Here is a 57671-nt window from a genome sequence, read left to right as displayed (position 1 = left end):
GATTTGGACGATGCGGACCGCAACTGGAGGAGCATCTTTTCGCAGGTGGCGATCGGAGGTGAGGGCACACCCTATCTAGCCAATGGCGAGGGCGTGTATGGCCTGCGCAACGGCCGATGGGAACGCATTGCTCCTCTTGACAACCAGGTTTATGGACGTTTGACCGTGTCGGATGACGAAGGGGGGACGATCTGGAGCCTCTATCCGGATGGCTTGACCGCATGGCGGGACGGACAGGTGCGGCGGCTACCGCTACCGGAGGCGCCCATCGACCTCGTCAAAGACCGCATCATGCTCTACAACGTCCAGGATCATCTGTTTTTGATCCTCCGGAAAGACTACGCGTCACAGTTGTACGCGTACGATGCGCATGAACACTGGGTCCCCATCGGGCTCGATCGCTATCTCGTGAAGGTGGTGAATCACGTGGCGATGGATCGGGCCGGCGTGCTGTGGATGGCGACAGATCAAGGGCTTCTGCAAGTCGTGCCCCGGAGGGTGGAGGCGATCACACCCGATGAAGGTTTGCTCGATCCGCAGGTTTATGCCCTGGCGCCGGACGGGGAAGGGGGGGTATGGATCAGCGTGTGGACCAAAGGCGTGCAGCGCTTCCACGAGGGGCAGTTTACCGCGCTGGACCGCACCAATGGGCTTCAGGACAATCACGTGAAGTCGTTTCACCTCGCGCCCGACGGATCGTTCTGGATCGGTGCGCAGGGCGCCGTGCTGCGGGTCGCCGGCGGTCGGATCGTGGAGCACCTCGTCATCGATCAGCCGGCGACTCCAGTGCCGACCAATGTCGTGCATGTCGAAAAAACCGGACAGATGTGGGTGGCCACGGCCGGAGGCCTGTACAGGCGAAGCGGAGACCGGCTGGTGGAAGCGGAATGGGCCGGCATGCCTCTGCCCGCCAGAAGGTCGATCCGGGGCATGCTTTCGTCCGGCGCGGATAGCCTCTACCTGGCCACGGATCTGGGGCTTTATCTTACCCTCGACCGGCGGAAGGCCGAGCGCATCCCGTTGATCGACAGCAGCCTGCGGCTTACTTCGATCATGGAAGACGCCGCCGGCGACCGATGGATCACGACCGACGGCGCCGGATTGCTCCGGCTGCACGGCCACCGCATCGTCCGGTATACCGCCGAGATGGGGCTCCGTCGCAATACATTGCAGTTTGTTCTGGAGGATCGCCACGGCGACATCTGGGTCGGGCTGGAGGCCGAAGTCATGCGCCTGAGCAGAGCCAGCCTGGATGCGGTCATGCTGGGGAGGCAGGGGCGTCTCGATGTCCTCTCGCTCGACGTCGAAGATGGTATCCCGGGCGGCGAGATCATGCGGACCCGCAATGCGGCCTTCGTCGCACAGGACGGCAGGCTGTGGGTGGGCACGGGGCGCGGCGTGGCGATCATCAATCCCGACTCCATCGCAACGCACCCGCCGGATGTTGCGCTCAAGGATGTGGCCATCAACGGCGTTTCCGTGCCCTGGGAGCATGAAAGTCGCTTCCTGCCCGGTGCACGGAATAGCATTCATTTCACCCTGTCGACGCGTAGCGCGGCGAAAAAACGTCGCACGGAATTTCGATTCCGATTGATGGGGCGGGATGAGGGGTGGACCGGGACCGATCGTCAGGATGTGCTGTATCAGCGCCTCGATCCGGGCGCCTATATGTTTGAGGCCTTTGCGGTGGACAAGGACGGCCGGCGTAGCGAGCACACGGTTCGTTATCCGTTCGTGATCGAAGCGGAGTTTTATCGGACGGCCTGGTTTCGTGCCGTCGCGGCACTTCTACTCGTTGGCGCGATCGCCGCGGCAGGCTACCGACGCGAACGCCGGCGAAGGATGGCCTTCGCACAGGCGCAGCGCGAGCACCGCTACGAGGAACGCGAACGCCTATCGCGCGACCTGCACGACGACCTGCTCAACAACATCAACATCCATAAAAAAGGGCTTGAGCTGCTCCAGCAGGGTGAGACGCTGTCGGATACGGGCCGGACCCTGCTGGATGTCGAGATCCACACGATGGATGAGCTGATGGGGTCGTTGCAGGACACGGTGTGGTACTCCGATCCCAAAAACGACCGCCTCGATGCCCTGGCGAGCCGCATGGAGCGCTGGCTGCGCCGGCTACCCACTCCGCCCAGGGTATCGCTGGACGTGCGCCCGGAAGAAGGTGTCCCGGGTATTCCGCTTGAAGAGGAACGCCGGCGGCATGTCTTCATGCTGTTCAAGGAAGCCGTCGGGAATGCCGTAAAGCACGCGGCGTGCACGCAGATCGCCGTCTCGATCGCCTATGAAAATGAACGTTTCCGGTTTGCCGTGGGCGACAATGGGGTAGGATTTGATCGCGATGGAATTACACACGGCAATGGTCTGGCAAACATGGAGCATCGTGCCCGGAAAGCCGGCGGTTTGCTGTCGATCAACAGCGTGAAGGGCGTCGGAACGCGGGTGGAATTTGAGCTGGAACTCGAAACGCCGGCCTAGTCAAGGAATCGAGCGCGCAAAAAAGGAGGGTCCGAGCCGTGCGGGCGCTTGATGACGCTAGGGGATTTTCCCCATGCCGTATGTTGAGGAATACACGTCATGCGACCGGATGTGGATGGTCGTACCATAATACCCGGAAAATGAACGATCAACATCTGGATACATCGATGCCTGTCGCAACTCCCATTCGAGTCTGGATGATCGAAGACGATGCGATGTATGCGCAGCTGTTTAGCAACGTGATCAGCCAGTTCGCGGGGATCGAGTGCCGGCGGGTGTTCGAAACGGCCGAAATCGCTTTTAAGGCATTCGATGTGCTCGATGAGCGACCTGATGTCGTGATTCTCGATATCGAAATTCGTGATGGAATGAACGGAATCGACAGTATCAGGCCACTCAAGGAGAGAATCCCGACGACGCCGATCGTCATGCATACCGTCAATGACACAGCGGAATACATTTACGATGCGTTACGTCTTGGCGCTTCCGGGTTTATCAGCAAGCATCTGCGGTTCGAGGATATAGCGGACGGGATCCGGCGCGCTGTCGACGGGGCGCTGTTCATGGAGCCGGAAATCGCGAGGAAGGTACTCGGTTTTTTTAAGAGGCGACAGCAGCGTTCGCCGGAAGACTATGAGCTGACGGACCGGCAATTCGAGGTGCTGAAGCACCTTTGCGATGGAAAGAGCCAGAAGGAAATAGCTAATCTGCTATGCATATCGTCCCGTACAGTCGACAATCATATCCGCACAATCTATCAGAAATTGCATGTCCACTCCGGCATAGAGGCCGTTGCAAAGGCATTTCGAGAGGGACTCATCGATCCACTGGATTGATGGAATGACTCGTTGGCGGTTCGAAACACGCTCCCCATTTGAGGAGGATGCGTCATGACGAGCGCCACAAAATAGAGTAGGATAGTGCATGAACCCTTTTGCCCAGCAGGTTCGGACGAATTGTGGTGTACGCTGCGAGTCGCCGGCCTGATGGGTTCGGAAGGACCGTAGTCGTATTCGTTTCTCAGCACTATGCCTGTTATGAAAATCATTTATCGTTCCCTGTCCCCCCTCATTCTCTTGCTCTTGCTCATCAATGGGGATTCCAATGCACAACAGTTTGGAGGTATTATCGAAAGCGGATTTGGTGTACAAACCGGTTTCCGAAAACTCACTGGAGATGCTTCTATTGTCCGCTATCAAGTTGCTATGGGTCTCGTCTATCGACCGTGGGTAGAGTTTGGTCTATCAACGTTCGTTTCTCCAAATGATTTTGGATCAGAGATCGTTGGATTCGGCCCTAATGTTACGTTCTACCCGTTGCGCGAATCATCGGGCAGTCCGCTAACACTCGGAATAGGTGCATCCTACGACCATGTTCTCCGCCCGGCAGCTGTGAATGGCGCAGAGCTCCAGAGAAACCATGTGATGCTCAATGGTATCGCGATTCGCACGTTCGATGCTACCGATTGGCTGAGCCTGGTGCCGCAAGCGGAACTCCTCTTTCTGCGCGCCCACGCCGAACTGGATGGTCCGACTGGATCGATCGAGACGTCAGAATCCGAGATAGGCGCGTCCGTAGGGTTTAACCTCGTTGCACGTCCTGCAAAGAACGTCTCGATCCTGTTAGGCTGGAAATATTACCTGGGCAAGGAGCTATTCTCCGATACCGTTGAATTCCCTGTATCCATTTTGATCAGTTATTGAACTGAGTGTCGCGCGTCGACTCGTTCAGCTCGTCAGTGCCACCAAGTTACAGACGTGTCCACAAGGATTGAGGGTACATCCCAATGCAAGCAAAGAGTCAATCTTACTTCCTCGCAATGCTGGCTACCTTTCTGCTCTCTACATGTCTTCCAGCTAAGAGCGATGCCCAGGTACGCAACCGGATGGAGAATTGGTACACAAACTGGGGAATTGGCTACCCGTTCATCGAGTACCCTTCACCGATAACCGGTACAGCACAGCTCGACAACGCATCCATAATGCTCGATCTTCTCGGTTTCTACTGGCCCTTGGATGAGCAAATGATATTGGGGGGGACGATCAACGGCTGGGGTGACCGATATGCGGCTGGAGGTGAGCATGTTCAGATAAATGCCTACACGTTTGGCTTCAGTATCATGCGATTTCTTCAAGCCCGGGTAGGGGATGGCTTCTTTCTCAGGAGTGATATCGGTCCATCGCGCATTGTAGTGGACAGCTCAGTTTTGACATCAAACCTGGAGTCGGATTGGGGGCTTGGCATCCTTGTCGGTGGTGGCTATGGCTTTCCGGTTTCGCCAGAGACGCGTGTGCTCCTACACCTTAATTATTCTGTCCGTCGAATCGAGGGTGAGCAGTTTACGAATTTCGGTATTGGTGTGAGCGGTTTGTTCTGATTTTATTCGAATCCTTAGGTATTTCCCAGGAGGTAATAGCATGTCTGTAGGCACACGATGGAGTACAAATACCCCTTTTAGCCTGTCACTATATCTACTCATTAGTGTAATCATTCAAGGTTGTGCGGCGACATTGGTTCAGACGGTAGATACACAGTATGTCGATCGTAGCTTCGACGCTAATATACTTGCGGAATCTGGAATCGCATTGCTGCCCGTGTCGGGTGCTGAACGGGTCAGCCGTGCCGTAATCGCCGCCGCCGGCGACAGCATGCTCTATTTCGTGTTGCCTGAAATAGATTTTATGGATAGTAAACGCGTTGGCCGTGTGATTGCGGACAATGGCATTGCAGATGCGTACCTCAGTTTCAGTCGAAATCTAGACGATGCCGGTTTACTTGACTCGCGTTTTCTGGACGAGTTGTTCGAAGCGACCGGTAAACGATACTTTGTGCGATTGACAACGGATAGGTTAGTCGAAGGGAAAAATTATGCCATCGAAAAAAATGCCTGGACGGGTAAGAATCAGCTAAATAGTTATGGTAAGAAGAGTATTCGGGTGTTTGGCCAGATCATAGATGCTGAAATGGGTGAAGTTGTGTGGGAAGGAGCCGGCAGTGCCAATGCGGCCGAAAGCAAGTATTTTTATATCGCGCAGGATGAGGCGGAGTTTTATGCGTCTGCAACCCGAACTTTGATCGGGGGAATGTTTGGTGTGAATGCCTCAGGAGCACGGCGTTTCGATGCGGATGAATCCTGGGCAATCAAAAAGGATGAAGCGTTGCCTGAACTGGACCAGGAGCATCGTGGACTCGCGTATTCGGTCACAAAGTGCGAGAATACGCCGCGATGCTTTTATGCGGATGTGTTCGAACCGCGTCCGCTGTCACCGGATGCACCGTATCGAGGTATTCTCTATCGAAAGGAATACAAAACACTCGATCCAAACATGGCGCTCAAGTACTTGATCCGGGACATTGACGATTACCTGGGACGGCCTCCAGCAGCCCAGGACGAAATGGAATCGGAATGGAAGAATGATGTTGCCACTATGGAACGCGAGCAAGAAGCCGAGGAACTGGAATCGTGCTCCGAGACGGATAGCAGAAGCACTGAGGGCATGGTGGTAATTCATCCTTCGACTGGCGTATATGCTTCACCACGCAAGGACATGCCAGCACGTCTTACGCTTGAACCAGGTGCGCAGGTCGTTCTCCTGAAAACCAAGTCCCGTTACTCACAAGTATGTTTTGAGGGACAAAAAGGGTGGGTTGAAAAAGATCGGCTTGGCAGGCGTTCGTCGAAATAGAGGGCTTCGGTATTATCAGCCTGAGTATAGATGATTTGTCAGGGTCTGGGTTGACGCAATACGTCAGAAAAAAACATCAACCCCAGATCTTCCGTCGCCTTCCGGTCGTGACCTACACCTTCTACGAGCACGAAACGCACATCTGCGCCGGCCTGGTGATACAGCACCTCGCTGTGCGGCCAGCGGGATAGCGGGGTGTTGCCGAAAAGGCGATCCAGCTGCATGGCGGCGTCTTCATCCCAGCCGTCCCGGAAATCGACGGAATCGTTGTCATCCTCGCCTCCCATGTACAGCAACTGGGGTACGGCGGCGAAGCCTGTGGAATCGAACGGCGCGCCGACAAGTTTCCCGATGTCGGCCACGCCGGCGGGGTAGTTCAGCGGTTCTCCTTGCCACGTTGCTACCGGCGCGAGAGGCCAGCCGCCGGGTGATCCGGCGGCGGCCGCCATCACCCGATCGGGGTGCAGGGCCGTGAACCGGTTCGCGAACATCCCGCTCGCCGAGAACCCCTGGATCAGGACACGCTCGGCGCTGTCGTATCCGGCGTCCTTCAGGTACGCACGCGCCCGATCGATCATGGCGATAAGCTGGAGATCGAGGCGTTTCAGGTCTTCGCGATCAGTGGTGAGCGCGTCTCGATCGATCGCGTGCGTGTAGATCTGCCAGTCGGTGGCGGGGCGGATGAACGCCGGCACCAGCAGCGCGACGCCGAGTTCATCGGCGATCCGTTTGCGCTCCAGCCCCATCCACCAGGCGTCCCTGCGGTGGACGGCCGGGTCGTCCGACGTAATACCGGAATTGTTGGGTTGTACAAGCAGGACGAGAGGCTCACCGTGGTCTGCCTTGCTCCGGGCTTCTGGCGAAACGTACAGGAAAAATGCGGCGTGGTAGCCCGCGGAAGGGTCCGGCTCGAAAAGTTCGGTGCGCAGCGCGTAGGGAGCGAGCAAGCCGATGGCCGCTGTGGCAAGCAGTACGAGCAGGCCGGCAAGAATCAAAAGCGTACGACGGAGCATCGTGGCGCGTGCGGGAAGGTGGCAAATTCGAGGCGCGTATCTGTACGCGGGCAGCCGGCGCGCGTGTTGCGGACGGGCAATAAAAAACCCGACGGTCCACAAGGACCGTCGGGTTATGCAGATAGAAGCGCGGGCGACTTATTTCTTGTCGTCCTCTTCGTCGACCACTTCGTAGTCGACATCCTTCACCTCTTCGCCGGGTTCGCCGGCATCGCTGGCCGGCGCGCCCTCCGCCGAGGCGGCTTCCTGGCTCGCCTTGTGCAAGTCTTCGCCGGCGGCGGCCCAGGCGTCGTTCAACTGCGCGAGGGCGGAGTCGATTTCGGCCACGTCCGTGCCGTTGGCGGTTGCCTGTTTCAGGCGCTCGAGCGCGGCGTCGATCTTGGCCCGCTTGTCGGACGAGATCTTGTCGCCGTAGTCCTTGAGGTTCTTTTCGGTCGTGTAGACCAGCGCGTTGGCCGAGTTGGTCTTTTCGACGTTCTCGCGGCGCTTCTTGTCCTCGTTGGCGTGCGAGCGGGCGTCCGTGCGCATCTTCTCGATTTCATCCTTCGAGAGGCCGCTCGAGGCTTCGATGCGGATGGTCTGCTCCTTGCCGGTCGACTGGTCCTTGGCGGACACGCTCAGGATGCCGTCGGCGTCGATGTCGAAGCTGACCTGAATCTGCGGGATGCCGCGCGGCGCCGGCGGGATGCCGTCGAGGTGGAAGCGGCCGATAGTCCGGTTGCCTTCCGCCATCTCGCGGTCGCCCTGGAGCACGTGGATTTCCACGCTCGGCTGGCTGTCCGACGCCGTCGAGAACACTTCGCTCTTGCGGGTCGGGATCGTCGTGTTGGCCGGGATGAGCACCGTCATCACGCCGCCGAGGGTTTCGATGCCCAGGTTCAGCGGGGTGACGTCGAGCAGGAGCACATCGCTCACGTCGCCGGAGAGCACGCCGCCCTGGACGGCCGCGCCGAGGGCCACGACTTCGTCCGGGTTCACCGACCGGTTCGGCTTCTTGCCGAAGAACTTCTCGACCGTCTGCTGCACGAGCGGAATACGCGTCGAGCCGCCGACGAGGATGACTTCGTCGATTTCGCTCTTCGAGAGGCCGGCGTCCTTGAGCGCCTTTTCCATCGGCGGGATCGTCCGGTCGACCAGGTCGTCCACCAGCTGCTCGAACTTGGCGCGCGAGAGCTCCATGTTCAGGTGCTTCGGACCGTCCTGCGTGGCGGTGATAAACGGCAGGTTGATCGCCGTCTGTGCGCCGCTCGAGAGTTCGATCTTGGCCTTTTCAGCCGCCTCCTTGAGGCGCTGCAGCGCCATGGGGTCCTTCCGGAGGTCGATGCCTTCGCTCTTCTTGAACTCGTCGGCGATATAGTCGATCAGGCGCTGGTCGAAGTCGTCGCCGCCGAGGTGCGTGTCGCCGTTGGTCGACTTCACTTCGAAGACGCCGTCGCCCAGTTCGAGGATCGAGATGTCGTACGTGCCGCCGCCGAGGTCGTACACGGCGATGATGCGGTCGGTATCCTTCTTGTCGAGCCCGTACGCCAGTGCGGCGGCCGTCGGCTCGTTGATGATACGGCGGACGTTCAGGCCGGCGATTTCGCCGGCTTCCTTCGTGGCCTTGCGCTGCGCGTCGTTGAAGTAGGCCGGCACCGTGATGACGGCTTCCGTGACGCTCTCGCCGAGGTAGTCTTCGGCGGTCTGCTTCAGCTTCTGCAGGACCATCGCCGAGATCTCCTGCGGCGTATAAACGCGCTCGTTCACGTCGACACGTGCCGTGCCGCCGTCGCCCTTGACGACCTGGTACGGGACGGTCTTCATTTCCTCGCTCACTTCATCGAACTGGCGGCCCATGAAGCGCTTGATGGAGAAGAGGGTATTCTTGGGATTGGTGATGGCCTGCCGCTTGGCCGGCGCGCCCACGAGCCGCTCTCCGTCTGTCTTGAACGCTACGACGGAAGGCGTCGTGCGCGCACCCTCGGCATTGGTGATGACGACCGGTTCACCCCCTTCCATGACGGCAACCACCGAGTTCGTCGTGCCGAGATCGATTCCAATTGTCTTACCCATTGTATCCGTTTCTTTTCTATCGATGAACGATACGTCTGACGGGTACTGCGCGTGGCTTCGCGCCGGCCCTCAGCGTCAACATTTCATGCAACCTGTCTTCGGAGTTGCTGTACGCAGCGGCATTCCTCAAGAAAGATGCCATTGTAAAAAGTGCGCCACTCTGTCAGGACCCACCCGAAAACGCCGGAAAAATAGGGCTTACTGCGACGCTCTGGCGGACGCCGGCTGACAGGCGCGCGGCCCGCATCCGGCTCGGCCGACAGGTCCCGAGCCGTTGCGGGGCCGGCCGGCCGGGGCTCGTTTTACCGGGACCGATGGATTTTAAACGAAGCGCGTGGCGGCAACCCTGGCGTGGGTATCTTATATTCTCGCTATGAGCAGTAGTCCGGTGTACATGAAGAACGTTCCCAACGCCATAACGATCGCCCGGATCGTCCTCACGCCCGTGGTGCTCGTCTTACTTTTTTCCGAGTCTTTCGCCGGCCGGTTGGGGGCGCTCCTCGTCTTCGTCATCGCGGCGATCTCGGATTACTACGATGGGAAGCTCGCCCGGTCCTACGCGGTGCGCTCCCGGCTGGGGCAGTTTCTCGACCCCTTCGCGGACAAGGTGCTGGTGCTCGGGACTTTCGCCGCGCTGGCCCTGCTGATCCCCCATATCGTCCCCTGGTGGGCGGTGGCGCTCATTGCGGCGCGCGATGCCATGGTCACCGGGCTGCGGGCATGGCATGAATCCCGAGGCCGCAGCCTCCGGACGCTGCCGATGGCCAAGGCGAAAACGACGGTCCAGCTCACCTTCCTGATCGCCACCCTGCTGCTCATGACGATGACCAAGGTGAAAGGGGCCGTGGGCGAGTTTGCGGACTGGCTGCTGGGCAGCTGGATACCGTACGCCTGTCTGCTGTTCACCGTGGCCTTTACGGTGTGGACCGGAATCGTGTACGCCATGAACCGAGAAGTAGGCACGACGTGATGTCCGATCAATCGTTGCGCGAGCGAAAAATCGCCGGCGCGCTCCTCTCCATCGGCGCCGTTGCGCTCTCGCCCGATGCGCCGTTCACCTGGGCCTCGGGTCTTCGGTCGCCGATCTATTGCGACAACCGCCTCACGATGGCCTATCCCGCGATCCGCCGGCAGATCGCCGAAGGATTCCGCGATCTCATCGCCGAACACGGTCTGGCCCCCGAGGTGATCGCCGGCACCGCCACGGCCGGCATCCCGCATGCCGCCTGGCTGGCCGATACACTCGGTGTGCCGATGGTGTACGTCCGGTCGAAGCCCAAGGAGCATGGCCGGCAGAACCAGATCGAGGGCCTGCTCGAGCCCGGACGGGCCGTGGTCGTCATCGAGGACCTGATCTCCACCGGGGGCTCGTCGATGGCTGCCGTACAGGCGCTCCGCGAGGCCGGCGCCCGGGTGCTGGCGGTGCTGGGCATCTTCTCCTATGGATTTCCCGAGGCGAAAACGCTGTTTGCCGAGGCCGGCATCCCGGCCCACACCCTGACGACGTTCGCGGCGCTCATGGATGTAGCCGCCGAGGAAGGGCGCATTCCCGCCGCCTCCAAGTCGGTGCTGGATACCTGGCGACGCGACCCCAAGGCGTGGAGCGCCGCGCATTGAGGCCGAACCGCGGCTGAATGTTTGGATCTGGACGTTTTTTCTTCCCCTTATGCACGCACACATCATCACGGTCGGCGACGAGCTCCTGATCGGTCAGGTCGTTAATACCAATGTATCCTGGCTTGGCGAACAGCTCACCCTCTACGGCGTGACGGTTGCCCAGACCATCACGGTGCCGGACGAGCAGCCGGCCATCGAGGCGGCCATCGCGCGGGCCTGGGCGGAGGCGGACGTGGTCGTCATCACGGGCGGACTCGGGCCCACCCACGACGACGTGACCCGTGAGGCGATCGCGGCTTTTCTGGGCGGCGATCTCGTCTTTCATCCAGAAATCCTCGAACACATCCAGGGCATTTTCGATCGGTTCAAGCGCACCATGCCGGAAAGCAACCGCGCGCAGGCGCTGGTGCCGGCAGGATGCGAAGTGCTCCACAATCCGGTGGGGACGGCGCCCGGACTGTGGTACGACGGCGTCGCGCGCGGCAAGGAGGGCCTGCTGTTCGTGTGCCCGGGCGTCCCCCGGGAGATGAAACGGCTCACCGCGGATCACCTGCTGCCCCGGCTGACCCGGACCGGCCGGCTCCGGAATTTCAAACATCTCACGATCCACACCGTGGGGATCGGGGAGTCGCATCTGGCGGAACGACTGGGCGAGATCGTGACGGGCCTCGGCCCGCGCCAGCGTCTTGCGTTTCTGCCCGACCTCGGGAGTGTGCGGCTGCGCATCACGGCGTTCGCGGACGAGGCGGCGGAGGCGCTGCGCCAGGTAGAAGAGTTTGCGGTGCGCGTCCGCGAGCGGCTGGGGCACCATGTGGTGGGGGTGGACGAAGAGGTGCTGGAGCAGGCGATCGGCCGGCTGCTGCGCGAAAAGGGCCTCACCGTGGCAACCGCGGAGAGCTGCACCGGCGGGCTCATCGGCGACCGGATCACCAACGTGAGCGGGGCCTCCGATTATTTTCGCGGGGGGGTCGTCGCGTACTGCAACAGCGTAAAGAGCACGGTGCTGGGGGTGTCCGACGAGGTACTGCGCGCCGAGGGAGCCGTGAGCGAGCAGGTGGCGATCCAGATGGCGCAGGGCGTGCGAAGCCTCCTGGGCGCCGACATCGGCCTGTCGTCCACCGGTATCATGGGCCCCGGCGGCGGCACGCCCGAGAAGCCGGTCGGGACCATCTGGGTCGGCTACGCGGACGCCCTCAGCGCGGAAGCGCGGCTCATCGAATCCCACCGCGACCGCCTCTCGAACAAGCAATACGCCAGCACGACCGTGCTGGACATGCTGAGGAAAAAGCTGCTGTAAGGGTGGGGGATGGGGGAGGCGGGAATTTGGATGCGGGAATTCGGATGGAGGATGTTGGATGCAGGATGTTGGATGGGGGATGTTGGATGGGGGATGTTGGATGCAGGATGCAGGATGGGGGATGCGGGATGCGGGAATTTGGATGGAGGATGTTGGATGCCGGATTTTCGGAAAACCGGGTCGTTGATCCTGCATCCTGCATCCCGCATCTTGCATCCCGCATCTTGCATCCCGCATCCCTCGCAAAAAAGTTCGCGCGGGAAGGTATGCCGGGGGGCGGGGCGGTGTCTATATGAAAAAACACCACCCGCTTGTAAATATGTGCGATTTATGTTAGTATGCCCCCCGCAATGCCGCAGGCCGGCGACGGCAGGCGCCCGGTTGCCGGGCGAAGGCGGCGCGAAGGGTCACGCGATGGGACCATTCGAAAAAAGGTCTGACGCGGGCTTCAGGGCTATGACACACAGATGACACTCGCGCGGTGTATCCTGGGTATCGACAACCTGAACACAGCCCATTTACCCCAAAACACACATACTCATGGCAGCAACCGAATCACCGAAGCAGAAAGCGCTGGACCTGGCCGTCAAGCAGATCGAGAAACAGTTCGGCAAGGGGGCGATCATGCGCCTGGGCGATGCGCCGATCGTGGCCGTGGAGTCGATTTCGACGGGCTCGCTCGCGCTGGATGCCGCCCTGGGCGTTTGGGGCGTGCCTCGCGGGCGCATCATCGAAATCTACGGCCCGGAATCGTCGGGTAAAACGACGCTTGCGACGCACATCCTGGCCGAAGCGCAGAAGGCCGGCGGGGCCTGCGCCTTCATCGACGCCGAGCATGCGTTCGACGCCACCTACGCGAAGAAGCTGGGGGTGGACGTTGATAACCTGCTGGTTTCGCAACCCGATGCCGGCGAGCAGGCGCTCAACATCTGCGACATGCTCGTGCGCAGCGGCGCGCTTGACGTGGTGGTGATCGACTCGGTCGCGGCGCTCGTCCCGCAGTCTGAACTCGAAGGCGACATGGGCGACAGCAGCATGGGCCTCCAGGCCCGGCTCATGAGCCAGGCCATGCGTAAACTCACCGGCACCATCAACCGCACGAAGACGGTGCTGATCTTCATCAACCAGATCCGTGAGAAGATCGGGGTGATGTTCGGCAATCCGGAAACGACGACCGGTGGCCGGGCGCTGAAGTTTTACGCCTCCGTCCGGATGGACATCCGCCGCATCGGCGCCATCAAGGAGGGGACGGAAGTGGTCGGCAACCGAACCCGCGTCAAGGTGGTGAAGAACAAGGTGGCGCCGCCGTTCCGTGAGGCGGAATTCGATATCATCTACGGCGAAGGCATCTCGGCCATCGGCGAACTGATCGACCTCGCGGTCAGCTTCGAGATCATCCAGAAAAGTGGCGCCTGGTATGCCTACGGCGATCAGAAGATCGGCCAGGGGCGCGAGGCCACGAAAAACTGGCTGCGCGAATCCGCCGCCGTGCAGGAAGAAATCAAGAAACGCGTCAAGGATGCGATGGGGGTGGATGCGGAAGGCAACAAGCCCAAAGGCGGTGCATCCTCGAATGGAGAGGACGATTCCTACGACGATTAATTCTGGGCTCAACGCCTGGCTCCGTGAGCATCAGGCCCTCTTCCGCGTTGCGGGGGAGGGCTTTCTTTTTTTAGGATCGATCGGGAATGACGTGTCGCAGGCACGCCTCTTTTGCGCTTGCGGCCGGCGCAACAGTATTATGGGTTCCTTTCGAACCCACACCTGAATCCCCACGATGCCGCGAAAGGTCGTACTCGTCGATGGATGCCGAACGCCGTTCCTGCGCGCCGGCACGGCCTACCTGGATGTAATGTCCTACCGGCTGGGACAGTTCGCCATCAAAGGGCTGCTGGATCGGACCGGGCTCGCGGCCGAGCGCATAGAGCAGGTCGTCTTCGGCAACGTCATCTCGAACATCCAGACACCCAACGTGGCGCGCGAGGCCTCGATTGCCGCCGGCGTGCCGGCACGCACGCCGTGTCACACGGTGACGCAAGCCTGCATATCCGCCAATCGCGCCATCGCCGACGCCTGTCTGGAAATCGCGACCGGCCGCTCGGACGTCGTCATCGCCGGCGGCGTCGACAACGCATCCGACACGCCGATCTCGTTTCGCAAGGCGATGCGCAACAAGCTCTTTCGCGCCCAGAAGCTGAACGGGATCGTAGACTACGCCCGGTTTCTGTTTTCCCTCAGGCCGGCCGACTTCATGCCGGAACGGCCCAGGGTGGCGGAGTATAGTACGGGGCGCGTCATGGGGGAGGACTGTGACATCATGGCCGCCCGTTTCGGCATCACGCGCGAGGCGCAGGATGCATACGCCGTCCGCTCGCACCACCTGGCGGCGGGCGCCCGGGAGGCCGGCCACCTCGCCCACGAGATCGTGCCCGTCGCCCTGCCGCCGGCCTTCGCATCGATCGACAGCGACAACGGCATCCGCGCGGACACGAGCATCGAACAGGTGGCGCGCCTGAAACCCGTGTTCGACCGGCGTTACGGTACCCTGACGGCGGCCAATTCCTCATTCCTGACGGATGGCGCCGCCGCCGTGTTGCTCATGAGCGAAGACGCGGCGCGCGAACTCGGTTTCGAGCCGCTCGCCGAGGTGATCGATTTTACGTTTACCGGTCAGGATCTGACCGACGCCTTGCTGCTTGGGCCGACGTACGCCGTCTCCCGGTTGCTGGACCGCGTGGGCATGACGCTGTCGGACTTCAACGTCATCGAGTTTCATGAAGCGTTTGCCGGCCAGATCCTGGCGAACCTCGAAGCCCTCGCGTCGGATGACTTTGCGCGCCGCCATCTCGGTCGAGATCGGGCGGTCGGCCGGATCGATATGGATCGGTTCAACCAGTGGGGGGGCTCGTTATCCATCGGCCATCCGTTCGGGGCCACGGGGGCACGGCTCATGACCACGACGGCGAATCGACTGCGCCATGAGGGCGGCACCGTCGGCCTGCTCGCCGCCTGCGCCGCCGGCGCGCAGGGCCATGCCATGGTGATTAAACGCTACGGGGCCTGACGCCATGCACATCGAAGACGTACTCACCATCGAACAGGCCGACGGCGTCGCCACCCTCTGGATCGACCACCGTCTGGAGCCGCAGAACATCATTTCGCCGGCGGTGATCGAGGTGCTGGCGACTGTATTCGACCGCATCGAGGCGGACGACGCCGTGAAGGCCATCGTACTGATCAGTCGCAAGGACAACTTCATCGCAGGGGCGGACATCAAGGCGTTCGCCATCGAGCAACCCGGGGCGTTTCGGCCGATACAGGCGCTGGGACACCGCGCGCTGCTTCGCCTGGAGCGCAGCGCGAAGCCCTGTGTCGCGGCGATTCACGGCGCGTGCATGGGCCTGGGCACCGAACTGGCGCTGGCCTGCCGGGGCCGCATCGCCTCGAACCATCCAACCACCCGCCTGGCGCTGCCGGAAGTCAGGCTCGGTCTTTTCCCGGGCGGCGGCGGCACGCAGCGGCTGCCGCGGCAGGTCGGGATACAGCGCGCGCTCGACATGATGCTGACGGGGCGGAATGTCTACGCCCATCAGGCCAGAAAAATGGGGCTGGTGGACGATCTGGTGGATCGGCACAAACTGCACCATGCCGCCACCGTGTATGCGACCCGGCTGGCCGCCGGCGATGCGCCCCGTTCGCCGCGGCGTTCGCTCATGGATCGGCTCCTGGAAGACAATCCGCTCGGCCGGTCCATCCTTTTCAGTCAGGCCCGCAAGCGCGCCCTGCGCGAATCACGCGGCAACTATCCCGCCGTGCCGGCGATCCTCGACTGTGTCGAAACCGGGTACAAAAGGGGCGTGGATGCGGGCTACGAACGCGAGCTGGAGCTATTCGAGCCGCTGTTGCTATCACCCGAGAGCCGCGCGATGCGCGGGTTGTTCTTCGCGGTGACCGAAAACAAAAAAACGCCCCATCCGGATCTAGTGCGCCCCGTTCAGACGCTGGCGGTGGTCGGCGCCGGCTTCATGGGAGCGGGCATTGCCGAAGTGAGTCTGATGCAGGATATGGAGGTGGTGCTGAAGGACATCCGTGAGGATGTGCTCGCGAACGCCCGGAGCGCCATGTGGCGGGAACTGGAGAAGAAGGTGCGCTACCATGCCCTGACGCCGATCGAGGCGGAGGAGACCCTGGGCCGGCTGCGTGGCCAGTTGTCCTACGAAGGGTTCGATCAGGTTGACCTCGCCATCGAGGCGGTGGTCGAGCGCATGGACGTGAAGCAAATCGTGATCGCCGACATCCTGGCGAAAGCGCGCAACGACATGATCCTGGCGTCCAACACGTCGTCGCTCTCCATCACCGAGATGGCCGAGGCCACCGACCGGCCCGAATGCGTGATCGGGATGCATTATTTTTCGCCTGTGACGCGGATGCCGCTGCTGGAGATCGTCCGCACCGCGTATACGGCGGACTGGGTCCTGGCTACCGGGTATGCGGTTGGCATCCGGCAGGGGAAGACGTGTATCGTGGTGAAGGATAGCCCGGGGTTTTACGTCAACCGGATCCTCGCGCCGTACATGAACGAGGCGCTGCTGCTTCTGGATGAGGGCGCCGGCATCGATGCGATCGATCGGGCGTTGCAGCAAAAAGGGTTTCCGGTGGGGCCGTTACGGCTCTTTGACGAAGTCGGGCTCGACATCGCGTCCCATGTTGTCCAGAGCAGCGAAACACTGTTCGCCCACCGTCCGGGGTTCGTCGTCAGCCGCGCGGTCGTCGCGATGCATGAGGCGGGGCGTCTGGGCAAGAAGAACGGAAGCGGCTTCTATCGCTACGACAAGCGAAAGAGCAGGCGACGCGGCGTCGACCCGACGGCGTACACATTTTTCAAGGGGAAGGGCGATGCGACGTGGGCAGTCGATGTGCTGCAGGATCGGCCGCTGATGCTCATGCTGAACGAAGCGGTGCGCTGTCTGGCGGAGGGCGTCATCGAGAAAGCCGTCGACGGCGATCTGGGCGCCGTGATGGGGATCGGTTTTCCGCCGTTCACCGGCGGACCCTTCCGCTACATCGATGCGGCCGGCGCGGCCGCCGTCGTCAGCCGCATGGAGGAGTTGCAGCAAACGTATGGCCGGCGATTCGAGCCGGTCCCTCGCCTGCGCGACATGGCAGCGCAGGGCGCTCGGTTTTATCCGACGTAGGCCGGCGTCACACTTCCAGCAGCACTTTCAATACGCCGCTGCGCTTGAGCGCCGTATCGAAGGCCAGATCGACCTGCGCCAGCGGGAATCGATGCGTCACCAGGCGCTCGATGACGAAGCGGCCGTTTTCGAGCAGACGAATCGCTTCGCGAAAATCGTCTCCCGTGTACATCAACGACCCCTTGACGTCCAACTCCCAATCCTGGACAAACCCGAACGGCACGGACGCTTCGGCCCCGAATACCCCCAGCACCACGAGTCGCGCCCCTTTTCGGCAGGCGAGGAGCGAGGCGCGGAGCGCTGCTTCGAGTCCGACGCATTCGAACACGACATCGAACGCATGCATCTCGGCGGCTTCGATGGCGCTCAACCCCATGGAAGCCGCCAGGGTGCGCCGCTCCGCGTCGGGTTCGATCAGGCGAACGCTGCCGGCGCCGTACGCCGTGGCCACCATCGCGGTCAGCATGCCGATCGTGCCGCCGCCCACGACGCCGATGTCCAGGCCGGCCACGTTCCCCGCGCGCCGTACGCCGTGGACCGCCACCGAGGCGGGTTCGACACAGGCGGCCATGGCATCGGAAAAGGTGTCGGGAACGGGATGGAGGCGATCGACCGGCAAGGTGAAGTACTCCGCCATGGCGCCGGGCGCCTGAAAGCCCATGACCTTGAGGTCGGACGCGATGTTGTAGCGACCCGGCTCGAACCGAGGCATCCTGCCTGCCGGCAGGGAAGGCTCGATGACGACTTTTCGACCCAATAACGTGCCCGGGGTGTGCCGGCCGACATCGACGACTTCGCCGCAGACTTCGTGGCCGGGCCACACCGGGTAGGTTACGTACGGATGTTTTCCTTCGAACGTGTGGAGGTCGGAACCGCAGATGCCCACCGCGCGGATGCGAAGCAGGGCTTCGCCGGCTGCCGGCCTGGGGATGTCTTGCTTGACCAGCTGGATGCGATGCGGTTCGGGGATGAGGGCGCGGATCATGATGGGAGTCGGTTGTCGTTCGAGCACGCTACGTCAGGCATTGGGGAGGAGATGCACCTTCATCGTTTCTCCTCGGCTGAACGCGTCGAATAGCGAAGGGAAGTCGCGCAGCGGGGCGGTATGGCTCACGAGCGGCTCGACATCGATGACGCCGGTCTCCAGCCAGGCGATGGCCTGCTGGAACGTGTAGCAGAGGGCGAAACTGCCGATGATCTGCCAGTCGTTCTTGAAGATGTCGAAGGGCGTCACCCGGATCGAGGCGTCCTTCGGGGCCACGCCGAACATGAGGTACCGTCCCCGGGGGCGCAGGTAGGCGAAGCCGCGCTCGATGACGGCCGGCACGCCGGTCGCATCCACCACGATATCGAATCCGCCGGGCGCGAGTTGCCGCAGTGCCGTATCCAACCCGCTGCCGGCGGGGCGGACCGAGGTGGCACCCAGCTGCTCCGCCAGCCTGAGGCGGTCAGGCTGCTTATCCACGACCGTGATCTGGCTTGCGCCGGCGTGGCGCAGGGCCTGTACGAGCAGCAGGCCGATCGGCCCACCGCCGAAGAGCAGGATGCGGTCGGCGGGGCGTACCGGCAGGCGCGACATCCCGTAGCAGACGCACGCGAGCGGTTCGATAAAAGCGAGTTGTCGGGCGGTGAACGACGAGGGGACGGCGTAACACGCACGTGCCGGCACGGCCGCGCGCTGCGCGAAACCGCCGGCGCGCGTGATGCCGATGCCCTGCCAGTTGGCGCAATGATTCGACTGCTCTTTCCGGCAAAAATCGCAGTATCCGCAGTACAGGTTCGGGTCGACGGCCACGCGGTCCCCGGCACGGATACCGGTCTGTACCGCAGACCCCACCGCCTCGACGATGCCCCCGAATTCATGTCCAGGAATCAAGGGGAATCCGGACAGATACTCGTTACGGTAAATGTGCAGGTCGGTGCCGCAGATGCCCGACGCCTCGATGGAGATCATGACTTCGTCGGGACCGCAGACGGGGTCATCCACATGCGAGAACCTGCTTTCGAAGGCGGCGGGAAAAACGATGGCTTCCAAGGCGAATGCGGGGATGCGTTGATGCTGCCGGGCAGCGTGCTGACGGGGGATAGGGAGGTTCTACTTCACGGCGCCGAAGGTGAGCCCGCGCACGAGGTGTTTCTGGCTGAGCCAGCCGAGGAGCAGGATCGGCGCGATGGCCATCGTGGAGGCGGCGGACAGCTTGGCCCAGAAGAGACCTTCCGGCGCCGAGAACGACGCAATGAACACCGTGAGCGGCGCCGCGCGGGTGGTCGTCAGGTTGAGGCTCCAGAAGGCTTCGTTCCAGCAGAGGATGACGGAGAGCAGCGCCGCTGAGACGATCCCGGGCAGGGTGAGCGGCATCAGGATATGCCGCAATTCATCGAAGGCCGAAGCGCCGTCGATGCGGCTCGCATCCAATATCTCGCCCGGGATTTCCCGGAAAAAGCTGTAGAGCAGCCAGATCAACACCGGCGCATTCAGGAGCGCATAGAGGACGATCATCCCGAGGTGGGTGTCGAGCAGCCGGGCGCGCGTGAAGATCAGGTACATCGGCACCAGCACGCCGGCGGACGGCAACATTTTGGTGGATAACATCCAGACGAGTATGGACTGCGCCCGCTTGGTGCGCAGAAACGCCAGGCTGTACGCGGCCGGCACCGCCAGAACCAGGCCAAGGAGCGTCCCTCCCAGCGAGAGCGACAGGCTGTTCGTGGCCGAAAGCAGGTAGTTGGCGCGCTGATGGACGGCCGCATAGTTCTCCAGCGTGGGCGCAAACAGGAGGGTCGGCGCGCCGATGGCATCGACCTCCGTCTTGAAACTCGCGATCATCATCCAACCTATGGGCAGGAAGAACAGGCCGGCCAGCGTCCAGCCCAGGACCGCCAGGAGGGTTCGGGTGCGGGGAGTGGATTGCATCGTCAGGCTGCCAGGGATCGGGAAACGGTGCGCATGAAAAAGACCGCGACGGCGTTGGCCAGGAGGATCGCGATGACGCCGCCGGCGGAGGCGTAGCCAACGTCGTACTGCAGCAGCGCCTTGAGGTAGATGAGGTAGGCCAGATTGGTGGTCGCCAGCCCGGGCCCGCCGCTGGTGGTGACGAGGATCTCCGCGAACGTGGACAGGAGAAAAATGGACTCGATCATAACCACGACGCCGATCGCGCGCCCCAGATGCGGCAGCACGAGATGGAAGAACCGGGTATGCCAGCCGGCCCCGTCGAGGGCGGCCGCTTCGCCGATCGAGGGATCGATCGACTGCATGGAGGTCATGAAGATCAGCGCCGCGAACGGGGTCCATTGCCAGGCCACGATGAGCACGATGGAGCTCATGGGCCAGTCCGTAAACGCATCGATTGCCGGCAGCCCGAAGCCATGCAATGCGGCGGCGAGAAGTCCGTTGACCGGGTGCAGCAGCAGATTCTTCCAGACGAGCGCGCTCACCGTGGGCATAACGAAAAACGGCGCGATGACCAGGAGCCGGGCCGCGCGCCGGCCTGGAAAAGGCTCGTCGAAAATCGCGGCAACCACGAGCCCCCCGATCACCGAAAGCACCAGGACGCCGCCCACAAGGGCGATCGTATTGAGGAGGGCGGTCCACAGCGTCGCTTCGCCGAGGAGGGCGGCGTAGTTGGACCAGCCGGCGGGGCCGCGGGATTGCGGGTTCAGGAGGTTGTAGCGCTGGAACGAGAACCAGAGCGTCATCGCGAGCGGGACCAGCATCCACACGGCGAGCGCCCCGGTAGCCGGCGCAAGCAGGAGTCGACCGATACGGCGTGTCGACCGTGCATCGTCCGTTCCGTCCCGTTGAGCGCGTGCATCCATCGTCGGCTCGTTTCCGCTAGCGCAGGTAGCCGGCGTCCTGCATGGTGCGGACGGCGACGGCCTGCGCGCGCTCCAGCGCCTCGTCGACGCTCTGGCGTCCTGCCAGGGCGCCGGCGACGATCTGGCCGATCTCCGTGCCCAGCCCCTGGAACTCGGGGATGGCGACATATTGAATGCCGGTATACGGCACCGGGTCGCGTGTGGGGTGGGCAGGATCCACCGACAGGATGGCCGCTTCCGTGAACGATGCAAAGGGAGCGGCCGCCCGGTAGTCCGGATTGGCGTAGGTCGAACGGCGTGTACCCGGGGGAGCCACCGTCCACCCCTCTTTTTCGCCGACCATGCGGATGTACGCGGCCGACGTCGCCCAGGCGACGAATTGCCGGGCGGCGTCCGCATGCCGGCTCGTGGCGGGAATGGCGAGCGCCCAGACCCACACCCAGCTCGAACCGTTTTCCGTTACCGCAACGGGCGCACGGGTGAAGCCGATCTTGTCGTACACCTTGCTGTCGCTCGGGTTGTACAGGTGGCCGGCGGCGGCCGTCGCGTCGATCCACATCGCGCAGTTGCCGGAGGCGAAGAGCGCCCTGTTTTCGTTGTGGCCATTCGATGCAGCGCCGGGAGGGCCGTATCGGGTCAACAGGTCGACGTAGAACTGCAGAGCCGTATGCCATTCGGGGGACGTCAGTTGCGGCATCCAGTTCATGTCGAACCAGCGGCCGCCAAACGTATTCAGCACGGTGTTGAAGTACGCCATGTTTTCGCCCCAGCCCGGTTTCCCGCGAAGGCAAATCCCGTACTGGCTGTTCGCCGGGTCATGAAGCCGTTGTGCGTAGGATGCGATCTGCTCGTAGGTCGGCGCGTCGGGCATCGCGATGCCGGCCTGCGCGAACAGGTCCGTGCGGTAGTAGGTGAACGAGCTTTCGGCGTAAAAGGGGACGGCAAAGAGGGAGTCGCCGAGGGACAGGCTTTGCCGTACGGAAGGCAGGAGATCCTCGTACGCGTAGGATTCGCCGAGATCGTTGAGCGGCGTCAGCCAGCCCTGTCGCGCCCAGAGGGGTGTCTCGTAGGATCCGATGGTGACGATGTCGAACTGCCCGCCTCCCGTGGCGATGTCCGTGGTCACGCGCTGGCGGAGTATGTTTTCTTCGAGCACGACCCAGTTGATGCGTATGCCGGTCGCCTCCTCGAACGCCGGCGACAGGCGCTGCATGATGATCATGTCGGCGTTATTGACCGTCGCAATCGTCAGCGAGGGGGTGTCGGCGCAGCCGGCGAGGGTGAGGAGCGCGAGGAGGACCAGGCCGGCGAGGCCGAAGGAACGTGACGCTGGCATAGGGATGCAGGGAAGCGGAGACGGATGGGGTGAGTATAGCGCGCCCCATGGGTCAAGTCAATTTGCCGCGCCGTCCGGCGACGCCACCCGCGGCGCCCTCACGAAACAAAAGCGCTTTTCCTGATCTTCACGCGTTCGATAATGGTCATACAGGCTTTTCGATTGTATACTAGGTTAACACTGTTAATCGTTTGGCAAGACGGCCGGAGGCAGTTTGTATGTTCGACTTCATCACCGAGGATCATCGGCTCATCCAGCAAACCGCGCGTGAGTTTGCCGAGCAAGCCATCGCTCCGATCGCGGCCCATCATGACGAGACGGCCACGTTTCCCATGGAGACGATCAAGGAACTGGGGCGGTATGGATTCATGGGGATCGAAATCCCGGAAGCCTATGGCGGCGCCGGCATGGATACGCTGGCCTATGTGCTCGCGCTGACCGAAATCAGCAAGGCCGACGCCAGCCACGGCACCATCATGTCGGTCAACAACTCCCTGTTTGGCCACACCCTGCTGCAGGCCGGCACGGAGGAGCAGAAGCAGAAATACCTGAAACCGGTCGCTAGCGGTGAACGCATCGGCGCCTACAGCCTCACCGAGCCGTCCAGCGGCAGCGATGCCAGCCAGATGCGGAGCCGGGCGGTCCTGAATGCCGCGGGCACCCACTACGTAATCAACGGAAACAAGTCGTGGGTCAGCTCGGGACCCGTGGCGGATACGATTCTGTTGTTTACGATGACGGACCCCGACAAGGGGTACAAGGGCATTACGGCGTTCATCATCGACACCGACCGGGCGGGTTTTCATCGGGGCAAGCCGGAACACAAAATGGGCATTCGCGCCAGTGTGACGAGCGAAATTCACTTCGATAACTACGAATGCCCCGTCGAAAACCGGATCGGTCAGGAAGGCGAAGGCTTCAAGATCGCGATGCAGGTTCTGGACACCGGTCGTATCGGCATCGCGGCCCAGGCGCTGGGCATCGCCGAGGCGGCGTTCGAGGCGGCCGTCGCGTACGCCGGCGAGCGGGAGGCCTTTGGCCAGAAGATCGGCCAGTTCGAGATGATCCAGCAGAAGATGGCGGACATGAAGGTCCGCATCGAGGCGAGCCGGCTGCTGATCTATCAGGCCGCGCTCGCGAAGATGCACGCGCTCCGCCACGGCGGTCGGTACACCCTCGAAGCCAGCATGGCGAAGCTATACGCGAGCGAAACGGCGATGTGGGTGACGACCCAGGCCATCCAGATTCACGGCGGCATCGGATACAGCAAGGAACTGCCGCTCGAACGGTATTTCCGGGACGCCAAGATCACGGAGATCTATGAAGGCACGAGCGAGATCCAGCGGCTGGTCATCGCGCGGCATGTCAGCGGCCTGCGCTGAGCGGTTCAGTGGCCGGCGGCAATGCGTTTGAGAAGATAGACGACATCGCCGGCATCCACGCGGCCGTCTCCCGTCGCATCGTACGCGCCCGGGCCCGTGGCGATGCCCCGCAGACTCCGAAGGATGAGCGAGGCGTCGTACGCGGTGAGCCGGCCATCGGCCGAGGCGTCGCCCGGGGCGATCAAGCGGGGGCCCGGGCCTCCGTACTGGTCGGCGCCCGGGTCGGCCCCGTCCGCCGGCCGCGCCTCGCCGTCGATGTCGGTCTCCACCCGGGCGAGGGGGTGTGCTGTGCCACGGAGGATCGAGGCCTCGCGCATCCGCCAGCCCGCCAGCGTATCGGTCGTGTCCAGTCCGTGTGCGGCGTCGGGCGACAACGACCAGGAGTGGAGGTCGGTTTGAAGACGCAGCTGCCAGGCGGCGAGATCGGAGGTGCTCAGGATGTCGCTTCCCGAGGCGTTGAGCAGGCGCAGGTAGAAGGTCTGGTACGAACTCGTGGCGTACCGCCGGCGCCAGAACACATTGCCGTCGCCCTGATTGGATCGGGCGGCTTCGAGCGTCCGGTGGTTTTCGAAAGCGAGATCGCGCCCCGTCAGCCCCTGGAACCTGAGGTTGGCGATGAAGAGGTTGTTGTCGTATCGATTCTCGACCGCCGCGCCGCGGCTGTCTGCGCGAATGCGCATGCCGCCCCCTTCGTTCGCCATCATCGTGTTGTGCAGCACCAGGTTGCGGTCGCTCGCATGAATGAGGAGTCCGTACCCGAAGAAGGAAGGCCGCGCATAGCGCGCCCCGGTCATCACGTTGTTGCGCACCACGTTGTCGTTGCTCTGGAGTTCGATAAAGAGGTTGACGCCGTAGTTGCCGTGGAATCGACTGGATTCCACCGTGTTGCCGGTGTTGTAGGCATCGAGCCAGAGACCGGGCCCCTCGTTCTCCGAGAACTCGAGGTATCTAAATACCGAGCGCGTCGTGTAGAGCCATTTTCCGCCACCGGACTCCCAGAACGGGGCATACCCTTTCCAGTTGTTGCGCCGGGACAGGCTGTGCTCCAGCAGACACCGGTCGCACCGTTCCCCCCGGATGCCGGTCATCCCGTTATACCAGGCCGCCGCGCCGCGCACGGTCTGGCCGGCTCCGGATATCAGGAAGCCGGCGCCATTGGTCCAGCGCACCGTCACGTCCTCCAGCAGCGAGCCCTCGCCGCCAATGCAAACCGCTCCCTGCTGGCCTTCGTTGGCCACGTGCTCGAAGGTGAGTCCGATCAGGTGGAAGTAGCTTCGCTGCGTGCCGCTCAGGCAGCTCGTTTCGTTGTCGGACGTCCGGAAGAGGTGGGGGAGCCGGCTCGTTTCCCAGCGTTGCCGGTTCGCGTCGATGCTGGCGGGCAGACGCACGAAGAGTCGCGACGGCGCGTCGGGCGAGCCCTCGAGGTAGAAGGCGGATTCGTAGAGGTCTTCGCGGCGGTAGACCGGTTTGAGCATCTGGCCGTTGAGGATGATGACATCGCGCCGGCGCGCGTCGTCGTCCTGCGGCACGCCGTCGTGGACCCGGCGGGTCCATAGCGGAGGAAACGGCCAGGGCAGGACCCAGTCGCCGCCCTCGCGCAGCCAGGACCCGTTCAGCGGCATCGCGCCCGAAACGATGACGCTGTCGCCGGGGAAGGCGAGGAGGCGGATGGGGCGGCCCGGGAGCCCTCCAGCCGGCGGAACGATGGCCTCGTGGTAGCGGCCTTCGCGGACGATCACGGCGTCGCCCGGCCGGAGGACGCCCGGCTGCATGCTGCGGCCGATCGTGGCCCAGGGGGCCGCCTCGGTGCCGGCGGATCGGTCGTCGCCGGCCGCGCCATCCACCCAGAACAGGCGGTCTCCATCCTGGCCGAGGGCTTCCCGCACAGGCCGGCATACGCCGCCGGCCACGCACACGGCGCCCGCTCCGCAGTTGCGCGGCAGCACGCAGGATTGGGCGTCGACGTCGGCCGTGTTGACGAGCAGGATCGACGTCACGAGGAGCCAGAAGGGTAGTCTCATAAGCTGTTATTGCAAGGAGGGGGTCAGAGGAAGGCGAGTTTGCGGGAGGATCGTCCTCGAGGGGTTTTCAGCACCAGGAAATACACGCCGGCCGGGAGGCCGCGGCGTCCGACGGTCACCGCGTGCTCGCCGGCGGGCAGCGGGTTGTCGACGAGCCGGACGCGTTCGCGGCCGATCGCATCGTACAGGACGAGGACGGCCGGGCCTTCCTGCTCGGTTGAGAAGCGCACCGTCGTCGGCCCGGCGGCCGGGTTGGGGTAGGCGATGAGGTCCGGTGCGCCGGGCACGCCTCGTGCCGGCCAGTCGAGGGTGAACACGCGGTCGTCGACCACGAGGGTCGCCGGCGCGGTCGGCGTCGCGGGCGGACGCAGCAGCGCGATGTGGCCGGTGGGCAGCGCCGTCGGGCCGGCCATCACGGTCGTCCGATACGCGCCCTCACTGAACGTGCGCATCTGCCAGTCGTCCGGCAACCGTGTTGATTCGAGGCCGGCGTCGATCGGCAGGCGCACGGTCAGGCCGTGCGTCGCGTTATCGCCGGCGGTGAAGCCGACCGCCAGTGCTCCGCCTGGGGGGGCATCCCAGTAGACGAAACCGGCATCGTCTGGCCGGCGTTTGCCCGCCGCGCAGGCTGCCTCGACCGGAAAACAGGGGAGCGTGCCGGCGGCGCGTTGCAGGATCAGCGCGGCGTCGTAGGAGGTGATACTGCCGTTTCCCGATACCTCCGCCGCGCGGGTTTGCCGGTCGTCGAACGCCGTCAGGCTCGCCAGGAAGTCGAGCACCCGCCAGGCGTCGTCGGGGGAGATCGTGCGATCGCCATCGACATCGCCCGGGATAACGGGCGGGCGGAGCCGAATGTGGCCGCCCGACAGGGCGGTGGATGCCGGCGTTTCGTTCAGGCGCGCCGACGCCAGCGTGAGGCGCGTGTCCTTCGCTTCCGCTACCGGGTCGAAGGTCATGGCGAACAGGTCGGCTTCCGGTGGCCAGGGCGTGGCCGAGGCGATGTAGACGCTCAGCCGCCCCGGCTCGCGGGGATCCACGCGATACAGGGCGCTGGTCAGGGCGGGATCGACGGCAACGAGGGCCAGCGCCCCGGCGTCGTACCGCAGATCGAGTTCGAGGCTGTAGACGGGCACGGCGCTTCCAAAAAGCCGCAGCGGGAGACGGATCGGCCGGCCGGCTTCGGCCAGGGTATCCGGTACGGCGAAACGCGCCGGCAGCGGCGGGGCCTCGCTGAGGGTCACGCGTCCCGGTCCGGCGGGGCGACCGGGCGGGGTTTCGTTGAGGAGCACCGCTTCCAGGGTCAGTGCGCTTGCGCCGGCCTGATCGCCTGCCCGGATGAGGAGGTGGCACAGCGCGCCCTCCGACGCGAGCGGCGAGTCGGTCGCAAAGGCGATCCGGACGCGTCCCGGCGCAGGGGATGCCGAGTAAAGCAGACCCCCTTCCGAAAGGGTGCCCCGGGTAGAGATGTCTTCAATCGCCAGCACCGAGGGGTCGAAAATGACGTCGAGCTGGAAGCTGTATACCTCGCCGGCGGGCAGGGCCGTTGCAAAAAGAGGCGCCACGCCGGCCGCGCCGGCTTGCAGGTCCAGGGTGTCCGCCCAGATCCAGGCGTTGTCCTGAGCTCCCGAAGGGCAGGTGTGCGTCGCCAGTGCGGCGAGGAAAAGCAGGGTGCGGCCGATGGGCATGGCGTGTCTGTCGAAAGGGGAAACCAGGGCGCGGTGGACGCCTGTTTCTTTCAATAGACACGGGGAAGCGGGCCGGCATACCGTCGAACGGACGGGAAAAAGATGAAATGTGGGCGATCCAGGCTGTGACTGAAAATTCGTTCGGGTCGTACCGGAGCACCCAAATACCTCCAAAACAGCGTTGGATCCTGAATCACATTCAGGATACGCTTCTGTCTGAAATATTTTTCAGACAGAAGCTATTCAGCGGGCGGGTAGAATCCGGGTTTGGACTTCCCCGAACCCGACCGTGATGACGCCTTTTCGGGCCTGTCCGCGCAGGGTGACCGTGTCGCCGTCTTCGATGAAGGCGCGTGAGGCTCCGCCGGCGAGCGATAGCGGCTTGCTGCCGCCCCAGGCCAGTTCGAGCATGGAGCCGTAGGCGCCGGCGTCCGGACCGCTGATGGTGCCCGAGGCCAGGACGTCGCCCACGCGTACGTTGCACCCGTTCACGGTGTGATGCGCGAGTTGCTGGGCCATGCTCCAGTAAAGGTGCCGGAAATTCGAACGGCTCACCACGGTCTCCGGTCCGTCCTCCGGGGTGAGGCTCACCTCGAGCGGGATGTCGAAATGCCCCGGATGTTCGCTGCGCAGGTAGGGCAGGACGGCCGGCTCCTGGATCGGGCCGGCGATCCGGAAGGCTTCGAGCGCTTCGAGGGGAACGACCCAGGGCGACATCGAGGAGCCGAAATTTTTGGCGAGGAACGGGCCGAGCGGCACATATTCCCATTTCTGGATGTCGCGGGCCGACCAGTCGTTGAACAGGACGAGGCCGAAGATGTACGCCTCGGCATCGTGGAGCGGTACGGGATCGCCGAGGTCGCTGTCTTTTCCGATCACGAAGGCGACCTCGAGTTCGAAGTCGAGCCGGCCGGTGGGTTTGAAGATGGGCGACTCGGCGGCTGGGGGAAGCACCTGTCCCCACGGCCGGCGTATCGGTGTCCCGCTCACGACGATCGAAGAGGCGCGGCCGTGGTACCCGACCGGGATATGCCGCCAGTTGGGCAGCAACGCATGATCGGGGTCCCGAAACATCTTGCCGACGTTGGTCGCGTGGTCGATGCTCGAATAAAAGTCGGTATAGTCCCCGATCTCCACCGGCAGATGCATCGTGGCGTCCGATTGGGCCACCAGCGCCCTGGAGCCGCGCAGCGGGGAATCCGGGTCCACCAGGGTCGCCGCGATGCGGTCTCGAACGGCGTTCGTCATCCCCTTGCCGAGCCAGATGAAGGCGTTGAGCGAGGGCTGGCGGAATACGGACGCGTCGAGTGTCAGCCCCTCGAAGAGGCCGGCCGACGCCGCGGCGGCCAGGTCCAGGATCTGGTCGCCAATGGCCACGCCGGCCCCGGGGAGCCGGCCGGGTGCGGAAAAAATCCCGAACGGGAGGTTGTGAAGCGAGAAATCAGAATCGGCGGGAATGGGAATCCACGATGCGGGCATGGGCCGGTCAGGTGATGATGTTGAGCGGCTGGTCAAGCCAGGATTGGAAATAGGCGCCGTCGTCCAGCGCCAGGGCGTTTTCGGTGACCATGAGCGGCTTGAACGTGTCGATCATGACGGCCAGCTCCTGGGTTTCCTTCTTGCCGATGCTCCGCTCATACGCCCCCGGGTGCGGCCCATGCGGGATGCCGCCCGGATGCAGGGTGATGTGGCCCCGATCGATGTTGTTGCGGCTCATGAAGTCGCCGTCGACGTAATAGAGCACCTCGTCGGAGTCGATGTTCGAATGGTTGTACGGGGCGGGGATGGCGTCGGGATGGTAGTCGTACATCCGGGGGCAGAAGGAGCAGACGACGAACGCGGTGGTCTCGAACGTCTGGTGCACGGGCGGCGGCTGGTGGATGCGCCCCGTGATGGGTTCGAAGTTATGGATGGAGAAGCCGTACGCGAAATTGTAGCCGTCCCAGCCCACGAGGTCGAACGGGTGCGCCGCGTAGACGACCTCGTGCAGCATGCCCTGTTTCTTGATCTTGATGACGAAGTCGCCCAGTTCGTCGTGCGTCTCCAGGTCGCGCGGGAGGATGTAGTCCCGCTCGCAAAACGGCGCGTGCTCCTGCAACTGGCCGTACCAGTTGCGGTACCGCTTCGGCGTATAGATCGGGTGGAAGGATTCGGCGAACAGCAGGCGGTTGCTCGTGGTCTCAAAATCGATCTGATAGATCGTGCCGCGCGGGATCACTACGTAGTCGCCCGGTTCGAACGGGATGCGTCCGAGCATGGTGCGGAGCGTGCCCCGGCCCTCGTGGATGAAGAGCAACTCGTCGGCGTCGGCGTTTTTGTAGAAGTAGTCCGTCATCGAGGTCCGGGGCGCGGCCAGACCGATGTGGATGTCGCTGTTGACGAGCAGCGTCTCGCGGCTCTGGAGGAAGTCGTCCCGGCGCGAGATCTGGAATCCCTTGAAGAGCCGGGCCTTGAGGTTGCGGTCGACCGCGATCTTGGGGGCGGCATCCGCCGCGCCGGCGATCTCCTTCACCATCGTCGGGCGGTGGATGTGATACATCAGCGACGACATCCCGTCGAAGCCGATCGTCCCGAAGAGTTCTTCATGATAGAGCCCGCCTCCGGTTTTTTGAAACACGGTGTGGCGTTTGGCGGGCATGGCGCCAAGGCGATGGTAGATGGGCATGTCGGGGTCCTCGCGGTTCAGGGTTGAACGTCTTTTGCTTTCACAATTCGGGCCGGCGGGGGTTTCATTCAGAAAAAGTGCTATAAAAGTAGCATATTCTATTGACGCCGCTGCATCTTCTCCGTATGTTGCCCGTAGGGTGCTAGTATTCTAGCATAGACGAATCGCCCGAAGCCCTGTCGGCAGGGGGCGATCCACGCGACAAAACCGCTATGAAACGAAAAAAATCGCCGATGGACCTTGGCGCCCGCGAACGTCAGATCATGACGTTCATCTACAAGCGGGGCGAGGCGACGGCCGCCGAAGTGATGGAAGGGATCGTCGATCCGCCCACGTACTCCGGGGTGCGCGCGATGCTGCGTATCCTGGAAGAGAAGGGGCACCTCAAGCACCGCCGCGACGGGGCGCGCTACATCTTTTCACCGACGATTTCGCCGGACGAAGCCGGCCGCTCCGCCATGAGCTACATGGTGCAGGCTTTCTTTAACGGATCCGCCGACCGCGTCGTATCGGCGCTGCTGGATCTGAAAGGAGATGAACTGAGCGATTCCGACCTCGACCGGCTGTCCGCGCTGATCGAACAGGCCAAACAACAGGAGGAAAACTAGCATGCTATTCCTTATCGACATTCCGACTCTGGCCTCCGATCTGCGCCCCTGGGCCTCGGACATGGCCATTATCCTCGCGAAGGGGACGCTTCTTCTGTCGGCCGCCGGCCTGCTGACCTATGCCTTGCGGCACAGCGCGGCGGCGACCCGTTATATGATCTGGTGTTCGGCCCTGCTCGGCGTCTTCCTGCTGCCGTTTATCGGGCAGGTCGTGCCGGCCTGGCAGGTGGCGTTTTTGCCGCAGGTCACGCCCGCGCCCCAGCAGGCCGATGCGCCGGCTCCGGCGTCCCCGGCGAACGAGCCCGATTGGAAGCCTGCCGCGGCGCCTGCCGTCACGCCCGCGCCGGCCGCGAAACCGGCGCCCGCGGCGCCGTCGCGAGCTGTCGCGCCGGCGGCTGCTGCAGCGCCCGTCTATCAGGACGCTGTTACGCCGTCGTTTTCCTGGATGCCTGCTTCGGTGCGGGAGGCGGTCGGCCGGATGCACTGGACGCAGTGGGCCTTTCTGATCTGGGCGCTCGGGGCGCTGGCGGTCATCGTTCGCCTCGTGCTCGCCCACGCCGGCGCCCGCCTGCTCGTCAACCGCGCGTCGTTCGTGGACGACGAGAACTGGCACCTGATGGCCGAAGCGGCCGCACGCCGGATGGGGATCCGGCGGGTGGTGCGGCTCCGGATGAGCTCGTGGACCTCGGTGCCGATGGCGATCGGTGTCTGGCGCCCGGTGGTCGTGCTGCCGGAAGATGCGGATGCGTGGGACGAGGCGCGCAAGGAATCCGTGCTCCTGCACGAACTCGCGCACATCAAACGGTACGATTGCCTCTTCCAGCTGCTGACGAACATCGTGTGCGCGGTGTACTGGTTCAATCCGCTTGTATGGATGGCCGCCTGGCAGATGCGTATCGAGCGGGAACGGTCGTGCGACGATCTCGTGCTCGTCTCGGGCGCGGACCCCTCGCGGTACGCTGAAACGCTGCTGGAAACGGCGCGCATGCTCAAGAAAGCGGAGTGGTCCACCGTCGCGGCCGTCTCGATGGCGCGCGGCTCGCAGCTGGAAGGCCGGCTGCTCTCGATCCTCGACCCGTTCCGCCGGCGCAGCCAGAACCGGCTGGGCACGATGCTGACCCTCTCGCTCGTCGCCAGCCTCGTGCTGCCCCTCGCCGCGCTGCAGCCGGCACAGGCCCAGCAGGCGCGGCCGACACCGCCTCGGCCGCCGGCGCCGCGCATGGTGCACGAACCGATCGACGTGGACGTCGATGTGCCCGATATCGACATCGACATCCCGGATTTCGACATCGACGTGCCCGAGATGGATATCGACGTGCCCGATATCGACATCGACATCCCGCCGATCGATATCGACATTCCCGAAATGCATATCGATATCCCCGGATTCGACTTCAATTTCCCGGCATTGCACATCGACATCCCGGACATCGACATCGATATCCCCGCGATCGATTGGCAGGGCGGTGAGGAATCCCACGACCACACCCCGGTCGACTCGCTCTCGATCGACCAGATCATCAAGCTGCGTCAGTACGGGGTGGATGCGGAGTTCATCAAGTCGCTGCGGGCCATGGGCTTCAACGACCTCACGTATGCCGATCTGATTATGCTCGGCCGCTACGGAGCCGATGCCGAGTATATCGCCCGGATGCGGGATATCGGATTCGACGACCTGACGCTCGAAGACTACGCGGCGATGAGCAAGTACGGGGTGGACCTGGACTTTGTCCGCGCCATGCGCGACGCCGGCTATACCGACCTCTCCCGGGAGGATCTGGTGGCCATGAGCAAATACGGCGTCGATATCGAGCTGATCGACATGCTCAGCCGGCACGGCTACGATCGCGTCCCGGTAGACGAACTGATCAAGGCGAGCAAATACGGGGTAGACCAGGATCTGGTCGCGACCCTGGATAAAGCCGGCTACACCGACCTCACCCTCGATGACCTGGTCGCCATGAGCAAGTACGGCGTCGATGCCGACCTGATAGAAACGCTGAACCGCTACGGGTACGACCGGGTGTCGCCCGAGGAGCTGATCATGGCCAGCAAATACGGGGTCGACGAGGAGCTGGTCGCGACCCTCAACGAAGCAGGGTACAAAAACCTGAAGCTCGATGACCTGGTCGGGATGAGCAAATACGGCGTCGACCAGGAGCTCGTCGAAGCCCTGGCGCGTGCCGGCTACAGCGAGGTGTCGCCGGACGAACTCATCGCCGCCAGCAAATACGGGGTCGATTCGGATCTCGTGGATGGCCTCCGCGAGCAGGGGATCGCGAACCTGTCGATCGAAGAACTCATCCAGATGAGCAAATACGGGCTCGACGCCGAATACATCGGCGAGATGAAGGCCCTCGGCATCGACGCGACGACGGAGCAGCTGCTCAAACTCCGGCGTCAGGGGGTGGATGCGGAGTACGTCCGCGACATCCGCGACGCCGGCCTCCGCGACGTCACGATCGAGCAGCTCATCGACATGCGCCGGCACGGCGTGGACGCGGAGTACGTCAAATCACTCCGGGGCAACCGGTAGGATCACATCGGACAACAAGCATCGGACCTTGAGGGCGCTGTTTTGGGGCGCCCCGGGCGAGGTGCGTCCTTCCCGCATCCCAAAACCCGAATCCAGAAACCCATGACACGACTAGCCCTTTTATTCACCGTCCTGCTCACGATGGGCGCCGCGCCGGCGGACCGCATGGAAGGGACGTGGATCGGCGAATTCCAGCACAACCGGTGGCACCAGGTCACGGAATCGCTCTGGGTGACGATCCGGGCCTCGGCCGACGGCGAGCGCCACGGCTTCAGCACCCAGCTGCCGCTCAAGGACCTGGACGGCATGGCGATCGCGCCCGGAAACAGCGGGAAGGCCGACGTCACCTTCACGATGCGGCGCGAAGCCGGCGAGTTCGTCTTCACGGGGCAGTTCGTCGACGAGACCGGTTCAGGGTCCTTCACCTTCACCACGGACGACGCCTACGTCCGCTCCATGGGGCGGCTGGGGTATGCGAATCTCACGCTGAGCCAGGTGTTCACGCTTGCGATCCACGACGTGACCATCCCGTTCGTGGAGGAACTGGGGAAACTGGGTTACGCCGGCCTCCCGTACGACGACCTCGTCGCGATGCGGATTCACGACGTCTCGCCCGCATTTATCCGATCCCTGCAAGCCGCCGGGTACCGCGACATCCCGAAGGACGACCTGATGGCGATGCGCATCCACGGGGTGACGCCCGAGTTCATCGCGGAGATGGCGAAGGCCGGCTTTTCCGACCTCTCGATCGATCAGCTGACGGCGATGCGTATCCACGGGGTGACGCCGGAGTTCGTCGCGGAGATGGCGAAGGCGGGCTTTCCGAAGCTCACGGTGGATAACCTGGTGTCGGCACGCATCCACGGGGTTACCGTGGCGTACATCGACGAGTTTTCCCGCGCGGGGTATCGCTCCCTGACGATGGATCAGCTCCAGGCGATGCGCATCCATGGCGTTTCGCCGGCGTTCGTGCGCGACCTGGAGGCTCTCGGCTACAAAAGGCCCGATGTCGATCGCCTGGTCGCTTTGCGGATCCACGGCGTATCGACGGAATTCATCGGTGGGCTGGCGGATTTAGGCTATCGCGACGTGTCGCTGGACCGGCTCGTCGAGCTGCGCATCCACGGCGTCAGCGAGCGCTTCATCCGGGAAGTGAAAGAGGCCGGCTATACCCCGACCCTCCAGCAACTCATCGACATGCGCATCCACGGGGTAGACGGGGTGCTCTTGAAGACGGTGCGGAATTGAAGAGTTCGAGGTTTGAGGTTCAAGGTTTAAGGCGGCTTACCTTAAACCTTGAACCTCAAACCTCGAACCCTTCAATTATAAACCATCTCCGTATTGGCGAGCGATTTGCCGGCGCGGGCGGGGATCTCGACCGTGAAGGTGCTGCCGACTCCTTTTTCGGATTCAATGCGGATCTGTCCGCCCATCTTGTCGATGAGGCGATGCGCGATCGTCAGGCCGATGCCGCATCCTTCGTAGTCGCGCGTCATCCCGTTGCTTTCCTGGACGAACGCCTCGAAGACGTGCTGCATGAACTCGGCATCCATCCCGACGCCGGTGTCCTGAACGCGGATCTGTACCACGTCGCTGTCGCTCTCGACGTGCACGTTGATCGATCCCTCGGTCGTAAACTTGATCGCGTTGTCGATGATCAGTTCGAACACCCTGCGGAGGGCCATGGGATCGATCACGGCCGGCAGGCTTTCGTCGTTGACCTGGTACTGCAGGTCGAGATCTTTTGAGCGGGCGCGCACGAACTGCTGTTCGAGGACCTCTTCCAGCACGTCGAGCACATCCGTTTGATACGGATGCAGCACGTAGCTCTCGCTCTCCAGGGCCCCGAGTTCGACCACCGCGTTGAGGGTGCGCATCAGCCGGTCGGCGCTGATCTTGATGATGTCGACCAGTTCGCGGAGGTCTTCGGGCACTTCCATCGCCAGCAGGTCGCTGCTGCCGACGATGCCGGCGATCGGCGTCCGGAACTCGTGATTGACGTTGTCGAGGATGCTCGACTTGAGCCGGGAGGAGCGCTCGGCTTCCTCCTTCGCCACCAGCAGCTCCGCCTCGTATTTGAGCCGTTCGGAGAGAATCAATTCGAGCTGGTTGGCGACTTCCACTTCGAGGTGCTCGTTCAGGCGCTTGAGCTCCTTTTCCTGCTCGCGCAGGATGAGCAGGTTGGCCACGCGGGTCATCAACTCGCGCGCATTAAACGGCTTGGCGAGGAAGTCGTCGGCGCGGGCTTCGAGGCCCTCGATCCGGAGGTCGTTCGTGGCGCGCGCCGTGAGGAGCATGATGGGGATGTGATTGAAGCGCGGATCTTCCTTGAGCCGCCGGCACATCTCGTTGCCGTCCATCCGCGGCATCATCACGTCGCTCACGATCAGGTCGGGCATCTGCGTCCGCGCCTTGTCGAGCCCGTCGACCCCGTCGACGGCGGTGATCACCCGGTACGTCGCCTCCAGAATGCCGGCAACGTATTCGCGGACGTCGGGGTTGTCTTCCACGACCAGGACCAGCTTGTCGGACTTGGCTACCGGAGCGGGCGTATCGCCGGCTTCGGCGGGCGGCTCATGATCCAGGTCGGCGCCCTCGATGGCCAGTTCGGTCAGCGCGCCGCGCGCCAGCATGGCCTCGGGGATGTCGCTGTCGACCGCGATCTCTTCCGGCTTGAGGTGCGCCTTGCCTTTCGGGAAGCGCACCGTGAACGTCGTCCCGACCCCGAGCGTGCTTTCCACCTCGATCTCCCCCTTGTGGAGGAGCACCAGTTCTTGGACGAGGGCCAGTCCGATGCCGGTGCCCTCATGCTCGCGCGTGTTGGATCCGTCCACCTGATGGAAGCGATCGAACACGTGCGGCAGGTCACCCTCGGGGATGCCCTTGCCAGTATCGCGCACAGCGATCTGGATTGCCCCTTCCCGCATCGCGGCGGTCGGTGTCGGCAGATCGGTGACGGTCACGTCGATCGTTCCTTCCGCCGGCGTGAACTTGAGTGCGTTCGAGAGCAGGTTGAAGAATACCTTTTCCAGCTTGTCCGGCTCGAAATGCAGGGGCGCCTGTTCGATGTCGCTGGTAAAGTTGAGCGCGATCTTTTTGGTTTCGGCGAGGGGGAGGCACGAGTAGACGATGCCCTCGACGAAAGGCACGATGTTGCGCTCGCGGGATCGCAGCTCCATCTTGCCGGCTTCGAGTTTCGACAGATCGAGCAGCTGGTTGATCAGGCGAAGGAGCCGCTGCGCGTTGCGGAGCATGATATGCCCCTGGCGGACGGCCGCCTCGCTGACCGAACCGTACGCCCCGGAAATGAGGTTTTCCAGCGGCCCGATGATCATCGTCAGCGGGGTTCGGAATTCGTGCGAGAGGTTGGCGAAGAAGCGGGTCTTGAAACGGTCCAGCTCGCGGAGTTTATCAGCCTGCGCCTCAATGACTTCCTTGGCTTTTTCGGTGCGTTCTTTTTCGATACGCAGATCGTGGGTGCGCTCTTCCACGGTGCGCTCCAGTTCCTCCTGGCGCGCCTTCATCTGGAGCATGCGCACGCGATAGGCGAGGAAGACGCCGCCGATCAGTCCGGCGAGACACAGCAGCCTGAACCAGAGGGTCTGATAAAAGTACGGCTCCAGATACAGGCTCAATTTTGCGGCGCGATGGTTCCATACGCCGTCGTCGTTTCGCGCGCGGACATGGAAGGCGTAGTCGCCGGGGGCCAGGTTGGTGTAAAACGATTCCCGCCGCGTCGTCGGCTCGGCCCAGGTAACGTCGGCGCCCGACAGCATGGTTTGAAACGCGACGCGGTGCGGATTGATGAGGCTCGTTGCGGTATAGGCGAATCGCAGTTTGTGCGAGCCCGGGGGGATCGTGATGGTGGAATCGATGGCGACGGCCCGGTCGTCGATGAACAGCCCGGTGATCGCGATGGGCGGGGGCAGGGTGTTCGAGGGGATCGCGGCCGGGTCGATCACGGCGGCGCCGGCGATGGTGGTGAACCAGAGCCGACCGTCGCGCGAGCGCCAGCCGGCGGGCTGCTGCCCGCCGAGGCCTTCCGCATTGCGCAGGCCGTCGGAGCGGTCGAACGCGACGCCGGCGATAGCCGTCGTGTCGCCGGCGGCCAGCCGCTCGAAATCGGCCTTGTCGATCCGGAATACGCCCTTGTTGCAGGTCATCCAGAGCCGTGCTTCGGCGTCTTCCAGGATGACGTATACGTTGTCGTTGTACAGCCCCTGCCGTTGGGTGACGGCCACGATGTCATTGCCGCGCAAGCGGTTGAGGCCCCCACCGTACGTGCCGATCCAGAGGTCGCCCCCCGCGTCGCCGTGGAGGGCGAGCACGGCGTCGCTGCTCAGCCCGCTTTCCATGTTCACGGCGGTGATCGCGCCGTCGAGGTACCGGTTGATGCCGGAGTCGTACGTGCCGATCCATACGCTGCCGTCGGCGCCGGCGGCGAAGGCGGTGATAAAGTCGCTCGAGAGCCCGTCGGCGCTGGTGATGGATGTGAGGGCGCCGCGTTCCAGGCGTCCCACGCCGGCGTCGGTGCCGATCCAGAGGGCATCGTCCGGCGCGACGAAGAGGGCGAAGATGTTGTCGCTGACCAACCCCTGCTCGGTCGTATACCGCGTAATGCGGCCGTTATCCCATTGCGCCAGACCGCCGCCGTAGGTGCCGATCCAGACCCTGCCGGCCCGATCGCCGATGATGGCCAGCACCTCGTCGCTCCCGAGGCCCTCGGCGGTGGAGATCCGCTCGATCGTCCCGTCGGGCCGCATCCGGGCCGCTCCTTCGGCCGTCCCGAACCACATCGAGCCGTCCGGGGCCTCGTAGACCGAGGCGACGTGGTCGTTCGGCAGCCCTTCCGGCATGCCCAGCGGCGTGAACTTGCCGCTGCGAAGCCGGTGGAGCCCCCCGAAGCGGGAGCCCACCCAGAGACTGCCCTCCCGATCCTGAAACAGCGACGTCAGGTCGTTGGTGGCGAATTCCTTTTCGGAGGTGAACGGCTCGAAGCCGTTGCCGGCGAGGCGGTAAAGCCGGCCACCGGTGGCGGCGAACCACGTGCTGCCGGCGTTGTCCGACAGCATATCCGTCACATACCCTTCGCCGAGTTGCAGACGATCGGTCCAGTCGGTCCAGGCGCCGTTTTCGAGAAGGTACAGGCCGGCCTCGCCGGTGGAGGCCCAGAGGCGTCCTCCGGGGTTGGCGTAGAGGGTGCTGATGAGGCCGGCGGGCGCGCCCGGGCGGTCGTCGCGAACGAACCGTTCGCCATCCCAGCGCACGATCCCGTCCTCGGTGCCGACGAGGAGCTGACCGGATGGATCCTCGGCTACTACGCTGATAAAGTCGCCCGGCAGGCCGGCGTCCGCGCCGTAGGCCTCGAAGCCATCGGGGCCGCGGTAGGCGAGCAGACCGCCTCCGTACGTGCCGGCCCAGATGGTGCCGGCGGCGTCTTCGTACAGGGTGGTGATAAAATGGCTGGTAAGCCCGCTGGCTTCGTCGAACCGTGAAAACGCCCCGTCGTACCGAAGCAGGCCGCCGCCACGGGTGCCGATCCACAACACGCTGTCGCGACCCGCCAGGATGGTGACGATGTCGTTGATCGCGAAGGCGTCGTCGGTCCGCTTGTCGAAGGTATCGAATGCGACGCCGTCGAAGCGAACCAGTCCTTCATCCGTGGCGAGCCAGAGAAAACCGTCGGGTGTCTGCGCGATGCCCATGACGGAACTCTGGGGCAGGCCATCGTCCTCGTGCCAGGATTCGAAGACATACTGGCTGATCGCTTTTTCCGGCGAAAGACGCAGGGCTTCCTGGCCGTAAACCGGCGCAGCCTGGGGCTGCAACAGGCAGCAGACCAGGCCGGCATAAAGCAAATAGCGGTGTATGGACCGGGGGAGTGGCACGTAGGGTATTGGGCTGCGAATCCATGGATATGAGGAAAGGATCGGCCGCCAGGCGGCATTCTTAACGTGTAGAACGCCGGAAACGCCGCCATCTGAACCGCCATCTGGACCGACGCAGCGCCCGGGTAAAACAGAAGAAAGCAGGCCTTGCGGCCTGCTTTCTCTGTGCTATGGGTCGACGTGCAAACGCCGGCAAGGGATGGAGCTTGGCGTTTGCAGTTTCGGGTGTGCGTTACTTCTTATTTTTTCCTTTGGTCGGGGTGGCGTCCCTGGTGCTGGTCGTTCCGAAAGGGTTATTGACTGTCAACACACCCTAGTTGGTCACGGAGCCATCGGTGGTGTTCGCCGGCACCGCCTGGATGCCATACCGCGCGCCGCTCACCAGCCGATCGCGCACCTCACTGGCCGAGCTGCCCGGATTCTGCGTCAGATAGCGGGCCGCCATCGCGGTCACGTGGGGGGTAGCCATCGACGTGCCGCTGGAAAGCATCAACACGTCGCTGCCGAAGGCCGAGAGGGAGAGGACGTCCGTGCCGGGCGCGAGCAGGTCGACGCCGGCGCCATAGTTCGAGTAGGGCGCGAACACATTCTGCTGGTCGTAGGCGGCGACGGTGATGGCTTCGGCGACGTGCGCCGGCGAGTAGGTGCTCATATCGACCCCTTCGTTGCCGGCCGCCACCACGTACACGATGCCGACGCCGATCGATTTGGCGATGGCCAAGTCGAGCGCGTTGTACTGGCGCGATTCGATGTCGGCCCCGAGGCTCATGTTCACGACGATGTTGAGATCCGGATTGGCCTCTTTTTCCTGGAGGATGTATTCGACCGCCTTCAGGAGCACCGTCATGTCCGTCACGCCGGCGCTGTTCATCACCTTGATGCTGTGGATCGGCACATCCGGGAAGAGCCCGAGCACGCCGCCGTCATTGTCGCGCGCACCGATGATGCCGGCGATATGGGTGCCGTGACCCAGCGAGTCGGGGCGATCCCGGTTGGGGTTCATGGTCCGCATCCCTTCAAGAACATTTACGCCGGGCACGCGAAGCTCCATGTAGGGAGTGAAGTCGACGGACTCCACCACGTTCAGGTCGTTGATCGGGTTGACGCCCGTATCCATCACGTAAACGCGGAGCCGATTCGAATCCAGGGGTTTGGGTGGTTTGGAAGCTCCGCCAACAACCGGCACGCTCCAGGATACCATCTGCCGGCGCTTCGTGCGCGATGCATCGCCCTGGGGCAGTTCGCCGTTGAGGAGGGCGTCCGGTTCGAGCCAGGAGAGGTCCGGATCGTTGCGGATCATGGCGATCAGGGAATCGAGCTGGCTCTCGCTCAGGGTGAGCGTGAGCGCGTCCAGAACGGACGACAACTCCGACTTGATGGTGATGCCGTCGCCGAACTTGTTTAAGAGCCGGCGCGTCACGTCGAACTTATTGACAATGCGGGGCGTGATGCCGTCGGCCTGGTAGGTCGACAGACCGAGCACCAGGTTCAGGGTGGCGTCGCCGCCCGCGGCCTTGCCGGCCTGCTCGGGGGTCGTGCGGGCTTTGTCGAGTAGCTGGGCGTGCCGGAAAACTTCCGTTGGCGCTGGCGCCGCCTGCTCGACGGCGCCGGGGTCGATGGCGTTCGGATCGTCGCCGATCATCGCGTCGCATCCCTGCAGGAGCGACGGACTAAAAAACAACAATCCGAGGATGACGATTCCTAGCCATCGAGCGGGGAGCATAGGCTTGTTCATAGAGCGTCTCCAGTGTGAACGTAAGGCAAGGGCCTGCAACACAGGACCGGGGGGGGATCTCTAGGGGTATCCGCCCCGATTACAAGGCCCGTGCCAGCCGCTGGAATCACGCTGGGAGACGATCAAGCCGCTCTTCGCCCGCGCCGGAAGAGCTTTCGGAGTAGATTTGTAATCCTCGGTGGGTAGAATAGATGCGGTGCGGTCGGCCTAGGCCTGGTCGCCGGGCCGCTCGACGGGCGTGCCCCGCCATTCGAGCGGGGGGCTCTGCGGCTCCGGAGGATCGTATCGCCGGCCGCCGAACTCCATGCGAACCTGGAACGCACCCGTTTTCTGCTGGCGTTCGACAAACCGCAGGACCGAACTGCGGATCAGCGCGCGTGTGAAAGGGATCAGGCCGAGAAACCCGGCGAAATCGGTGAGGACGCCGGGGGTCAGCAGAAAGGCGCCCGAGACCAGGATGATGAGCCCGTCCACCAGTTCGGTGCCGGGCAACTGCCCCTGCTGGAGCCGGAGGTTGAACTGCCGCCACACGGTCAGCCCCTGCCGGCGCGTCAGCGTGCTGCCCAGCAGACCCGTGATGACGACGATGCCCATCGTGGGCCAGAACCCGATCACTTCGCCCAGCTTGACCAGCAGGGCGAGTTCGAGGATCGGGAGTGCAACGAAAAGAAAAAGCAGCCGAAAAAACATGGGGTGGGGGTTAGAACGTAACGAACAGGCCGGCGTACACACGCTCCGGTAGCGACGAATGCCCGGGATTGAAGTTCCGGGCGAGATTCCGTACCACATGCCGCAAACAGCCACTTTACCTGCATCAACCGCGCCGCGTCGACGGACGCGCAGCTGGTCCAGTCGATTCCTGGGCGGGCTGTTCACGGTCTTCGCCCTCGTGGCGCTGCCGTTCATCCTGCTGGTGCGCACCTCGCTCTACCTCTACCTCCAGCAGCAGATGCATACGTGGGTCGCGATCGCCGGCGGGATCGTGGTGACGGGCTTCGTGCTCTTCGCCTACACGGCGTACCTGCGCCGGCGCTGGTTTGGGAGCTGGGAGATGTCGGGCCGGGTGTTCAAGACGATGCTGCTCATCGTCGCCCTGTACAGCGGCTATTCGATGATGTACATCTCGAGCTCGAACGTCAAGACGGAAAGCGTCCGGTCCACCTACCGCTCCCTGCACCCGATCCTGCGCATCGCGACGAGCACGCTCGTGCTGGTCAACCGGGATCTGGTGGTGACCGATGCGGGGCGCACGCCGGCGGATTACAAAAAGATGGGGCTGCCCGTGCGCGAGCAGTCGCTCCACTACAAACAGGGCAGCGGCTACGTCGAGGCGGTGGACATCCGAACCCACGGCCGCTCCGAGATCGCAAACGGACTCGTGCGGCTCTATTTCTGGGCGATGGGCTTTAATACGCTCCGGCACGTCGGCACCGCCGATCACCTGCACGTCTCGATGCCGGCCGCCCGCTGACGGGCCTAGCCGGCTTCCGCGAAGCTGAAAACCACCGGGTTGGCGAGGGCGCGATACGCCTCGGGCGCCATGATGATGGAATCGGTGAGCGAGCCGGCATTAAATGCCATCCGCTCGTTCGCAAACACCGACGGATCCACGAACAGATCGAGGTCGAGCACCGGCCGGCCAAAAGGGGGCACCGATCCCGGCACCAGCCCGGTCAGGTCGAGCAATTCCTCGGGGGTGGCGAAACGCGATTTGCTCGCGCCGAAAAAGCGGCGGATGGCGCGGGCGTCGGAGCGGAGCGCGGCGCTGAGGACGAAGAGACGAAACGTTTCATCCACCTTCATGACGAGCGCCTTGGCACCGATCGCGATGGATTCGCCACGCGCCCGCGCGGAGTCGGCGGACGTGGGCGTCGGCTCGTGGTGGATGTGCCGGTAGGCGACGCCGGCGTCGTCGAGGAGCGCGCGGATGCGTTCGTACGGCGTCATCGCGGCGCCATGCGGATCGCCCCATCGAGCCGGATGACCTCGCCGTTGAGCATCGGGTTCTCGACGATGTGCCGCGCCAGCTGGCCGTATTCGATCGGTCGGCCGAGCCGGGAGGGGAAGGGCACCTGTTCGCCGAGCGATTGGCGCGCCTTTTCGGGCAGGCCGGCGAGCAGCGGGGTGTCGAACAGCCCCGGGGCGATCGTCATCACCCGAATGCCGTTTCGGGCCAGATCGCGCGCCAGCGGCAGCGTCATCCCGACGATGCCGCCCTTCGAGGCGGCGTAGGCGACCTGCCCCATCTGACCGTCGTAGGCGGCCACCGAGGCGGTATTGATGATCACGCCGCGTTCGCCTTCCTCATTGGGTTCGTTCTCGGCCATCGAGGCGGCGGCGAGCCGGATCACGTTGAACGTGCCCACGAGATTGACCTGGATCACCCGGTTGAACGAGGCGAGGTCGTGCGGTCCATCCTTGCCGAGCGTTTTTTGCGCGATGGCCACGCCGGCGCAGTTCACCACCCCGTGCAATCCACCCAGCCGCGCGTGCGCGGCGTCGATCGCGGCCTGGACGCTGGCTTCGTCGGTCACGTCGGTGCGGATGAACAGGGCGCTCGAGCCGAGGCGTCGGGCCGTATCGGTGCCGGCGTTGGGGTTGATGTCGGCCAGCACCACGCGGGCGCCGGCGTCGACCAGCGCTTCAGCCGTCGCCGCGCCGAGCCCGGAGCCGCCGCCGGTGATCAGAATCGTGCTTTTTTTGGGGTCCATGGATGGAATGCAAAAGGCAAAATGAAAATCGCAAAATGAACTGGCTGATGGCCGGAACCACCTGAAACGTGTAACCTGCAACCTGCAACCTATTCGTACAGGTCCGACGTATCTGCCGCGGCGAGTTCTACGAAGAAGCCGGCGATGCGCTCCGTGACGGCCGCGACGTAGCGGGCGCCTTTTTCGGGCGTGGCCCGGGCCGGATCGCCGGCGCCGGTGTCGTCGGTCGCCTTCAGCCAGTCACGCTGCGCCCAGGCCCACTTTTCGCGCAACGCGCGGATCTTGAACGGGTGCTGCCGTCCGTCGCCGGCCTCGCTGAGCGGGCGGACGAGCTCCGGAGCGATGTGCATCATGACGCTGGTCTCCAGCTCGCCGGCGTGATCGCCGAGGTCCTCGAAGTAGGGCGTCCACGGCTCGGCGCTGTACCAGTTCATGGTGCAGAGGAAGATGCCGGGAAACTGCGGCTGGAGCTCGCGCAGCATCTGCTTGAAGTCGTTCCCGCCGTGCCCGTTGAGCACCACGAGTTTCGGGATGCCCTGCCGCGCGAGCGCATCGACCACGTCCCGCAACACGGCAAACTGCGTGCTCGGGTTCATGTTGATGTCGAGGGTGATGTCCAGCTGCCCGGTGTTGACCCCGAACGGGATGTTCGGCAACACGCCGACCCGCGCCCCTTTCGCCCACGCGATGCGGGCGGCCTCGGCGGCGACGTAATCGTTCTGGATGTTGTCGGTGGCGTAGGGCAGGTGGTAGTTGTGCGCCTCGGTGGCTCCCCAGGGCAGTACGATCACAGCGTAGGGGTTCTCCTGGACGAATTTCCAGGTGACTTCGGCAATCAGGTAGGGGCGCATGGGGAGGGCTGCGGGATGCTGGATGCGAGATGTCAGGGGGGATGCGAGATGCAGGATGCAGGATGCGGGATGTTAGATGCTGGATGCTGGCGGCAGATGCGCTGATTTGAGGCACCATCCGATAGCCAGCATCCATCACATAGCATCCCGTATCATCAGTTGCCGGGCTGCGGCGGCGAGTACATGATGTGCGCCCACGGCATGCCGGCGTCCATCAGCCAGGGCGCGCCGGGCATGGGTTGTTCGGCGGACAGCCCGGTGGATTCGGTCGTCGCAAAGGGCATGTACATCACGTAGAGCGGGCGCACGTTGGTTACCTCGCCCGTCGTGGTGTTGAAGCTGTCGGCCTGGCCGAAAAGCTGGTAGAGCGCGGCGGGACCATCCGGCATGCGCAGGGTGCCGGCTTCGACTTCCTGCCGGCGGATGTCGCGGCTGGCGCCGCGGTCCTTGCCTTCTTTCGCCAGCTCCCGGCCGCGCGCCATGAACGGCTCGAGGCTGCGCGCATAGCAGGCCGCCTGGAAACGATCATCCCCGGGCTTGTCGGCCAGGCAGATCATCTCGTTCGTGCCCTCGCGGAGGGTGATCAGGTCTTCGCCAGTCGCGCCGTAGCCCAGCACGGCGGCGCCGTCCTTGAGGTCGTCCGGCAGCGGCGACACGGCGCCGGCGATCTGGATGGCGGGCGGCGGTACGGATTGCGCCAGGGCAACGGCGGGAAGGCATCCCGCGAGCAGGAGCGCGGCAAGACGCAGGCGATGAGTCGACATAGGAAACCGATTGAGGTGTGAGCTTGGGGTCGTACCGCTAATCTACAACCTGGCGCGTGGGATGACAACAGCGGCCCTGCTGCTGGCACCGGGCAGCCGGCGCGGGCCCTTCACCAGGACCTGACGTAGAGCGCCCGCTCCTCATCCTTAGGCAAGGACACCGGGAAGCCTTCGAGCAGCTGGCGGCCGTCGACGAGGGTGCGGGCATCCGACTTCATGTCGTACACGAGATAGCGCTGCGTCGCATCGACCGTGTACCACTCGGGAAACTGGTTGATGCGCGGCCAGTCGATCGGCAGATGCAGCACATCGCGATGGCGGGGGCGGTCGAAAAAGAGCCGGCCGTCCCAGGCGCTGTCCGCGGAGACGCTCAGGTACAACCCATCCTCCCGCATCACGCCGCCGACCCGCACGTCGGCCCGCCACGGTTCGGCGTGGACGCCCTTCGTCTTCCAGAAGGCGTACATGATCGACGTGCGCGCGAAGTTGCCGTCGCCATGCCAGCCCTCGACGATGCCGTCCGCCTGCTGTTTGGCCCACATACGGCGGATCTGCCGATCGATCCATGCGCCGGCGTCGGGCTCGGCCTCGCGGTTGTAGAGGTTGAGTGCGCTCTCGATCGCGTCGGCGTCGCCGTCGGCGCTGCCGTGCTCCCAGTCGTAGTCCGCGTAATGCGGCTGCAGCGCGCGCAGCGCCTTCAGCGTGGCGTCGCGATACGCCGGCGTGCCGTCGATCAGGTACACCGCATAGAGCCCGTTCATGGTATACCCCCAGGTGTCGGCGGCGCCGGCCTGGATCACCTCGCCGGTTTTCGGGGCGATGACGTTGTAAAACAGGCCGGTGTCGTCGCGGCCGACCTCCAGGATCCGGTCGAGCATCGCGTGGACGGGCGCCTCGTACCGCGCTTTTTTGTCGGGCCGCGCGAAATGGGTGGTGACGTACAATTCGACAAGGCCGGAAACGATCTCGCAGCCGTGGTCGCGCAGACGGAGCCGTTCGAGATCCCGCGTGGGATGATGCCGGCCGAGGAGGTAATAGTCGCCCAGCCGCATCGCCCAGTCCAGGTATTTTTCGTCACCCGTCATCCAGTAGACGCGCGACAGCGTCTGCAGCATCTCGCCGTTTACCTCGACGTTTTCCGAAACGATCGGCCCGAATTCGGTCGGTACGGGGGCAACCGCCCACATGGCGTCGAGCAGCTCGATCATCCGCGCGCTCCACGGGCTTTCGCCCAGCCATTCGGTGAGCGGCAACAACCCGTCCTTGATGTACTCGGAAGCGCCGAAGATCAGCCGCGTCGTGTCGATCTCCGGGTGGGCGAATGCGCCGGCGCGGAAGTCATAGACGTCGGGAAGGCCGGCGGCGCGCGTGGTCAGCCGGCGCTCGGCATCGAGCATCGCGTGCATGGGGCTGTCGAACAGCGGCCGGGCCGTGAGCCGGCTGGTGAGCACGAGGAAGGGGTAGTTGTCCGCGGCGCTGTCCCAGGCATTCCAGATGGTGCTGTCGGTCCCGAGGTTGCGGGGTATCAGCCCCGTTGCGGGGTCGGCATGGCGCATCCATCCCCTGAGATACCGGTAGCTGTGGAGGAGGGCTTCGCGGGAGGCGCGTCCGTTGATCCGCGCGGCATCGATGGTGTCGGCATCGAGCGTCGGCGGCGAGGGCTGGCAGCCGGCGAGCAGGAGAAAGGAGAAGAGAAGCGTTTTGACTGTGCTTTCCATCGGGCGTGTACGTCAATGCGACGGCCACACGCAGGAAAAGCGTTCAGCCGTCGGTCTGCTTGGAGCGGGCTTCGCGCCACGCGTCCCGAATCTCGGTCAGCAGCTGGGCGCTCTGCTCGAATTGCTGTTTATGGATAAGATACAGGCAATGATCGTAGATGTGCTCGAGATGCATCGAGAGACTGGTGAACCGGTCGTGGTCGAGGCTATTTTTGAGCGCGACCACGGCGCCACGTGCGCGCAGCCCGTTTTTCTCGAAGCATCCTGCAAGCGCTTCGTTATACGTCATCAGGATCAGATCGATCGGATGGGCGCCGAGGGTGCGGCCGGCCTGATAGGCATGTGTCGCGGTCTGGTACGGTGTCATCGGAGGAGGCGGAGCACTCCGCCGTCAGGTCTCGCCCCCTGACGGCGGAGTGTGCAGGTCACATGGCAGGAAAAACGGAGGTATCAGCCGGCGACGCCGGCTTTGAGGAACGACTGGAGCGCGGCCGGGCGATGGACTTCAGCGTTCTCGGGATGTTGAGCGATGGCCTCGGTTGCGAGGAAGGTCTTGGTACGCACCGTGCTGGCATCGAGGGGCGCGCCGGGCGGATCGGTATCCGCCGCGGTATAGGCGCGCGTTCCCGAGGTACTCAGGGTTACGGCGTCTACGGGCGCAGCCTGGGGCGACGGCAAGCCGCTGGCGATGCGTTTCAGAACGGCGTCCAGACTGCTTCTGCGCTGAGTCGATACCATCTCGCCGGCGGATGTCGCGGCGGCTTGTACGGAAATACTCATAGGCGTTGGCGCGTAAGACGCGGGGTAGGGTAAGGATCCGTCGGACAGACTTCACATTCAGGGTATCGGCCGAAAATCGCCCGGCTTAACCGGCAGCCCCGTTCGGCACGAGTACGTTACAATCCAGGCCGGTTCAGCCGAACAGGCTCTGGAAAAAGGACTGCATCGTGCGCTGGGTGTGGACCATGGCCGTCATGCTGGCGTCCGCCTTGATCGACGAAATCGCCAGGTTGGACGCTTCCTTCGCGAAATCCGCGTCGGCCACGCGCGAGAGAGCCGCGCGGGTGTCGATCGACTGCCGGCCGAGCTGCTCAGATCGGATCGCCATGCTGCCGGCGAAGGTCGACACCTTGCCGTGCTCCTGGAGGACGCTGTTCAGGGCGTTATCCAGCGCGCCGAGCGATGCCGCTGCTTCGGAGGCACTGCCTGCGCCGATGCCGTCGATCCCGAGCGACTCGGCGTCGATGCCATCCAGGCTGAGGGTCTCGAGGTCCTGCCCGGTATAGACCGAGAAGGCGTTGCCGAATGGGGCGCGACCGCCGGGGCCGGCCTGTGCGGCGAGGTCGTTCAGCGAGCCCTTGATGGTCTCCAGCTCGCTGTTGATCAGGGCGCGTTCGTCTTCGCCGAGGGTATCGTTGGCGGCGCGGACCGAAAGCTCTTCGGCGCGCATCAGGAGGTCGGCCGCCCCGTCGAGGGTGCTTCCGGCCGTCTCGGAGTAGCTGATGGCGTCGTACGTATTGGCGGCGGATTGATCGAGGGTCGCGATCTGCGCGCGAAAACCGGTCGACAGCGCCAGGTTTACCGCATCTTCCGCCGCGCTGTTTATCTTTTGCGCGGTCGACATGCGAAGCAAGGCGGCGGACTGGTCCTGCTGGTTCTTCGCCAGCTCCAGGGCGGCCCGCTGCGTCGTGGCGCTGGCCAGGGTCATCTCCATACATTTCGGGGGAAGGGGCGAAGGGCTCGCCGGTGAAAAGGGGAGGCAATACAACCCGTTGGGGGTATCGACCGAAAAGCGAAGGGCTTAAGGGAGGCTATGGCAAGCTGGAAAGATTTTACAGATGGAGGCGACTGGCAGGCTCGATTGCGGCAATACGGCCTCTCCGATCGCGCCGCGGCGCTCCACGCCGGCGTCTTCGCACGCCTCGCCGGCCGCATGGGCGACGCGCCTTCGGCGGCGCTTTTTGTGCCGGGCCGGATCGAGGTGCTGGGCAAACATACCGACTATGCCGGGGGCGACAGCCTCGTCTGCGCCGTGGAGCGCGGCTTCTGCATGCTGGTCGCTGCCGTCGACACGGCCGCGGCGACCATCGAGGATGCCGCCCGTGGCGAGCAGATCGACCTGCGGGCCTCCCAACCGGGGTCGCCGGCATGGGGCCGCTACCCGTCGACGGTGTGGAATCGGTTAAACACGCATGTTGGGCCGTTCGCGTCGGGCGTCCGCATCCTGTTCGAGAGCACCCTGCCGGCGGATGCCGGCCTCAGCAGCTCGAGCGCGCTGATGGTCGGGACGTTTCTCGCCCTTAGCGCTGTCTACGGATTCGAACGCGATGCGCGGTACCGCGCGGTCATCGCGACCGACCTGGACAGGGCGGATTTCCTGGGGCACATCGAGAACGGACAGACCTTCCGGACGCTGGCCGGCGAACAGGGGGTAGGGACGTTCGGCGGCAGCCAGGATCACGCGGCGATCTGTTGCAGCGTGGCCGGAGCCGTCAGCCGGTTCCGCTACGCGCCGATGGCGCGGGCCGGCATGGCGTCGCTGCCGGAGGACCTCACGTTCGTCGTGGCGCTGTCGGGTGTCGAGGCGCAGAAAACCGGCGCCGCGCGGGCGGCCTACAACGAGGCCAGCGCCAGGGCGAACCGGATCGCCGAGCGCTGGTGCGCGGCGCACGGCCAGCCGTGGCAGCGGCTTCGGACGATCGTGGAGTCGCCGGGCTTTTCGCCTGCGGCCATGGAGCGGTTGCTTGAGGGCGACGCGCCGCTGGCACGGCGTTTCCGTCATTTCTGGGCCGAGCACGGCGAGCTGGTGCCGGCGGCGTTCGAGGCGTTTGTGCGGCACGATTGGTCCGTGCTGGGCGACGTGGTGGACCGGTCCCAGGCCCTGGCGGAATCGCTGCTCGGGAATCAGGTGCCCGAGACCGTGGCGCTGGCGCAGCTGGCTCGCTCGCACGGGGCCCTGGCGGCGTCGGCGTTCGGGGCCGGCTTCGGCGGAGCCGTATGGGCGCTGGTGCCGGCGCACGAGGCGACCCGCTTCCGTACGCGGTGGCTGGACAGCTATCGCGCGGTTTTTCCGGAGAGGAGCCAGGCCGGCGTGTTCGAATCGCGACCCGGTCCGCCGGCGGGGTACATGGTTGAGGTCCCGTAATCCGGGCCGGCCCGATCTCTGGGCGCATGCGCGGGGCGAACCGATTATTGGGTATAGGCCGCTGGGATGCAGCATGCAGATAGGGAATGCCAATCTGTCCATAACCTTCCGACGTCGCGAATGCGCAGACGCAGCGAACAAATGGAAGTTTTTGTTGCCGTTGTCGGTGATAGAGAGTTATAATAGGGGGGATTTCTTCGCTATCGCGGCCAGAATGCACCATTGTAATTGCTTCTGTTAACCCATCTGTATAGCTTAAATAAATTAAATGCTAATTCCCACCAATTGGTATAGCCGATGAAACCCCTCTTATCTTCTATTCTCTTGTTTACCCTCTTTCTTATTTGTACGCATTGACGAAATGGAAGCTGGGAGCAATGAGCAACAAGATTCCGCAATTGATTGGCTAAGGCCTCGAATTGATTTTCCTCCATCGCCCGCAGGAAAAATGAACATTGATCGGCGTAACTTCATTAGGATAAGTACAGCTTCTACCGGCGGTCTTTTGGCCGGACTATATCTGCCCGCGTGCACGATTCCGGAATCGAAGGCTGCGAATGTATCGATAGCTCCAAGTGCTTTTATACAGATTGATTCGAATAGTACGGTAACCATTACGATCCCCAATTCTGAAATGGGCCAGGGCGTTCGCACCTCGCTGGCCATGGTCGTCGCAGAGGAATTGGAAGCAGATTGGACGAATGTCATCGTCTCGCAAGCACCTCTGGGAGAACAGTATGGAAACCAGAGCACAGGCGGTAGCGGAACGATCCGCTACCGATGGGGAGAGTTGAGAAAGGCGGGAGCTTTGGTGCGCGAATTGCTGATAGCAGCCGCGGCCCAAACCTGGGGGGCGACGCCATCGCAGTGTCGTGCGGAGCAAGGCGTTATCACTCATACAGATGGCCGCGCATTACGCTACGGGGAGCTCGTTAATACAGCGGCCACATTACCGGTTCCCGAAGAAGCGCCCCTTAAGTCTTCCGATGATTTTAAGATCGTCGGTCTTGCTACAAAAGGGCAGGATGTCCCGGATATCGTGACCGGTAGGGCTACCTATGGACTGGATGTAAAGATTCCCGGTATGCGGTACGCCGTTATCGAGCGATGTCCAGTATTCGGTGGGACGTTGGCTAATTATGATGATAAGGCAGCTCTTCAGATTCCTGGTGTTCTTGCTATCGTTGAAATTCCAGCTGGCCCAACCTCCGTCGCTGAAGAGCGCCTTAAGGGGGGATGGGGAACGAAACCCATAGCAACTCGAATAGCGAGTGGCGTTGCGATCATTGCAGAGGATACCTGGGCCGCGATGAAAGGCCGCGAGGCATTGAAGGTAGAATGGGATACTGAGTCAGTAAGCGACTTGAGTACCGATGGAATCAAACAGCAGATGGAAGCGGCTTTGAGCGATTCATGTCCAGTTGTATTCAACCGGGGCAATATCGAGGGTGCTCTGAAAGATAGCTCCTCGAAAATAATCGCTGATTATGAAGTGCCATTCCTGGCTCATGTGACGATGGAGCCAATGAATTGCACAGCCCACGTGACAGACGAAGGATGTCGGCTTTGGGCTCCAACGCAAGCTCCTTTTTTAGCAGCACAGGCTGTAGCGGATGCACTGGATATTCCTCAATCAAACATCCAGATAAATGTAACCTTGATGGGCGGCGGCTTTGGCCGAAGAATCATACCAGACTTCTCTGTTGAAGCCGCGATTGTCTCGAAGGCAGCTGGAGCACCTGTCAAGGTGGTATGGACACGAGAGGACGATATACAGCACGACTTTTATCGGCCGATGAGCCTCCATCACCTGGAAGCGACGCTTGACAATCAGGGATTTCCCAATGCAGTGCTTCATCGATTTGCCGAAACTGACATGAACTTTTCGATGTACGGACAGACAGGAGGAGTTGGCCTGGGGTATGGGGATGCACCGTATCACATCCCCAATTATCAGGTAGAGTTCCAGCCCATTGCAGCACAAATGCCCCTGGGTTGGTGGCGTGCGGTCATGTATCCTCCAGCTACGTTTGCAAGGGAAAGTTTTGTTGATGAGCTAGCGGCCGTTGCAGGAAAAGATCCACTCGAATATCGCTTGGAATTGCTCGACAGGCAAAACGATGAGAACGTGGGTAATTCCTATAGCTATTCGCCAGGCAGGGGGCTGGCGCCCATGAAAGCGGTGCTTGAACTGGCCGCCGAAAAAGCTGACTGGGGAAATCCATTGCCAGAGGGCAGAGTGAGGGGGATTGCGTGTCAGGCCACCTTTGGTTCGTATGTAGCAGAAATTTTTGAAGTGTCGGTGACCCCTGAGAACGAACTAAAGATCCATCGGGTGGTTGCGGCTGTAGATTGCGGCAGGGTGATCAATCCTAATGGAGCAAAAGCACAGATTGAAGGGGGAATCGTTGATGGGATATCATCGGCGCTTTATGGAGGAATCGTGCTTTCTGAAGGACGAGTCTCCCAGGGTAACTTTCACGATTATTCTCTTCTTCGTATCAATAGAGCCCCAGAATCAATAGAAGTCCACTTCATCGAGAATGAGGCCGAACCGATGGGATTGGGCGAGCCTGCGTTGCCTCCAGTGGCTCCTGCTCTTGCAAACGCTTACTTTGCAGCCACAAGGAAGCGGATTCGCTCATTGCCATTGATGTTATAACAGTAAACCGCGTTTTTTTGAATAATTACCAACTGGGCGGGCGAACCACGAAATGGCGGGGTAGGGGGCCCAGGCGGGCGATCTGTTTGCCGAGGCCTCGCGGAAACCGGTCGGGCTCCGAGCACGGGGATGCCTTATAATATAGGGGCTCGGGGCGCTGAAGGGCCTGGCGAGTGGGGGAGAGGCGCCCAGAAAGAAGGACTTCGCTTTCCGGCGGGATTTACGAACTGGGGTCAAAAGCTTGCTATTTGACCCGTTCAGGCAGATATTCTTGTACAGAAACGTTCCGTTTCGTCATCGCGGCCAATTTCTGTACTGAAATTGCATCTCATAACAAAGCGCTGTTGCTATTTTGAATCGATTTTTGTACCCACCAGATTTTACAAAGATGAAAAACTTTGTTATTACTCTTTTGTTAGGAGCTGCTATTGGTTTTGGATGTGCAAAAGCCATCGATCAACCTGCTGTCGCTGAGACCGCCCAGGCTCCGAGTGCTAATGAGTTTGCGGCATTGCCAGAAGGCACTATCGTATCTGTTCGCTTTTTGGAAATCAACGGAGAACTAAACAAGGAAGAGGCACTGGAGATAGGCAAAGAGCTTTCGGATGTATTTAATGAGGCTGTGCCTGGAGTTACCTGGCAGATGACAGGCTTCATGAACTTTGGGCAACATGCCGAGCATCTTGGTATGCTCACTTTGATTCCAGACCTCGCCACTCATAACAGCTACTTTTCAGGTGACGAATCCGCGAAGTGGAGAACTATCTCCGAAAGGCCGGAGGTGAAAGCAGCAATGGCAAAATATGAGGAGACGTTTACCGAGGAATACGCAGGAAATATGATCGTGAAGTAAAGCCAGAAAGCAAACTTCCGACCGAGGGGCGTAGGGCGAAATCCCGATCCGGCAGGGTAGAGTCCCGAGCAGGTCGCCTGCCTGGCGAATGGTCTACAGTATTATCCTCGGGTTAGTATTAGCTTGTGACATTGGGGAATGGGCTAATCGATTTTCCGATCAGTTGCGACAGTAAAATAGACTTGGTGGCACACTTATGAAATTCTTCGCTGCGTTGCTAGTCGCTGCTCTCGCAATACCTGCCCGAGCGCAGGAATCTCCGCTTCAAGGATTGGATGGATATATTGAGCAGGCGCGGAAGGCCTGGCAGATTCCTGGTCTGGCGGTCGCCATTGTCAAAGATGATTCTGTGGTGTTTTTACAAGGGTTTGGCGTCAGCGATGTCCGATCAGGTGAAGCGGTCGACGAGAACACACTTTTCAGCCTGGCTTCGAATACGAAAGCCTTTGTAGCGCTGGTGATCATGCAGCTTGTTGATCAGGGCAAGGTCGATCTTGATGCGCCTGTCATAACGTATCTCCCCGACTTCCAGGTGGCAGATCCCTACGTCACCCGAGAGTTGACCATCCGTGATTTGTTGTCGCATCGCACAGGGGTAAGGCCGACAAATCCGTGGGATTTAATTGACACCGCTGAAGAGGGCATCTATAGCCTGCGATTTGCACTACAGTCTTCAAGCTTACGCTCGACGTGGGAATATAACAACGACATGTATGTAGTCGCCGGCGCCGTGATCGAGGCGGTTTCCGGGCAGTCATGGGAACGCTTTGTGACGGATCACATTCTCAGACCGTTGGGCATGCATGCCACGAAAACGAACGGCCGTGGATTGGCCGATAGCCAGGGGGTAGCACAGGCGCACGGCCTTATTGACGATACGTTGCGCGTGGTCGCATATCGTGGTTACCCCGCTGGTGGAGCAGCGGGCGGCATGCGTTCGAGTCTGCTTGAAATGACGCGCTGGGTTAAAGCTCTTCTGGATAGCACGCGTGTAGGCCAAGATCGATTGGTGGAGCCAGCGTCATTCACTGAGTTGTTTCACCCTCAAATGCTCTGTTGCCTCCCAGTAATGCCGCTACTCGTGAAGCAAAGCCTAATTTCACTGCATATGGTCTTGGTTGGTTTTTGCAGGATTACCGAGGGCGCTTTGTTGCCATGCATACAGGAAGTCATGTAGGAACAGGCTCGTTAATAGGCTTGCTACCTGAGGAGCGCCTCGGTGTCATCGTACTAGCCAACAGCCATGCTCCTGAATTGAGGCACGCACTGATGTATCAGGTATTTGACCAATATCTGGGTGGGGCGGGAAAAGATTGGAGCCGTGATCTACTGGCATTGTATCGAAGCCTGCAAGATAGAGCAGAAGCCAGACTCAAAGCGCGGAATAGGTGCCAGATACTCAGACAACACTCGATTTAGCTGGGTATACCGGCGAATTTACCGATAGCATTTACGGCGCAATAACCGTTACCCTTGAGTCTGGCGGGCTAGTTATGAGGCTCGGTCGCTACACCCAGGACCTAGAACACTGGCATTATGATACATTTCGTGCTGTAGATAGAGGTCCGTGGGGAATTGATAAAAAGAACCCTCGCAGCGGAGGTGAGGCCTGGTTTCCGCAATTCCGCATCGATGATCAGGGGAATGTGGCGGCTATCGAATTTCCTGGTCGTTTTGACGGCATAGGAAGAGTATTCTATCGCACCGCTGCCGATAGATGAAGGTTCAGAAAAGTAGCCCGCCATTTTTGGTGGGGCGTAGAGCGAAATCGCCGGCTCAGGTAAAGCAGGGGACTTCGTGATCCCCCGGTTAAAACGAAATCTGCTCCGAGCGGCTTCCTCGACGGCTCCCTGGCGACGAATGAAGGCTTTTCCCGTGGAATGCGGCACAGACGCTGCGTAACCCGGGATAACCCATCGAGAGCCATAGCTTCGTTGGCCGGCGACGCCACCATCCGCCCGGCGTCCGCACGTTCGTCGGCTGTCCAATCAAGCCGCGCCGCAGCGCTTGGGTATGTACCCGCTAACGCCGTCGCCCGGTTTGTGATACGGTAGACAGGTCTGGGCCATCTCGACGTGGCTATACAGCATCCTATCGCCGTTTCCTTCGCGGAATGGTCATACTATCTGCATAACCCGCTCAAAGGACGGCCGACACCCATCCTGCATCTTACATCCTGCATCCCGCCACTCCCACGATCAAAAAAACGTCAACTTCGGGAAAATGCGGACGAGGCCGACGATGCAGGCGATGCTGACCACGCCGGCGATCAGTGACGACGTCATTTCGCCGTAGATGAAAAAGCCGGTGGCGAAGAGCGCCCCGTAGACTGCGATGCAGCCGAGCAGCATCCCCAGGATTTCCATCGGGAGCTGACCGGTTTCTTTCGGGATCGGGTCGCCGTCGAGCCGGGCGCGTTCCAGCACGGCATCCCAGCCGTTGCCGCCCGGCTTGATGCGGCGGTAAAAGGCGCGCAGGGTCGCGTCGTCGTCGTGCGGCGTGAAGTAGGTGGCCACGATCCACACGATGGTCGTCAGCAGGGCGCCGACGACGACCTTGGCCGAGCCCGACATCGGCAAAAAGCCGAGCCGGTCGTGCACGAAGGTCAGATAGCCGGCGATGATCATCGAGGAAATCATCGCCACGATCTCGGTGTACGCGCTGATGCGCCACCAGAACCAGCGCAGGATGTAGATGAGCCCCGTGCCGGCGCCCAGCAGGAGCAGCAGCGAGAAAGCCTGGCCGGCGTCGGTCAACAGCAGGCCCAGCCCGAGCCCGAGGACGGTGGACACGATGGTGAAAATCCGGCCGGCCCAGACGAGTTGCCGCTGGGTCGCGTCGGGCCGGATGAAGCGCTGGTAGAAGTCGTTGACCAGGTACGATGCCCCCAGGTTGAGCTGGGTGGACATCGTCGACATGAACGCTGCGATCAGCGACGCGGCGACGAGTCCGAGCAGCCCCGGCGGCAGGAAGGTGAGCATAGCCGGGTACGCGACGTCATGGCCGAGCTTGTCCGCCGGCAGATTCGGAAAGGCCGCATGCAGATCGGTCAACGTCGGAAACACGACGATCGAGGCGAGCGCGATCAGGATCCACGGCCACGGGCGCAGCGCGTAGTGGGCCGCATTAAAAAACAGCGTCGCCGTCATGGCGTGTTTCTCGTTCTTCGCCGAGAAGATGCGCTGGGCGATGTAGCCGCCGCCGCCGGGTTCGGCGCCCGGGTAATACGAAGCCCACCACTGCACCGCGATGGGGACGAGCAGGATGGGCACCCAGGCCTCCGGGTTCGAAAAATCGGGCATCAGGCTGAGGCGGTCGGAGACGGCGGGGTTCTGCAGCAGGTTGCTCAGGCCGCCGACCTGTTCCATCCCGAGCAGATAGACGCAGGCGGCGATCGAGCCGAACATCGCGATGATGAATTGGAAGAAGTCCGTGATAATGACCGCCCGCAATCCGCCGACCGTGCTGTAGGCGAGGGTGATCGAGCCGGCCACCGTCAGCGTCAGCCAGCCCGGCCACCCGAGGATGATTTCGCCGAACTTGATGCCGGCCAGCGCCACGGAGCCCATCACGACCACGTTAAAAATAAGGCCGAGGTAGAGCGCCCTGAATCCGCGCAAAAACGCCGCCGCCTTCCCGCTGTACCGGAGTTCGTAAAACTCGATGTCCGTCATCACCTGCGACCGGCGCCACAGCTTGGCATAGACGAACACGGTCAGCATCCCCGTCAGCAGAAACGCCCACCAGCCCCAGTTGCCGGCGACGCCGTCGACGCGCACCAGGTTGGTGACGAGGTTCGGGGTGTCGGATGAAAACGTCGTCGCGACCATCGAGACGCCCAGCAGCCACCAGGGCATGCTGCGCCCCGAGAGGAAGAAGTCGGTCGTGCTGTCGCCGGCCTTGCGCGAGAACCAGAGCCCCACGAAAAGCGACACGGCGAAAAAG

The 57671-nt window shown here is 62.7% G+C and carries 43 protein-coding genes (2 of these 43 running past the window's edge); 20 read left to right on the top strand and 23 right to left on the bottom strand.

The window, feature by feature from the left end; genetic code table 11:
• The 5 genes from R2834_01160 to R2834_01140 all read left to right on the top strand — a co-directional run.
• Positions 1-2487 carry the 3' portion of an ATP-binding protein gene (locus R2834_01160; protein ID MEZ4698910.1) on the top strand. 648 nt of this gene lie to the left of the window's left edge, so 2487 of the gene's 3135 nt are visible here — the last part of the coding sequence; the start codon falls outside the window, past its left edge; the stop codon is at positions 2485-2487.
• Between the two features lie 140 nt (positions 2488-2627).
• The gene (locus tag R2834_01155) at positions 2628-3323 is read left to right on the top strand and encodes a response regulator transcription factor (protein MEZ4698909.1); all 696 of its coding nucleotides are present in this window, start codon (positions 2628-2630) and stop codon (positions 3321-3323) included.
• Between the two features lie 201 nt (positions 3324-3524).
• Positions 3525-4190 carry a hypothetical protein gene (locus R2834_01150; protein MEZ4698908.1) on the top strand — a complete coding sequence of 222 codons (666 nt, stop codon included), beginning with the start codon at positions 3525-3527 and terminating at the stop codon, positions 4188-4190.
• A gap of 116 nt (positions 4191-4306) precedes the next feature.
• Positions 4307-4864: a hypothetical protein gene (locus tag R2834_01145; protein ID MEZ4698907.1), complete on the top strand. Its 558-nt coding sequence runs from the start codon at positions 4307-4309 to the stop codon at positions 4862-4864.
• 40 nt (positions 4865-4904) lie between these two features.
• A complete protein-coding gene (locus R2834_01140) occupies positions 4905-6173 on the top strand; it encodes a hypothetical protein (GenBank protein MEZ4698906.1) in 1269 nt (422 codons plus the stop codon).
• Positions 6174-6211: 38 nt separating this feature from the next.
• Here R2834_01140 and R2834_01135 read toward each other — a convergent pair whose 3' ends face one another.
• Together R2834_01135 and dnaK are read right to left on the bottom strand one after the other, a co-directional pair.
• A complete protein-coding gene (locus tag R2834_01135) occupies positions 6212-7186 on the bottom strand; it encodes a hypothetical protein (protein MEZ4698905.1) in 975 nt (324 codons plus the stop codon).
• Between the two features lie 138 nt (positions 7187-7324).
• A complete protein-coding gene (gene dnaK, locus R2834_01130) occupies positions 7325-9238 on the bottom strand; it encodes a molecular chaperone DnaK (GenBank protein MEZ4698904.1) in 1914 nt (637 codons plus the stop codon).
• A 394-nt stretch (positions 9239-9632) separates the two neighbouring features.
• Between dnaK and pgsA the strand changes: the two genes are divergently transcribed.
• The 6 genes from pgsA (at position 9633) to R2834_01100 (ending at position 17347) form a co-directional block, all read left to right on the top strand.
• Entirely contained in the window at positions 9633-10208 is a 576-nt protein-coding gene (pgsA, locus tag R2834_01125) for a CDP-diacylglycerol--glycerol-3-phosphate 3-phosphatidyltransferase (GenBank protein ID MEZ4698903.1), read from the top strand.
• Positions 10208-10855: an orotate phosphoribosyltransferase gene (gene pyrE, locus R2834_01120; protein MEZ4698902.1), complete on the top strand. Its 648-nt coding sequence runs from the start codon at positions 10208-10210 to the stop codon at positions 10853-10855. The genes pgsA and pyrE overlap by 1 nt, the downstream gene beginning before the upstream one ends.
• A 49-nt stretch (positions 10856-10904) precedes the next feature.
• Complete coding sequence (locus tag R2834_01115) at positions 10905-12152, top strand: competence/damage-inducible protein A (GenBank protein MEZ4698901.1); 1248 nt, start codon at positions 10905-10907, stop codon at positions 12150-12152.
• Positions 12153-12692: 540 nt separating this feature from the next.
• Entirely contained in the window at positions 12693-13754 is a 1062-nt protein-coding gene (gene recA / locus R2834_01110; GenBank protein MEZ4698900.1) for a recombinase RecA, read from the top strand.
• 175 nt (positions 13755-13929) lie between these two features.
• A complete protein-coding gene (locus tag R2834_01105) occupies positions 13930-15216 on the top strand; it encodes an acetyl-CoA C-acyltransferase (GenBank protein MEZ4698899.1) in 1287 nt (428 codons plus the stop codon).
• 4 nt (positions 15217-15220) lie between these two features.
• Positions 15221-17347, top strand: a complete 2127-nt coding sequence (locus tag R2834_01100; protein ID MEZ4698898.1) for a 3-hydroxyacyl-CoA dehydrogenase NAD-binding domain-containing protein — start codon at positions 15221-15223, stop codon at positions 17345-17347.
• A gap of 7 nt (positions 17348-17354) precedes the next feature.
• Here the strand turns inward: R2834_01100 and R2834_01095 are convergent, their stop codons facing one another.
• From R2834_01095 to R2834_01075, 5 genes are read right to left on the bottom strand one after another with little or no spacing between them, the layout of a single operon-like run.
• Positions 17355-18332: an alcohol dehydrogenase catalytic domain-containing protein gene (locus tag R2834_01095; GenBank protein MEZ4698897.1), complete on the bottom strand. Its 978-nt coding sequence runs from the start codon at positions 18330-18332 to the stop codon at positions 17355-17357.
• 33 nt (positions 18333-18365) lie between these two features.
• The gene (locus R2834_01090; GenBank protein ID MEZ4698896.1) at positions 18366-19382 is read right to left on the bottom strand and encodes a zinc-dependent alcohol dehydrogenase family protein; all 1017 of its coding nucleotides are present in this window, start codon (positions 19380-19382) and stop codon (positions 18366-18368) included.
• A gap of 60 nt (positions 19383-19442) precedes the next feature.
• Entirely contained in the window at positions 19443-20261 is an 819-nt protein-coding gene (locus R2834_01085; protein ID MEZ4698895.1) for a carbohydrate ABC transporter permease, read from the bottom strand.
• Positions 20262-20263: 2 nt separating this feature from the next.
• Positions 20264-21166 carry a sugar ABC transporter permease gene (locus tag R2834_01080; GenBank protein ID MEZ4698894.1) on the bottom strand — a complete coding sequence of 301 codons (903 nt, stop codon included), beginning with the start codon at positions 21164-21166 and terminating at the stop codon, positions 20264-20266.
• A 16-nt stretch (positions 21167-21182) separates the two neighbouring features.
• Positions 21183-22502 (bottom strand): sugar ABC transporter substrate-binding protein, encoded by a 1320-nt coding sequence (locus tag R2834_01075; protein MEZ4698893.1) that lies wholly within the window; start codon positions 22500-22502, stop codon positions 21183-21185.
• A 218-nt stretch (positions 22503-22720) separates the two neighbouring features.
• Here R2834_01075 and R2834_01070 point away from each other — a divergent pair, with 218 nt between their 5' ends.
• Complete coding sequence (locus tag R2834_01070; GenBank protein ID MEZ4698892.1) at positions 22721-23884, top strand: acyl-CoA dehydrogenase family protein; 1164 nt, start codon at positions 22721-22723, stop codon at positions 23882-23884.
• Between the two features lie 5 nt (positions 23885-23889).
• Here R2834_01070 and R2834_01065 read toward each other — a convergent pair whose 3' ends face one another.
• From R2834_01065 to R2834_01050, 4 genes are all read right to left on the bottom strand, one after another.
• Positions 23890-25905: a right-handed parallel beta-helix repeat-containing protein gene (locus R2834_01065; GenBank protein MEZ4698891.1), complete on the bottom strand. Its 2016-nt coding sequence runs from the start codon at positions 25903-25905 to the stop codon at positions 23890-23892.
• A gap of 23 nt (positions 25906-25928) precedes the next feature.
• Complete coding sequence (locus R2834_01060) at positions 25929-27590, bottom strand: T9SS type A sorting domain-containing protein (protein MEZ4698890.1); 1662 nt, start codon at positions 27588-27590, stop codon at positions 25929-25931.
• 243 nt (positions 27591-27833) lie between these two features.
• A complete protein-coding gene (fahA, locus tag R2834_01055) occupies positions 27834-29069 on the bottom strand; it encodes a fumarylacetoacetase (protein ID MEZ4698889.1) in 1236 nt (411 codons plus the stop codon).
• A 7-nt stretch (positions 29070-29076) separates the two neighbouring features.
• Complete coding sequence (locus tag R2834_01050) at positions 29077-30255, bottom strand: homogentisate 1,2-dioxygenase (GenBank protein ID MEZ4698888.1); 1179 nt, start codon at positions 30253-30255, stop codon at positions 29077-29079.
• Positions 30256-30467: 212 nt separating this feature from the next.
• Here R2834_01050 and R2834_01045 point away from each other — a divergent pair, with 212 nt between their 5' ends.
• The 3 genes from R2834_01045 to R2834_01035 all read left to right on the top strand — a co-directional run bounded on the left by R2834_01045 (position 30468) and on the right by R2834_01035 (position 34647).
• Positions 30468-30863 (top strand): BlaI/MecI/CopY family transcriptional regulator, encoded by a 396-nt coding sequence (locus R2834_01045; protein MEZ4698887.1) that lies wholly within the window; start codon positions 30468-30470, stop codon positions 30861-30863.
• 1 nt (position 30864) lies between these two features.
• Positions 30865-33399 (top strand): M56 family metallopeptidase, encoded by a 2535-nt coding sequence (locus tag R2834_01040; protein MEZ4698886.1) that lies wholly within the window; start codon positions 30865-30867, stop codon positions 33397-33399.
• Between the two features lie 102 nt (positions 33400-33501).
• A complete protein-coding gene (locus tag R2834_01035) occupies positions 33502-34647 on the top strand; it encodes a hypothetical protein (protein ID MEZ4698885.1) in 1146 nt (381 codons plus the stop codon).
• 71 nt (positions 34648-34718) lie between these two features.
• Here the strand turns inward: R2834_01035 and R2834_01030 are convergent, their stop codons facing one another.
• From R2834_01030 to R2834_01020, 3 genes are all read right to left on the bottom strand, one after another.
• Positions 34719-39287 (bottom strand): ATP-binding protein, encoded by a 4569-nt coding sequence (locus R2834_01030; GenBank protein ID MEZ4698884.1) that lies wholly within the window; start codon positions 39285-39287, stop codon positions 34719-34721.
• Between the two features lie 313 nt (positions 39288-39600).
• Positions 39601-41010, bottom strand: coding sequence for a S8 family serine peptidase (locus tag R2834_01025; GenBank protein MEZ4698883.1), 1410 nt, complete (start codon positions 41008-41010; stop codon positions 39601-39603).
• A 219-nt stretch (positions 41011-41229) separates the two neighbouring features.
• On the bottom strand, positions 41230-41712 hold the full coding sequence (locus tag R2834_01020) for an FxsA family protein (protein MEZ4698882.1): 483 nt from the start codon (positions 41710-41712) through the stop codon (positions 41230-41232).
• Between the two features lie 97 nt (positions 41713-41809).
• Here R2834_01020 and R2834_01015 point away from each other — a divergent pair, with 97 nt between their 5' ends.
• Positions 41810-42493, top strand: coding sequence for a hypothetical protein (locus R2834_01015; GenBank protein MEZ4698881.1), 684 nt, complete (start codon positions 41810-41812; stop codon positions 42491-42493).
• A 5-nt stretch (positions 42494-42498) separates the two neighbouring features.
• Here the strand turns inward: R2834_01015 and R2834_01010 are convergent, their stop codons facing one another.
• From R2834_01010 to R2834_00975, 8 genes are all read right to left on the bottom strand, one after another.
• The gene (locus tag R2834_01010) at positions 42499-42969 is read right to left on the bottom strand and encodes a YbaK/EbsC family protein (protein MEZ4698880.1); all 471 of its coding nucleotides are present in this window, start codon (positions 42967-42969) and stop codon (positions 42499-42501) included.
• Positions 42966-43733, bottom strand: a complete 768-nt coding sequence (locus tag R2834_01005) for a 3-hydroxyacyl-CoA dehydrogenase (GenBank protein MEZ4698879.1) — start codon at positions 43731-43733, stop codon at positions 42966-42968. The genes R2834_01010 and R2834_01005 overlap by 4 nt, the downstream gene beginning before the upstream one ends.
• Positions 43734-43822: 89 nt before the next feature.
• Entirely contained in the window at positions 43823-44584 is a 762-nt protein-coding gene (locus R2834_01000; GenBank protein MEZ4698878.1) for a creatininase family protein, read from the bottom strand.
• Positions 44585-44739: 155 nt separating this feature from the next.
• Positions 44740-45348: a hypothetical protein gene (locus tag R2834_00995; protein MEZ4698877.1), complete on the bottom strand. Its 609-nt coding sequence runs from the start codon at positions 45346-45348 to the stop codon at positions 44740-44742.
• A 110-nt stretch (positions 45349-45458) separates the two neighbouring features.
• Complete coding sequence (locus R2834_00990) at positions 45459-47066, bottom strand: hypothetical protein (protein ID MEZ4698876.1); 1608 nt, start codon at positions 47064-47066, stop codon at positions 45459-45461.
• A gap of 43 nt (positions 47067-47109) precedes the next feature.
• Complete coding sequence (locus R2834_00985) at positions 47110-47433, bottom strand: hypothetical protein (GenBank protein ID MEZ4698875.1); 324 nt, start codon at positions 47431-47433, stop codon at positions 47110-47112.
• Between the two features lie 83 nt (positions 47434-47516).
• The gene (locus R2834_00980) at positions 47517-47846 is read right to left on the bottom strand and encodes a hypothetical protein (protein ID MEZ4698874.1); all 330 of its coding nucleotides are present in this window, start codon (positions 47844-47846) and stop codon (positions 47517-47519) included.
• A 133-nt stretch (positions 47847-47979) separates the two neighbouring features.
• Positions 47980-48780: a flagellin gene (locus R2834_00975; protein ID MEZ4698873.1), complete on the bottom strand. Its 801-nt coding sequence runs from the start codon at positions 48778-48780 to the stop codon at positions 47980-47982.
• A gap of 99 nt (positions 48781-48879) precedes the next feature.
• Between R2834_00975 and R2834_00970 the strand changes: the two genes are divergently transcribed.
• The 4 genes from R2834_00970 to R2834_00955 all read left to right on the top strand — a co-directional run bounded on the left by R2834_00970 (position 48880) and on the right by R2834_00955 (position 54903).
• Positions 48880-50211 (top strand): galactokinase family protein, encoded by a 1332-nt coding sequence (locus R2834_00970; protein ID MEZ4698872.1) that lies wholly within the window; start codon positions 48880-48882, stop codon positions 50209-50211.
• Between the two features lie 448 nt (positions 50212-50659).
• Positions 50660-52873, top strand: coding sequence for a molybdopterin cofactor-binding domain-containing protein (locus R2834_00965; GenBank protein ID MEZ4698871.1), 2214 nt, complete (start codon positions 50660-50662; stop codon positions 52871-52873).
• A gap of 388 nt (positions 52874-53261) precedes the next feature.
• The gene (locus tag R2834_00960) at positions 53262-53726 is read left to right on the top strand and encodes a hypothetical protein (protein ID MEZ4698870.1); all 465 of its coding nucleotides are present in this window, start codon (positions 53262-53264) and stop codon (positions 53724-53726) included.
• Positions 53727-53922: 196 nt separating this feature from the next.
• Positions 53923-54903 carry a serine hydrolase domain-containing protein gene (locus R2834_00955; GenBank protein MEZ4698869.1) on the top strand — a complete coding sequence of 327 codons (981 nt, stop codon included), beginning with the start codon at positions 53923-53925 and terminating at the stop codon, positions 54901-54903.
• A gap of 1021 nt (positions 54904-55924) precedes the next feature.
• On the opposite strand, the gene R2834_00950 is transcribed toward R2834_00955, so the two are convergent.
• A protein-coding gene (locus R2834_00950) for a sodium:solute symporter family protein (protein MEZ4698868.1) crosses the window boundary here: on the bottom strand, positions 55925-57671 show its 3' portion. Its footprint extends 38 nt past the window's final position; only the last 1747 of its 1785 coding nucleotides appear in the window; its start codon lies off the right edge, out of view; the stop codon is at positions 55925-55927.

It is taken from the genome of Rhodothermales bacterium, from assembly GCA_041391505.1.
Classification (GTDB): Bacteria; Bacteroidota; Rhodothermia; order Rhodothermales; family JAHQVL01; genus JAWKNW01.
The sequence above is the reverse complement of the archived record's forward strand: the minus strand, read 5'-3'. Positions and strand labels throughout refer to the sequence as shown.

Bases quoted from the DNA above. Each gene is read 5' to 3' on its own strand.
- R2834_01140 (MEZ4698906.1), top strand. From the start codon at position 4,905: ATGTCTGTAGGCACACGATGGAGTACAAATACCCCTTTTAGCCTGTCA.
- recA (MEZ4698900.1), top strand. From the start codon at position 12,693: ATGGCAGCAACCGAATCACCGAAGCAGAAAGCGCTGGACCTGGCCGTC.
- R2834_01025 (MEZ4698883.1), bottom strand. From the start codon at position 41,010: ATGCTCCCCGCTCGATGGCTAGGAATCGTCATCCTCGGATTGTTGTTT.
- R2834_01015 (MEZ4698881.1), top strand. From the start codon at position 41,810: ATGCCGCAAACAGCCACTTTACCTGCATCAACCGCGCCGCGTCGACGG.
- R2834_00955 (MEZ4698869.1), top strand. From the start codon at position 53,923: ATGAAATTCTTCGCTGCGTTGCTAGTCGCTGCTCTCGCAATACCTGCC.
- dnaK (MEZ4698904.1), bottom strand. From the start codon at position 9,238: ATGGGTAAGACAATTGGAATCGATCTCGGCACGACGAACTCGGTGGTT.
- R2834_01005 (MEZ4698879.1), bottom strand. From the start codon at position 43,733: ATGGACCCCAAAAAAAGCACGATTCTGATCACCGGCGGCGGCTCCGGG.
- pyrE (MEZ4698902.1), top strand. From the start codon at position 10,208: ATGTCCGATCAATCGTTGCGCGAGCGAAAAATCGCCGGCGCGCTCCTC.
- pgsA (MEZ4698903.1), top strand. From the start codon at position 9,633: ATGAAGAACGTTCCCAACGCCATAACGATCGCCCGGATCGTCCTCACG.
- R2834_01065 (MEZ4698891.1), bottom strand. From the start codon at position 25,905: ATGAGACTACCCTTCTGGCTCCTCGTGACGTCGATCCTGCTCGTCAAC.
- fahA (MEZ4698889.1), bottom strand. From the start codon at position 29,069: ATGCCCGCATCGTGGATTCCCATTCCCGCCGATTCTGATTTCTCGCTT.
- R2834_01075 (MEZ4698893.1), bottom strand. From the start codon at position 22,502: ATGCCAGCGTCACGTTCCTTCGGCCTCGCCGGCCTGGTCCTCCTCGCG.
- R2834_00965 (MEZ4698871.1), top strand. From the start codon at position 50,660: ATGAACATTGATCGGCGTAACTTCATTAGGATAAGTACAGCTTCTACC.
- R2834_00985 (MEZ4698875.1), bottom strand. From the start codon at position 47,433: ATGACACCGTACCAGACCGCGACACATGCCTATCAGGCCGGCCGCACC.
- R2834_01010 (MEZ4698880.1), bottom strand. From the start codon at position 42,969: ATGACGCCGTACGAACGCATCCGCGCGCTCCTCGACGACGCCGGCGTC.
- R2834_01050 (MEZ4698888.1), bottom strand. From the start codon at position 30,255: ATGCCCATCTACCATCGCCTTGGCGCCATGCCCGCCAAACGCCACACC.
- R2834_01100 (MEZ4698898.1), top strand. From the start codon at position 15,221: ATGCACATCGAAGACGTACTCACCATCGAACAGGCCGACGGCGTCGCC.
- R2834_00960 (MEZ4698870.1), top strand. From the start codon at position 53,262: ATGAAAAACTTTGTTATTACTCTTTTGTTAGGAGCTGCTATTGGTTTT.
- R2834_01150 (MEZ4698908.1), top strand. From the start codon at position 3,525: ATGAAAATCATTTATCGTTCCCTGTCCCCCCTCATTCTCTTGCTCTTG.
- R2834_01115 (MEZ4698901.1), top strand. From the start codon at position 10,905: ATGCACGCACACATCATCACGGTCGGCGACGAGCTCCTGATCGGTCAG.
- R2834_00970 (MEZ4698872.1), top strand. From the start codon at position 48,880: ATGGCAAGCTGGAAAGATTTTACAGATGGAGGCGACTGGCAGGCTCGA.
- R2834_01060 (MEZ4698890.1), bottom strand. From the start codon at position 27,590: ATGCCCATCGGCCGCACCCTGCTTTTCCTCGCCGCACTGGCGACGCAC.
- R2834_00995 (MEZ4698877.1), bottom strand. From the start codon at position 45,348: ATGTCGACTCATCGCCTGCGTCTTGCCGCGCTCCTGCTCGCGGGATGC.
- R2834_01020 (MEZ4698882.1), bottom strand. From the start codon at position 41,712: ATGTTTTTTCGGCTGCTTTTTCTTTTCGTTGCACTCCCGATCCTCGAA.
- R2834_01080 (MEZ4698894.1), bottom strand. From the start codon at position 21,166: ATGGATGCACGCGCTCAACGGGACGGAACGGACGATGCACGGTCGACA.
- R2834_01095 (MEZ4698897.1), bottom strand. From the start codon at position 18,332: ATGATCCGCGCCCTCATCCCCGAACCGCATCGCATCCAGCTGGTCAAG.
- R2834_01035 (MEZ4698885.1), top strand. From the start codon at position 33,502: ATGACACGACTAGCCCTTTTATTCACCGTCCTGCTCACGATGGGCGCC.
- R2834_01085 (MEZ4698895.1), bottom strand. From the start codon at position 20,261: ATGCAATCCACTCCCCGCACCCGAACCCTCCTGGCGGTCCTGGGCTGG.
- R2834_00990 (MEZ4698876.1), bottom strand. From the start codon at position 47,066: ATGGAAAGCACAGTCAAAACGCTTCTCTTCTCCTTTCTCCTGCTCGCC.
- R2834_01000 (MEZ4698878.1), bottom strand. From the start codon at position 44,584: ATGCGCCCCTACCTGATTGCCGAAGTCACCTGGAAATTCGTCCAGGAG.
- R2834_00975 (MEZ4698873.1), bottom strand. From the start codon at position 48,780: ATGGAGATGACCCTGGCCAGCGCCACGACGCAGCGGGCCGCCCTGGAG.
- R2834_00980 (MEZ4698874.1), bottom strand. From the start codon at position 47,846: ATGAGTATTTCCGTACAAGCCGCCGCGACATCCGCCGGCGAGATGGTA.
- R2834_01070 (MEZ4698892.1), top strand. From the start codon at position 22,721: ATGTTCGACTTCATCACCGAGGATCATCGGCTCATCCAGCAAACCGCG.
- R2834_01145 (MEZ4698907.1), top strand. From the start codon at position 4,307: ATGCTGGCTACCTTTCTGCTCTCTACATGTCTTCCAGCTAAGAGCGAT.
- R2834_01105 (MEZ4698899.1), top strand. From the start codon at position 13,930: ATGCCGCGAAAGGTCGTACTCGTCGATGGATGCCGAACGCCGTTCCTG.
- R2834_01135 (MEZ4698905.1), bottom strand. From the start codon at position 7,186: ATGCTCCGTCGTACGCTTTTGATTCTTGCCGGCCTGCTCGTACTGCTT.
- R2834_01045 (MEZ4698887.1), top strand. From the start codon at position 30,468: ATGAAACGAAAAAAATCGCCGATGGACCTTGGCGCCCGCGAACGTCAG.
- R2834_01155 (MEZ4698909.1), top strand. From the start codon at position 2,628: ATGAACGATCAACATCTGGATACATCGATGCCTGTCGCAACTCCCATT.
- R2834_01040 (MEZ4698886.1), top strand. From the start codon at position 30,865: ATGCTATTCCTTATCGACATTCCGACTCTGGCCTCCGATCTGCGCCCC.